Below are 44,307 nucleotides of genomic sequence, written 5' to 3'. Positions count from 1 at the left end.
GATCGATTGAATGGTGCTTTAGCATACCTTTAGAAAGGTGTGAAAGGCGCTGGCAGGTGGATAGGTTTAAGCCCCCGCCTATCTCTCAGAAGAGCCCCAGATTCTTCGACCCGCCAGCTGAACCAATCTACCGGCGAAGTCTGAACGAGTGGTTTCCGTGGCGGTAGGCGGCAAGATCGCTTCGGGAAGAACATGCCAGCGCGCGGGGCTTGTTGGGTTAAGCGGGTGGGCTTTATGCCCGAACATTACGCGCGCTGGCGAAGCCAGTCTCAGCTCAAATCGTTGCTGGTTGGTAAACTTCCGCGGCCCATCGGCGGTGCTGGCGGGCAAACCTCGGATTGGGGAAGGCTTTTCGCTCCGAACGTGGGGCGTTCTAAGCGCCCGCCAGCACGGATAGCGTAATTCAATCACCCAAATGTGGAAATCCCCCTGCAGGCCGACGTTGGGAAGCGCTTGCCTGCAGGGAGCGGCGGTGACCTCGTAGAGGTCCGAGCTTGGTTATCAATGACTCTTGTCGTCGTGAAGCACTGCTGGCGTCGTCGCGGCGTAATGGCGCGGTGGGAACGAGCATCTACGGTCAGAGCTACGACATGGACCGAAGTTGCTCGGGTGCTGGCGGGGACTTGCGAGGGTAGGTCGTGCTGTCTCCGGTCAGGGGATGAGCGGATATCCCGCCAGCACAAGAATAAATAGGGCGATGCCCAACAAAGAAAAGCCTCTGCCAGCTCGAATGGGTGGAGGTCGTCGCCGGCAGAGGCGTAGTGACTACCTGCCAGCAGGCGTCAACCGGTCCGAGGTTTCGCCGACAGGTAGCCGACCCCGGGTAGGGTAACTCCAATCTATCACTGATATCCGAAGAGGGAAATCCAATGGACCGCACCGTGCCTGCAGGTGCGGCGCTGCTGCTTGCGTTCGTCTACGAGACGGAAACGAGCCGCACGCCGCCTGAATGCTATGAAGTGATCTACGGGCATCGCCAAGATCGCTTGCCGAAGCCGCTCACGCGCATGACCGTTGACGAAGTGATTGCCGCACAGCGCACCTGGTCGCGTCATCATGGTTCCTCGGCCGCCGGCGCGCCGCAGTTCATCCGCAAGACGCTGATGGGGCTCAAGGAGGAACTTGGCCTGCGCGGGTCTCAGGTGTTTGACAGCGACCTTCAGGACCGGCTCGCCTATCACCTTCTGATCCGGCGCGGTTATCACCAGTTCATCAATGGCGAGATCGGCCGCACCGAGTTCGGTCGCCGGCTTTCGGGTGAGTGGGCATCATTCCCTGTTCTGGCGGACACGCGCGGGGCGCACCGGCATATCCGGCGCGGGCAGAGCTATTTCGCTGGCGACAGTCTGAACAAGGCACTGGTCTTGCCTGAGAAGGTCGAGGCGGTGCTGGATCAGGTTCTCGCCGCCGCCCGGAATGAATTGCCCGTGGTCGAGAAGCCGGTGCTCGAAGACCCCGAATACCTCGACAAGCCGCTGACCAAATCCAAGACGGTCTGGCAGTGGGCTATCACCTCGATCATCGTCCCGGTGCTGGCCGTCTTCGATGACTGGCGGGTTCAGCTTGCCATCGTTCTGATCGTGGCGGGGTTCGCAGTCTATGCGATCAAGCGGCGGCGCGACATCGCGAAGGTGTATCGCTCGATGAAAGCCGAAATGGAGGGCAGGGCGTGACCTGGTTCGGTCCCATCTTCAAAGCCCTGCTCTCGCCGCTGGGGAAGGCTCTGGCTGCGGTTCTGGCTGTCTCCGCCATCGCTGGTGGGATTTACCTTTACGGGCACCAGCGCGGCGCTGCGTCGGTTCTGCAGCGGCTTCAATCCGACCGCATCACAATCCTGAAAGATGGAAGGAAGATCGATGAGGAAGCGCTTGGCGCTGACGACACTGGCCTGTGTGCCCTTCTTGGCGGCTGCGAGCTGCCAGACGGCGGCGATCACTGAGCCCTGCGACGTGCTGGTGCCGATCAACCCGGCGCCGGCCACAAACTCTTACCTGGTGGCGAATGACCGCGTGACCGCCGTCGCCATCGCGCAGCATCGTGGCCGGTATCAGAAATACCGCTGCGGGCAGTGATCACATCCAGTTGATGGGCAGGACGAATGTCAGAAGCGAGTGTTGAGCGGACCCTTGGTCAAATCCTTGGGGAGCTGAAGGGCATCGATGACCGCTTGATGCGCGCGGATGACAGCCGCGCCGTGGTACATCGCCGGTTGGATGAAGTCAGCAACCGACTGTCACACCTCGAAGGTGAGGCGGAGACGACAAAGGCCAAGGTCGATCAGATGCAATCTGTAACCGATGATGTCGTCAGGCTCAGGTCGCAGGCCCAGGGCGCGGGCACTGCGGGCCGTTGGTTGATCCGCCTAGGCATCGGCATTGTTGGGTTCGCCGGCTGGCTGGTCGGTGTCTACAGCTGGCTGACAGGGCGGCCGCCGCCATAGCGAATACAAACTTCGACTGCCGATGAGTTCAATTAGGTTTCTCGCTCTGGCCGTTCTGATCTCGTGTCGTTTTCTGAATTGCGTCAAGAATGCCTATCAATCGCACGTCGATCTGATCAATTCGTTTGTTCAGATAGTCGATTTCCGGTTGCGCTTTTCTGATCGCATCCTGAGCCGACCGTTCGGATATGGATTGCGTCTCAAGCCCAACGGAGAACATTGAGTTTCCGTACTGCAGAGCGGTGTAAAACAACGCGCCAATAGCTAGAACCGTGGTTATCGCAGTCACAATTACCGTAGATTTAATCGACGACACTGCGTCATGCGTCTGGCTCAAACTCTGATCTATGTGATCCATTCGCTCGGACATAACGCGTAGCTCACCCATTACCTGAGCAAACTTGGTGTCTGTTCGGGCTTCAGCAGCTTCAATTTTTGCGTCGGTCTCGCTCACGAACTCGCCTACCTTTCCTTTTTGGGCGGTGGTTCTGCTCCGCGTGCCTTGATTAGATGATAACTCTATTTTTTCTATCAAACCCCTGAAATGAGGCTCTTTCGGGGGACGAAGAACGGCGAAGTTAAAAATTCCGTTCCAATTGGTGAAGCGCGCCTCTTTATCGGGGTCCCGATTTGAGGCGAATTCGGGGACTCCCCCCTCCAATTGTGATGAATTTTCCACGATGCTCTGCAAGTCTGTCCCTTGTATCCAAGGGGATGGATAACCCGAGGCGCCCGGCATTTTTTATTCTGCTGCTTTTTCGGTCGTGTATTCAGTCGTAATTGTACCGAGCCGTTCCTCGTAGTTTTCAATGCCTCTCTGGAGCAGTTTAAGAAGGTCTTTTGCTGTTTGAGGGCTGAATTGGAGTACTACCTGCGGTTCGGCGGAGACGGTACCTTCCTGCTTTCCGTCAACAATTCTAATTCTAGGGTGGGGGCGGCTTGCAACGATGGTGCAATCATTCCCTGCCCAAATTATTTCTACTGTTGAGGCATAATATGCTGGCGCGTCTAAGCGCGTAAATTCATGGCCATTTTTGGATTCGTCAGCAGGCATGATGTCTTCTCCCCCGTATCTGCAGCCGAGACTGAGTGTATCTTCTAGCTTTGCAAAGTTTGGGTTACAAGGTCTGATACTTCAGTGAAACCTGTTATGCTTCTTTGGTTAACTGCCGCAGCAGCGCGGTTCGAGAAATTTCATTGCGGCGCGGCGGGACGATCATTCCGGCACGCCCGGCGGGTCGACGATCATAAGCTTGTCGTCGGGCAGGGGACGTTGAAGCTTCTTCGCTTCCTCCCACGGCTCGCTGAGCCACGCGGTCATTTCGTCCTCATTGGTGAGGATGGCCGGCATCGCCTTCTTGTGAACGGGCTCGACAACGCTGTTGGGCTCGGTGGTCAGGAAGCCATAGACCTCATGGTCTTCTGGCTCCTCGCGCGCCATGCGCTTGCCGTGCCATTGCGTCCATAGGCCGGCGAAGACGAACAGGGGCCGATCCTCATTCAGCGCGAACCATGTGTTCGGCGTGCGCTTGTCGCCTTCCTTCCTGCTGGCAGGGTCGGGCTCTGCAAAACTCGTGACCGGCACAAGGCAGCGGCTTTCCGGTGAAAGCCATTTGCGCCAGTGGGCGGATGAGGTGTTGCGGATGTTGGTGACGCCGCTGTCGTGCTTTCCCTTGATGAACATTGGCGGCGTCGGCATGCCCCACCGGGCGCGCACCATCTCCCGCTCGCCATCCTCTCCCACGCGAATGATCGGCGCATAGCGGTTCGGATAGACCTGCAGAGATGGCTCGTTGAAAGCGTATTCCCGCGTCGTCTTGATGAAGTCGCGGATCGCCTGGCGCGTCGTCGTCATATTGTAGAGATTGCACATTGGTCGGGATCACCTCGGCCATTGATTTATGACCATGATGGTATTGCCGCGGGCGTTTTGGCAACTCCTGCAGCGCAGGCGCTGCTCCAGATCGATCGCTGTTACGTCCCGACCGTAGCGCCGCTCGAGCGCGCGGCGATCCAGCTCGGATATCGATTTGCAATGCCGGCAGATCGCGCCCAGCACATAGTAGGGCTGAATGTCCTTCAGCCGGATTTGGCCGTCGCGTGTGAAGAAAACGACCTCGGACAGGTGGAGTGGTTTGAACTGGCGCATCTGGCGGCTCCGCAAAACATGTGCCGCACCGTTGTTTCCTTCATCAGCGCGCCGCCCCAGCGCGCACAAATCCCCAACTGACAGATCGCTCCAGCGCTTCCACGCGCCCGGCGAGGTAATCCCGCTCGCCCAAGAGCGCGATGACTGCCTCGCGAGGATCGCCGCCGCAGGCCTCTATGATCGCCTCGGCCGCTGGCTCATAGGGATCGGGTTCCGTCTGTGGTTTCACTGCACGGTCCATGCACCATCTCCCAGAACGTTATTCTTTCTCACCTCGGCGGCGTGTTTCTCATCTGGACCGATGCACCAGGTGGAGGGCAGATCGGCCTTGCCGGTGGCAAAGCGCTCAAGGATTTCCTGCTTGGCTGCCTCGTCGTCCGGCAGAAGCGAGGAGAGGCCATCAGGCTTTCCAAACCAGCGCCACGGCTCCACGCAGATCTGCATGACGCCATCGATGCGCTCAAAGCGATAGGTGCAGCCGGAGCGCTCGATAAGGCGCTCCACGGCTTGCTCTATGGACAGGCCCGATTCGTCCTCGAGCCCGTCGTCATCTTCCAAGTTGAAGACGGTGTAGGTGGTCATTCTTTTCTCCATCAGAAGCGCAGATCGTAATCCAATCGCCCTTGACGAGTCTAGAGTTTGTTCCACATTTGTTCACGTTGCGCATGCGGCGACGTGACGGGTGAAATTGAGAAGGAGCAGACGATGTCACGTCGCAAAGGAGAGCCAACCGGGGCTCAGGTTGATCGCGCGCATCCGCACCAGGTGGCGCTGCCGGAGGATCGGGTAATGGGAGCCAACTACGATGTCGTTCACGGCTTCTGCAAAGGCCTGTCAATCCATCGCCGGACGCAATCCGTCTATGCGCAGTGGGCCGAGCCGAGAGGCGGCTACTTCATCATCTTCTGCTTTGCCGAGAAGGAGGACGCGGAGCGCTTCGCATCCGCGTTTGACGGCATTCCATTCGATCCGAAGCGCGACAGGGGGAAGGGGGATCGGAAGCGGTTTTGGGACAGAGTGCCTGCCGAGTCGCCTCATTCACGCGGATGAAGGGCAGGCAGGCGGCGTTTAGGTGCAAAAAAGAGCCCCGCCGACGTTCTCGGCCGGCGGGGCTTTTTCTATTTGCTCGAAGATGTCGCTTAACTCCCCTTAGTCCAAATAAGTGGCCTCAGTGCGCGCATCCATGTAGATCTCGGAAACAATGAGCCAACGACCGCTCGCTTGACGATGCAGGACTTTGAGCGAATGATTGTGGCGGGTCGGAAGAGCTTCTCCGTCCACGGTTTGTTGTCCCTCAACTTTGACCTGCGTCTTGGCGACGACCACATCACTGCCGATGGAACGGATATTGATATCCGGTTGGCCCAGCATCTTCCCGGCCGAAAAATTTGGATCAGCAAACAAGCCGGTAAGATAGTCGATTATGCGATCACGCCCGGAAAGAGCGGTGCCAAAAGCGTTGGTCCAATCTGCGTCCTCGACATAAACCTCACGTAAGATGCTTGCATCGCGCTCCTGAAACGCTGCCAGCAAAGTCCGCAAGGTTGTTTCGATTGCGGTAGCATCGGGGTTGCTTCGAAGGTCACTCACTTGTCTTTCTCCTCGGTCCTTCAGTCGAAGCTTATCTGTGGCGTATTTTCCCGCGAATGGGGCGGCCAGACACGCCGTCTCGAAGCTCAGCGAGCGCGTTTTCTACTCGCACCATGCTGACCTGTACCCTGGCTTCCAGCGAACGGCATAGCCATCCGCCATGAGGATTTCCCCCGCAGTCTTCCCGTTTGGCATCCGCACCCACACAAGTGGGCGCTTCCACCGGTCACGCTCGCCGCTGTCCTCGATCTTCACGTCCTCTCGCAGAAGCTCGGCAAGCCGTAGTTTGGCCTGCTTGCCCAGCAGCTTCTCCTGCGGGCATTTCGCGTTGCGGATCTCTGGAGTGTCGATCCCGGACTTGAACGGCGCGCCCGGTCCCATGATGCGCATGTTCTGCCCGTTGCACTTAATGGTGTCTCCATCGACGGCAGACAGGGACAGGCAGGAAATGAGGGTGGCGGCGAAAGCGATCATTCAGAGCTCCAAAACACACCGCATGTGAGCAAGTCGGGGCTCCCTCTTCAATGGGGCGAGAGCGTAATTTGGCTCAGCCCTCCACGTCGCCTGTATGCCTGCAAAGCACTACTAGATGGCGCGTTTCAGTTTACACTTGACGGCGGAACCCCTTAGTTTTGATGGGGGCTAGGTGGTGGCTGATGTAAACTGCTCCACAGTAAGGCGTTGAAGTCACGAGGAAAATCGCTTCGCCGCCAAGTCTGGGGGTCAAGGGGTCGTGGGTTCGAATCCCGCCGCTCCGACCATTTTTCCTTCGCATTTTTGGCTTCGCTACCAGCCAGTCTGCCAGGACGCATCGCGCGTTTCTTCTCTTTCCAAAAAAATGACCAGAGCCATTCCTGAGGCGAATCCCCCATCGGGCTCACGCGTACACGCTTTCGCGGCCAATTCCGCATGCAAGGCGTTTCTCACAAGGGCCGAATGACCGTGGCAGTAATTCATTAACCATAACTGTTTACTAGTTGCTCGTTGCCGTCATTCAGTTTCGAGGTGTCGATGTCGATCTCCCGCCGCAGTTTTCTTATGGGGCTTCCGCTTTTTGTCGCGGGCTGCTCCACCACAACGATCCGATCCGACGCCTTGAACTACGCGTCCATTCGCGATGAGCAGTTTCCCGTTGCTGCACTTCCCTTGTCCAAATTCGATCCCGAGCTGCGCCGCAGGGAAGTGGCTTTCGATGGTGATTACCCGGCTGGCACAATCGTTGTGAACACACCGGAGCGCCGCCTCTATTACGTCCTCGGCAATGGCCGCGCGATGCGCTACGGCGTTGGCGTGGGCAAGCAGGGGCTTGCCCTTCGTGGCAACGCCACCGTTGGCCGCAAGGCGGAGTGGCCGAGCTGGACGCCGACCGCCAACATGATGCGCAACACGCCGCGCTACCGGAAATATGCCGGCGGCGTTCCAGGCGGACCGAACAATCCCCTGGGCGCGCGCGCGATCTATCTCTATCGTGGCGGCCGCGACACGATGTTCCGCATCCATGGCACCAACCAGCCGTCGACCATTGGCGGCGCGGTCTCCAGCGGCTGCATCCGCATGACCAATCATGACGTGATCGATCTTTACGAGCGCGTGACGCCCGGCGCAAAAGTCGTGGTCATTCAGGCCTAGAGGATTTTTGGGCGCGTTCGCTTCAGCGCGCCCGTCCTGCCTCAACTCAGGCAGTTGACGATCGGTCCCAACCGACGCACCCTCCCGTAAGGTCGGGTGGGCATGATGAGCGAAACGCAGTCATCTCGGGTGGAAGTACTCAAAGCCGTCGGTATCACCAAGGTGTATCGCAGCGGCACGGTCGCTGTTGACGCGCTCAAGGGCGTTGATCTTGCCCTTTACGAGCGGGAAATCGTTGCTCTTCTGGGCGCTTCGGGATCCGGCAAGTCGACCCTTCTCAATATTCTTGGTGGTCTGGACCTGCCCACTGACGGGCGGTTGTTCTATCGCGGCCGCGAATTGTCGGCCCTGTCCGATGCCGGGCTGACGGAATTTCGCCGCCGGCATGTGGGTTTCGTCTTCCAGTTCTACAATCTGGTGCCAAGCCTCACGGCCCGCGAGAATGTCGCGCTCGTCACCGAGATTGCGGAAGACGCGATGACGCCCGAGGAAGCGCTCGACCGGGTGGGGCTTGCCTCGCGGATGGATCATTTTCCAGCCGAGCTTTCCGGTGGCGAGCAGCAGCGCGTCGCAATCGCCAGGGCCATCGCCAAGCGTCCGGACATTCTTCTGTGCGACGAACCGACCGGCGCGCTCGACAGCAAAACCGGCGTCACCGTTCTTGAGGCGATTGTCGAGGTCAACCGCACGCTCGGCACGACAACGGCCCTGATCACCCACAATGTCGCCATTCGCCGGATCGCTGACCGCGTGATCTACATGGCGGATGGAGAGATCGCCCGGGCGGAGGAAAACGCCGACCGCCTCGCGCCGGCCGAGGTGAGCTGGTGATGCGCGCGCTCGACCTGAAACTCGTTCGCGATCTGCGGCACATCTGGATCCAGTCGCTCGCCATCGCGCTCGTGCTTGCCTGCGGCGTCATGGTGCTGATCCTGTCGAGCGGAACGCAGCGTTCGCTGTCGGAAACGCGCGAAGCCTACTACGAACGCAACCGCTTCGCCGATGTGTTTGCCAGCCTTACCCGCGCCCCGCGCAGCCTGCTTGACGATATTGCCCGGATCGATGGCGTGGCCCGCGTGGAGGGGCGCGTGGTGTTTACCGCCATGGTCAATCTGGAGGGCATGACGGAGCCGGCCTCCGCGCGTGTCATTTCCCTGCCACAGACGGGCCGCGCCATCCTCAATGTTCCCGAAGTGCGGCAGGGCCGGTTGCCCGAACCGGGACACGCCGGCGAAGTGGCCATTTCCGAGCCTTTCGCACAGGCCAACGGGCTGGAGCCGGGCGATCGCTTTCGCGCCGTGCTCAACGGGCGTCTCAAGGAGCTTGTCGTAACCGGCCTCGTCCTGTCACCGGAATATATCTACACGATCGGGGCAGGGGCGATGATGCCCGACGACCGGCACTTTGGTCTGATCTGGATGGGGGAAAGCGCGGCTGCCGCCGCCACCGATCTCGAAGGCGCATTCAACGATCTGTCGCTCACCCTGTCGCGCGGGGCCGATGAAAGACCGGTCATCGCCGCCATTGACCGCATTCTCGCTCCCTATGGCGGCACCGGCGCGTTCGGACGCGACCGACAGGCGTCCAATGTCTTCATCGATGGAGAACTGAAACAGCTCGGGGCCATGGCCACGGTGCTGCCGCCGATCTTCCTGATTGTCTCGGCCTTTCTGGTCAACATGGTGCTTGGCCGCCTCGTCGCGCTCGACCGGGCCCAGATTGGCCTCTTCAAGGCGGTCGGATATTCGACCCGCGCCATCGCGGTGCATTATCTGAAAATGACCATCGGCATCGGCATTGCCGGCGTCGCCATCGGCTGGCTGTCCGGCTGGTGGCTGGGACATGAGCTGACGAAGATCTATGCCGACTTCTTCCGGTTTCCCTGGCTCATCTATCGGCCCGGTGCAGGCTCGCTCGTGATCTCCGGCGTTCTGGGCATTGGCTGTGTCGTTCTGGGCGCGCTCAGGGCGGTCCTGTCCACCGTGCGGCTTGCGCCCACCGTGGCGATGCAGCCGCCCGCGCCACCGGTGTTCCAGCGCGGCTGGCTCGATGGCGTCAGCCTGGCGCTTCGGCTTCGCCAGACCACGATGATGATCCTGCGCTCCATCGTGCGCTGGCCGGGCAGGGCGGCGGTCACGCTGTTCGGCGTCAGTGGTTCCGTTGCCGTTCTGGTCGCCTCCTTTTTCACCTTCGACGCCATCGACATCATCATGTTGGAGATCTTCGAACATGCGAACCGGCAGGACGCCACGCTGACCCTGACAAGCGCGGTGAACGCCCGCGCCGAGCAGGATGCGCTGGCGCTGCCGGGCGTGATCTCCGCCGAAGGCATTTTCGCCGTGCCTGTCCGTCTCATCAACGGAACCCGCTCCCGGCTGGTCAGTCTTCAGGGGCGGCCGCCTGAGGCGCGGCTGGCCGTGCTTCTGGACGAAAAAGGCGAAACCGTCGCCATGCCGAGCTCCGGCATCGTGCTGGCGGAGGGACTGGCCGACTGGCTCGATGTGGGCGCGGGCGATCCGCTCAGGGTCGAAGTGCTGAGCCCGCCGCGCGAGACGTGGGACATCCCGGTGTCGGCGGTGATTCGCCAAAGCCTCGGGCAGGACGCCTTTATCGACCGCGACGCCTTCTTCCGGCTCGCCAGACAGGCCCCGCAGGTCAATATGATCCATCTGGCCATCGACCGGAATGCCCTGACCGAGCTGGAGGCCAGGGTGCAGGAAACGCCGGCCATTGCCGGGTTCACCCTGTGGACGAATGTGCAGAAGGAGTTCGAGACCACGCTCAATGAGAGCCTCGTCACGATGACAATCATCTTCGCGGCCCTGGGCATGCTGATCACCATCGGCGTCGTCTATAATGCGGCGCGTATCCAGCTTGCCGAACGGGCGCATGAGCTTGCCTCGCTCAGGGTTCTGGGTTTCAGGCGCGGCGAGGTCGGCTATGTTCTGGTGGCGGAACAGATGCTCCTGACGCTCATCGCCATCCCCGCGGGCTGGCTGGGTGGCTACGCATTGTGCGCCCTGATGGCGCAAGGCTTCTCGACCGAGGTGGTGAGCATCCCGCTTGTCGTCACGCAGCGCACCTTTGCGGCTGCCGCCCTGATTGTCATTTTCACGGCCCTGACCTCCGCGCTTCTGGTGCGGCGGCGGCTTGATCGTATCGATATCGTTAGCGCGTTGAAGCAGAAAGAATGACCCACACAAGGCATCTCCGCATGGCGACCGCCGCCCTTGTCGGCATCGCCCTCATCGCCGCCCTGGTCTGGGCGCTCCTGCCGGCGCCCGTGCTGGTGGACCTCGTCGCCGCCCGTCGCGCGCCGATGCAGGTCATCGTTTCGGCCGAGGGCATCGCCCGAATACGCGAAACATGGACGGTGACCGCGCCGGTGACCGGCAATGTCATGCGCTCACCGGTTCAGGTCGGTGACGAGGTTGTCGCCCGTGAGACCGTCGTCGCGCTGATCGAGCCCGCCGAACCGGCGTTTCTCGATGCGCGTGCGCGCCGCCTGGCGGAGGCCGCCGTCGCCGAGGCGCAGGCGGCCATCCATGTGGCCGAGGCCAATCTCGTACGTGCGGAAACCGAACTGTCCCATCTGGAGGCAGAGGTGGAGCGTTACAGGAAGCTCTCCGAGCGTGGAACGCTGCCCGCAACCACGCTTCTCGACGCGCAGCAGGCCGTGGCCTCTGCAAAGGCCCTCCGCGATGCGGCGCAGGCCGATCTGGAACTGAAGCGCGCGACGCAGCAGCGCATGGAGGCGCAGCTCTCAGGGCCGGAGGTTCCGATTGTCGATGCGCCGCCAGCCCAGTGCTGCACCGAGCTCAAAGCGCCACGCTCGGGCGTCGTGCTCAATGTGGCGGATCTGAATGCGCGTCTGGTGCAGGCGGGCAGCCCCCTGGTGACGGTGGGAGATCCGGCAGATCTGGAAATCAGGGTCGACCTCCTCTCCAGCGATGCCGTTGGCGTCGTGCGCGGCACAAGCGCCTTCATCGACCGCTGGGGTGGCGAGGGCGTTCTTGAAGCGGAAGTGCGGCAGGTAGAGCCCTCCGCCTTCACCCGTGTTTCCGCGCTCGGCATCGAGGAACAGCGTGTTCCGCTGGTGCTCGATGTGCTGACGCCGCTTGAGGAGCGCAAAGGGCTGGGCGACCAGTATCGCGTCTTCGTCAACCTCGTCACATGGGAGGAAGAGGACGTGCTGCAGGTGCCGCAGAGCGCACTCTTCCGCAGTGCCGGCGAATGGGCGCTGTTCGTCGAAGAGGAGGGCCGTGCAGCGCTCCGGCAGGTGGATGTGGGCAGGATGACCGGCGAATGGGCGCAGATCCTTTCAGGCCTCAGCGCCGGAGAGCGCGTCGTCGCCTATCCCGGATCGGCCATCGAGACCGGAACGCGCCTTGAGCCGCGCAATCCGGATGAGGGTCAGGGGCAGGACATGGAAGGGGCGTAGCGGGCAAAGCCGAAGCGCTGCGCCATGTGCCTCTGCTCCAGCGCGATCATGCCCCACAGGAGCCCGAGAAGCAGATAGAAGTGCCGCCAGTGATCCGTGTCGATCACCGTGCCGAGCGCCACATGGCCGACGAACACGATATAGACGCAGATCAGGTAGGGCTGCCATGGGCGGCGGCGGAAGAGAATGCGAAAGCCCGCCGCCAGCGTCCACAGGATCAGCGTCAGATAGGCTGCGAAGCCGAGCCACGAATAATCGAGCAGCGCTTTCAGCCAGATATTGTGCGTGTCTTCGCCGAGAATCTGCCCGAACTGCAACGGCCCGATGCCGAGCGGGTGCTCGGTCGCCCAGCCAAAGCCGATGCCGAAACGCGCAAACCGGCCAAGACGCGCGCCGTCATAATCCTGCACAAGCTGCGCGCGCTGGAAGAAAAGCTCCGAAACGGCCGGTATCTGGAGTGCGAGCAACAGCACCAGCGCGATGCCCACAAGCGCCAGAAACGCGGTGACCGCGATGCGCAGCCGCGCGGCGGCCGTGTCGGCATTGAGGAACACCGTCAGCACCAGAAGCCCGCAGGTCATGATGAGCAGGCCCCACGCGCCGCGCGAGAAGGAGAAGAAAATGCCGCCGGCGACGATCAGAAACAGCGGAACGCACAGAAACGCCGTAACCGGGCGTGCGGTCAGCACCAGATAGAGCAGATAGACCGCTGGCAGGGTCAGAAACGGGCCAAACACGTTCGGGTCTTCGAAGACACCGGCGGCGCGTTCGAACTTGGTGAACATCTCCGCGCCCGGAAAGGCGTGGAAATAGCCCAGAATGCCGAACAGGGCGGTGGCGGAGGCCGCCGCCACCCAGGCGCGGAACACGACGGCGAGCAGGTCCGGATCGTCCTCCACGACGGCTGCGAAGAACACCGATGTCAGCGCGAGGAAGAGCGAGACCGCGATATAGAGCGGGATCGTTCCAAGGCTCGCCAGCTGCGACATGGAGATGAGGCCGCCAATGTTGAAGGCGATCAGAAGCGCCAGAAGCGGTGCGATGCGGCGTGAAATCTTCAGGCCCGCCAGCGCCCAGATGGCGATGAGCCCCACCATGTAGAGCTCATAGGGCGCAGGCTCGCGGATGACGAAGCCGGACAGAAAAACGCCAAAGCCGATGGCAGCCAGTTTCAGAAGCGAAACCAGTTTTGCGTCGACCGCCGCACGGGGCAGAACCGGCGGCGCGCTATCATAGGCGAGCAGGCTCAATATGCGTTTTCCGTGTCGAGAAGCCGGATCGGCGTCAAAAGCAGGATCTTGAGGTCGAACCAGAGCGACCAGTTTTCGATGTAATAGAGGTCGTATTCGGTGCGCTTGCGGATCTTTTCATCCGTGTCGATTTCGCCGCGCCAGCCATTGATCTGCGCCCAGCCGGTCACGCCCGGTTTCACCTTGTGACGGGCAAAGTAGCCGTCCACCACCTCTTCATAGAGGCGGTTGTGGGCCTGTGCAGCCACGGCATGCGGGCGCGGTCCGACCAGCGAAAGCGAACCAAAAAGCGCGTTGAAGAACTGCGGCAACTCGTCGATGGAGGCCTTGCGGATGAAGCGACCGACGCGGGTGACGCGCGGGTCGTTTTTCGTCACCGCGGCCTTCGCCGTCGGGTCGCACTTGTCCACATACATGGAGCGGAATTTCAGAACCTCGATGGCCTCATTGTTGAAGCCGTGCCGTTTCTGTCTGAACAGAACCGGGCCCTTGCTGTCGAGCTTGATGGCGATGGCGGTGGCCACCATGATCGGTGAGAAAAGCACAATGCCGATCAGGCTGAAGACGATATCAAAACCGCGTTTGGCGACCGAGTCCCAGTCATTGATCGGGCGGTCGAAGATATCGAGCATCGGCACCGAGCCGATATAGGAATAGGCGCGCGGACGAAAACGCAGATGGTTGGCATGGGCCGAGAGGCGAATGTCGACCGGCAGGACCCAGAGCTTCGACAGAAGCGAGAGAACGCGCTTCTCCGCCGAGATCGGCAGGGCGACGATCAGCATGTCGATGCGCGCGATGCGGGTGAACTCCACCAGTTCCGTGATGGTGCCGAGTTTTGGATAACCGGCGACCACGGGCGGTGAGCGCAGGTCGTCGCGGTCGTCGAACAGGCCACAGATGCGGATGTCGTTATAGGGCTGCTGCTCGATGGAGCGGATCAGGTCTTCGGCATTGGCGCCGCCGCCGACGATCACCGCACGGCGCTCGATGGTGCCGTTGCGCGCCCAGCGGCGCAGGAGCTGCGAGGCGGTGATGCGCAGCATGAGCAGCGCACCGAAGCCGCACACGAACCATGCGCCGAGCCAGAAGCGCGAGAAACTGTCAGAAATTTTCAGGAAGAAGCCGGTCAACGCCAGTGCGGCGAATGTGGCCATCCAGGCAACGAATATGCGCCCCATGGAGCCCGACGGATTGCGCAGCGCGCGCATGTCGTAGCAGCCGGTGAACTGGTAGATGACGATGGCCAGAACCGAGCCGCCGCCGACAACGGTCATGTAGTGCCAGAAAAGCGGTGCGGAAAAACCGACATAGGCGAAGTAGAGCGCGATGCCGGTGAGGAGGAGCATGGACAGCTCAACCAGCCGCATGACACCGAGCACCATGACAGGGGACATGGTTTCGCGCTTGTATTGCTGCGCGACCTGCCAGGCGATCGGATTGAGCTTGGTCTGCTCGCTACCGGCCTTCAGGATTCCCGTCTGTCTCGCCTTCGATGCATAGATCCGCTTCGGGTCTACCTGGTTCATGAACGGAATACGCCCCCTGCTTTTTATGCGCGCAGCATATTTTGCGGGGCGTAAGATTCCCTTTCATGAAAGTACTGGCTGGGAATATTTTCCGGTTGTGCTTAACGAGTTATTGGCAGGCTCGTCCGGTAGACCGTTTCAATGGCCTTCGCCATCACATTCGCGCCGAAACGGGCGCGCAGTTCTTCAGGCGGCGGCATGAGGGCGTGAAAGGCGCGCTCGTTATCAAGGGCGCGCTGCATGGTCCCGGCAATGGCGCTGGCGTCGGGCTCGGTGAGGGCAGGGGACGCCTCTCCGAAGACCTCCGGAATGCCGCCCACGGCGGTGGCGATGAGCGTGCGCCCGGCGGCCAGCGCTTCCAGAACGATATAGGGCATGGCTTCGGCGCGTGATGGCACCACCATGATCCGCGCCAGCCCGAAGGCCTCGCGCGCGGGCATGGCCGGGAGAAAGCGAATGCGCTCCCCGAAGCCGAGCTCGTCGGCCTGACGCCTGTACCCTTCAAGACCGGCCCCGTCTCCGACCATGACGGCCGTAAGGTCGCGTCCGAGCAGGTCGCGGGTAAGCGCCAGTGCGTCGATGAAGAGATCCGGTCCCTTCAGGTCGCGCATCATGCCGATATAGAGAAAGTCCGCCGCATCCCCGACTGTCCGGACAGGCTCAAACTCGGCCGGCGTCAGTCCGTTGTAAACAAGCGAGAACGGTGCGCGGGGCTTCCCCACCTTCTGCTCGAAGGTGCGTTTTTCGTAGTCCGAAACGAACAGGATGTGATCGGTGAAGCGGTCCATCAGGCGCTCGATGGCGAAGAACACGCGCCCCGTCGCCGTCTCCGCCGCATAGTGCAGGCTACCGCCATGGGGCGAGTAGATGCGCGCGGGCCGCTGTCCCGCCATGCGCATCATCGTGCCGAACACACGCGCATAGACGCCGCCTTTTGCGCCATGGCCGTGAAGAACATCGGGCCGCATTTCGCGCACCACGTGATAGGCGCGCCGTGCAGCTGTCAGATCGCCGATCCCGATATGGCGCTGCATGGGCGTGCGGCGCACACCGAGAGAGAGGCTGGGCTCCAGCGCGGCGATCAGGCTTGCCTCATAGTCGCCGCCAGTGGTGGAATCGCAGATGATGCCGACATCATGCCCCGCCGCGCGCTGCGCGTCGCACAGGTCGCGCACATGGCGGAAGATGCCGCCGACCGGCGAACGAAAACAGTGAACGATGCGCAGCTTCCCACCACCAGCTTCAGCCGGCAGGGGCGTTTGCGGGGGAGATGCCTCAGAACAGGCGTTCACGGACATAGACGGTGTCACCGGGAAGCAGCGGGTCCGTGGTGACCACGCGACCGGTCAGAACCTTGCCATTGATGTCGCGGGTGATGTCCACATTGCCCTGATTGGCGCGCGGGCTGAAACCGCCGGCCGCCGCAACGGCCTTCTGTACGGTCATGCCCGGCACATAGGAATACTGACCCGGTGCGCCCACTTCGCCCATGATGAACACCGGGCGGTAGCGGTCGACCTCGACGGTCACGTCGGGATCGCGCAGATATCCTTGGCGGAGCATGCTGGCGATGGACTGCTCGACCTGTTTGGAGGTCTTGCCGCGCGCCGGCACCGATCCCACCAGCGGAAACGCGATGTAACCGGACTGGTCGACATTATAGGTGTTGCTGAGGTTGTCCTGGTCGAAGACGGTGATGCGCAGCGTGTCGCCTGCATCCAGCACATAGGGCTGATAGAGCGCTTCGTGAAACGCCGCCGGCGCCGGGCGATAGCCCGAACAGCCTGAAGCGACAACGAACGCTGCCAGCACTGGCAAGAATTTGGCTTTATTCTTCATGACGGACTGCAAACCTCTGGCGTCATCTTGACCCGCAAACACAGGTCCCATGGCCGTTTTATCCATCCATTAGGGTTAATGTCGGGTAAAGCGCGCTCTTATACCCTCATAGCGCGCATACCGTAACCGTCTAGCGGTGTGCGTGAAGCTTTAACCCGCTGGTTACTATGCGCGTTTACCTTGGCGCGGACCAATTTGGGAGCAGACCGCATGAACAGCGATCAGATCGCGCATGGTGACGTGGATGTCGACCTGGGCCGGCTTTTTGCCGCTGTCCGGCGCAAATGGCCGCGCATTCTGTTTGCTTCTCTCATTATTACGGGACTGGTGTTCGCGCTTGCCTATATGGCCACCCCGCAATACCGCGCGCAGACAAGGCTTCTGATCGAGACGCGCGAATCAATCTACACCCGTCCGCAGGGCGTGGGCGATGGCGACCGTCCGATTCTTGACGGGGAAGGGGTCACCAGCCAGGTCGAGCTGATCACCTCGACGGAAATCCTCGACACGGTGGCGCGCGATCTCAACCTTGCAAACCGCAAGGAGTTCTCCGGCAGCGGGGGCTCGCTTGTCTCGCGCATCCTCGTCATGGTCGGTCTCAAGAGCGCGCCGGTCGAGGGCACCGACGAAGAAAAGGTGCTGCGGGCTTTTCGTGAACGGCTGACGGTCTATCGCGTCGAGAATTCGCGCGTCATCGTGATCGAGTTCTCCTCGGAAGACCCGCAGCTTGCCGCAGAGGTGCCCAATGCGGTGGCCAACGCCTATGTCGCCATGCAGAGCGACGCCAAGCTTCAGTCCAACACCAGTGCGACCCAGTGGCTTGAGCCGGAAATCGAGGACCTGCGCGAGCGCGTGAAACAGGCCGAGGCGCGGGTCGCGGAATACCGCGCCCAGTCGGATCTCCTGCTTGGGCAGAACAACACCGTGCTGGCCACGCAGCAGCTTTCGGAACTCTCCAGCGAGCTTTCGCGCACCCGCGCCAACCGTTCGGCCGCAGCCGCGCAGGCGGCATCCGTGCGCAGCGCCCTTGAAAGCGGTGTGGCCGTCGAGAGCATGCCGGAGGTTCTGGCGTCGCCACTCATCCAGCGGCTGCGCGAGCGGCAGGTGGAATTGAACGCGCAGATCGCCGATCTGTCGACCACGCTTCTTGGAAACCATCCACGCATCCGCGCCCTGCGCTCGCAGTTAAGCGATCTCGATGTCCAGATCCGCAATGAGGCCACCAAGGTGCTCGCGGGGCTCGAAGCCGAGGCCGCCCGCGCGGAGCGCCGCGAGGAGGAGCTGCAGGCCGAACTCAACCGCCTCAAGGTCGCCTCGGCGCGCGCCGAAGAAGAGCAGGTGGAACTGCGCGCCCTGGAGCGCGAAGCCGCCGCACAGCGCGAATTGCTGGAATCCTATCTGACCCGCTACCGCGAGGCTGCCTCGCGCAGCGACCGCAATTATCTCCCCGCCGATGTGCGCATCTTCTCCCGCGCCATCACGCCGAGCGAGCCCTATTTCCCAAAAATCGTGCCGATCACGGCGGCGGCCTTTGTCGCTTCTCTGCTGATCATGGCCGTGATCACGCTTCTGCAGGAACTGTTCTCCGGGCGCGCCATGCGCCCGTCGGCTGTGGCGCCCGCGCCGCTTCCAGCGGCCGTTCCCATGCGGCGGGCCGAGCCTGCGCTTGATGCGGTTCCGGCCCCGGAACGGCCTTCGGAGCCGGTCCTGCCGACGCCCGAGGTCGCAGACCTTCCTTTTCCGAAGCCCGTATCGCGGACGGCCCGCTATGGCGGCATCGATGTGGAGCAGGCCTCCGAGCGGCTCGTCACCGGGGGTGTTACCCGGGCGCTGTTCATTTCGCCGGAAGGGGATGAGGCGGCTGCCGCTTCGGTTCTGGTCGCGCGGGATGTGGCTGATTCCGGCATGCGGGTCCTGCTGCTCGACCTCACTTCATCGGGTGCCGCATCGCTTCCCATGCTGGAAAGCGTTGCCTATGCCGGCATCACCAATCTTCTGGCGTCCGAGGCAAACTTTGCCGATGTGATCCACACGGACCTGTTCTCCGAGTGCCACATCATCCCCGTTGGCACGGCGGACCCGCAGCGCGCCATGCGCGCCGCCGACCGGCTGCCCATCATCATCGAATCGCTGTCGGCTGCCTATGATGTGGTCATCATCGAGTGCGGTCCTGTCGATGCGCAGGGGATTGGACGTCTCATGTCGTCCGATACGCAGGTTCTTGTCAGCATGATTGATCCGGAAGCCGGTGAACTGGCCGCAGAAACGGCCGAGGAACTGCGCGAGAGCGGCATCGCAACGCCCATCCTCGTTTCGCCGACTGGCGGTTCCAAACCGCCCGCACCGCCCGGACGCGACGCCGCCTGATCCTGTTCTTCCGCATTTGTGTGGCCATCGGGAGGCTCCACCTGACGGAAAAATACCCTAGCGTCTCAGCGCCGAAAGCCGTTTGCGAACGCCCTTGGCCATGGCCCAGAGGCGCGGGTCGTTGATGACGATGCGTTTTCCGCCCGCAATGGCGCTGCGTGTCAGGGCCATTGCCCGCCCTTTGACCGTCAGCGGAACAAAGCTGTCGAAATGTACGGTCTCCAGATCACACCACAGGCGCTTGTAATATTCGTCGCCGACGCTGAAGTCATAGACCTTCAGACCCTGTTCGCAGGCTTCCTGAATGTTCTCGAAAAACAGGAAACGCCCGGGGCTGATCTCCGTCAGCTCGTCGTCCGAGATCGAGCTGAATTCGCAGATGATGCGATCATCGGTGAGGCTGGAGCCGGTCACGGCGCGAAGCCTGCCGGCAACCTCCAGCCCGTGAAGCACGAATTTCGGATGTTCGCTTGCCGTTGCCTCGCCAAACAGCGTGTGAAACGCAGCCTGCACCGGCGCTGGCGCAAACACGTTCTGGATGCCCATCTGTGCAAAGCGCTCCGCCTTCATGGCGAAGAAGGCCTCCAGCATCGTATCCGCCTCATCCGGTGTTTTCGCCATGCGCCGTTCAAAGCCGCCGGCGGCTTCAAGCTTGCGCGCCTGCGAGCGGTGCTGCTTGCGTTTCCGCTTGCCGCTGGCGCGCAAAAGCGCCGCGTCGAATCCACCCTCCAGATCGACCGCAAGCGACAGATTGGGGCTTTCGCTGTGCGGCCAGAAAAGAAGTGGATTGGCCACGCCATCGCAGGCATGGAGCTGACGCTCCAGGCTCAGAAGATCGATGTCCGGCCTCTGGTCATGGATGTGGTTGAGGAGGTCCCGCAGCTGGGCAGAACCGATGCGGTCATCCGCCCGCCGGTCGGTCAGCGGAAAATTGCCATTGGCATGCCGGTCGCCGATGAAGCGCGCCACGCGAAAGCGCCCCTGCGCAGCCAGCTCCAGCGGAAGGCTCAGAAGATGGCCTTCACTGTCTGAAAGCCGAACGATCAGCGTCTCGTGAACACTGTGCCTGGCCCAGGCGGAAACCCATTCAGGGCTCTGCGCCGGCATGAAGCAGGAGGCAGCACTGTCCTCGCGATAGAGAGCCAGCGCCGCGCTATCGGCCGGGCGCAATTCGACTGTCAGCCCCGCAGCGGGGCTTGCCGTGGCGCTCGGTGTCCGTTCAGGCTGGTTGGAAACCGTCATCATCCATCGCGATCAAAAGGACCGCCGCACGGGCGGCTTTGATCCTGTGTAACCGCAAAAGGTGAAAGAAAGATCGACGGATCAGGCGTCGTTCTGCGGTCGCCCGATCATCCAGCGGATGATGAACATGGCGGGAATGATCCACAGAAGGCCGGTCAGGAAATAATAGGCAAGGTGCATCAGCGGACCGGCATCGGCCAGCTGCGCCACGGCGATTGCCGTCGACAGGATGGCGTAAACCACGACCAGCGCCACGAGGGCGACCATACCGATGAATTTTCGCAGGCGTACGGGCATTGGGAAGACCTTTCCGCCGCTTCATAGAGTGAGCCGCCCCGCGATGCAATCGCAGGCATTCACCTGCGCGACGGCTTGTCGCGTAATTGGCGCTGCGGCTTGCAACTTGCCGGGCTTTGGTTCACCTACAGACTTCTTCCGAAACGATGATGGCTGACGCTGTGGATATGACTGCTACCAGTGCTGCAACCGCGCAAGTTCCGCAGGAAACCCTGCTGCGCAATCGAAAATTCGTGCGCCTCTGGCTCTACTTTGTGCTGTTTACGCTGTTTGCGCTGGTGATCGTCGGCGGCGCGACGCGGCTGACCGAATCCGGCCTCTCCATCACCGAATGGAAACCGATCCACGGCGTGATCCCGCCGCTCAGCGAAGCCGAATGGCAGGAAGAGCTGGAGAAGTACCGGCAGATCCCCGAATACCAGCAGATCAACAAGGGCATGAGCCTTGGCGAGTTCAAGACCATCTTCTGGTGGGAATGGGCGCACCGGCTTCTGGCGCGTGGCGTCGGCTTCGTTTTTGCGCTGCCGCTGGCGTTCTTCTGGATGACCGGGCGGCTTGAAAGCGATTTGAAGCCCAAGCTTCTCGGCATTCTGGCGCTTGGCGGGCTTCAGGGCGCGGTCGGCTGGTGGATGGTCGCCTCCGGTCTTGTCGACCGTGTGGATGTGAGCCAGTACCGGCTGGCCACGCACCTCACCATCGCCTGCTTCATCTTCGCCGCCACCGCGCTGGTGGCGCGCGGGCTTGCGCCCCACTCGACGGGGCGGGCCGAGGAGGGCATTCGCCGCTTCGCCGGCTGGATGGTGGTCGCCGTCCTCTTCCAGATCTATCTGGGTGGTCTCGTGGCCGGTCTTCGCGCAGGCATGACCTACAACACCTGGCCGCTGATGGATGGGGCGCTGGTGCCGGGCGGCCTGTTCGCGCAGACGCCCGCCTGGCTCAATTTCTTCGAGAACCCCAAGATGGTGCAGTTCATTCACCGTCTCGGCGCTTATGTGCTTCTGGCGCTGGCGCTCTGGCAGATGGTGTTCGTGCTCCGCCGTGCGCCCTCCACACCGCATGCGCGCCGGGCGGTCCTGTTTGCCACTCTCGTTCTGGTGCAGGCGGCCATTGGCATCGTCACGCTGCTCATGGTCGTGCCCATCGACGTGGCGCTCACCCATCAGGGCGTGGCGCTGGTGGTTCTGTTCTTCGCCTGCGCCCACTGGCGCGCGACGAAGGGGCCTTATCCGCTGCCCGGCGCACCACGCCGCCAGCGTGACGAAGATGAGGTCTACGCGGCGATCTAGCCGCGCAGAGCGTTCCAAACAAAAACGCCCCAAAACAAAAAGGCGCGCCCCACGGGAACGCGCCTTTTTTATTGGGCGATGTCTGGAGGCTCAGAGCCCCTGAAGCATCAGATCCATGTTCTGCACGGCAGCGCCGGAAGCGCCCTTGCCGAGATTGTCATAGACGGCGACCAGCAGGGCCTGCGCGCGCGCATCGTTGACGAAGACATGCAGCGTCATGTCGTTGGTGTTGTTGTGGGTTTCCGGGTTCAGCTTTTCCGTGCGCTCGATCACGCCGTAAGGAGCGACCTTCACCACACCATCCTTGATGGCGCTGTAATGGTCGGCGAGCGCGGCATGCATCTCGGCGCCCGTCGGCACGCTGTCGAGGTGACCAAGCTGCAGGGGCAGGGCGGTCAGCATCCCTTGCGCGAAATCGCCGACAGCCGGCTGCATGAGCGGCGCGCCGGCAAGGCCTGCATAGGCCTGAAGCTCCGGCAGATGCTTGTGGTTGAGCGACAGCCCATAAGGCATGAACTCCGGCGCAGCGTCACCCTTCGCTTCGTAATCCTCGATCATGGTGCGGCCGCCGCCGGAATAGCCGGAAATGCCGTTCACCGTGATCGGCAGATCGGCTGGCAGCAGGCCGGCTTGGATCAGCGGGCGCAGGAAGGCGATGGGTCCCTGCGGCCAGCAACCGGGATTGGCGACACGCTTTGCCGTGCGGATCGCGTCGCCCTGCGCCTTGTCCATCTCGGCGAAGCCATAGGTCCAGCCTTCGGCCACGCGATGCGCGGTCGAGGCGTCGATCACGCGGGTGCTGTCGTTCTCGATCAGCGAGACGCTTTCGCGCGCGGCATCGTCGGGAAGGCACAGAATGGCGATGTCGGCAGCGTTGAGGAATTCGGCGCGGGCAGCCGGGTCCTTGCGCTTTTCTGGCGGAATGGAGATCACTTCGATGTCGCGGCGCTCGGCCAGCCGCGTCCTGATCTGCAGGCCGGTGGTGCCGTGTTCGCCATCGATGAAGATTTTCGCCGTCATGGTGTCAGTCCTGGAAAAGAGTCGGATTTCAACTGGTTATGCGCGCCGGCGGAATCAATCCGCAAAGCGCTTGAATCGCTGCTTCAGCTCTTATCGTCGCTTTCGCGCCGCGAGAAGGCCGAGATAGTGCATGGCGATGGTCGCGCCCGCGATGGCCGTTATGTCGGCATGGTCATAGGCAGGAGCGACCTCCACCACATCCGCGCCGACGATGTCGAGCGCGCCGAGCTGGCGCAGAACGGAAAGCATTCGGGCGCTGGATGGGCCGCCGGCCACCGGTGTTCCGGTGCCGGGCGCATAAGCGGGGTCGAGGCAGTCGATATCGAAAGTGACATAGGCAGGCCGGTCGCCGACGCGGGCCATGATGGCCTCGGCGATCTCGCCGGCCTTCATCTCTTCCACGTCATGGCCGTGGAGAATGGCGATGCCGCAATCCTCCGGCGCGTGGGTGCGAATGCCGACCTGAATGGACGCCGCCGGATCGATGACGCCGTCGCGCACCGCGCGGCCGACAAAGGAGCCGTGGTCGATGCGCTTGCCGTCATCATACCAGGTGTCCTGATGCGCATCGAACTGCACGAGGGCGAGGGGCCCGTGCTTTGCTGCATGCGCTTTCAAAAGCGGCCAGGTGACGAAGTGGTCGCCGCCAAGCGAAAGCAGAAACGCATCGGATTTGAGGATCTTTGCCGCTTCGCGCTCAATGGTCGCCGGCGTCTTCTGGTGATTGCCGTAATCCAGAAGGCAGTCACCATAATCGATGACGGCCAGCGCCTCGAACAGATCGGCGTCGAACGGATATTGCGGATCATTGTCGAAGATCGCCGAGGCGCGGCGGATCGCCTGCGGGCCGAAACGCGCGCCCGGCCGGTTGGAAACGGCGGCGTCGAAGGGGATGCCCCACACGACGGCGTCGGCGCCCTTCAGCGATTTGGTGAATTTGCGGCGCATGAAGGAGAGCGCTCCCGCATAGGTCGGGTCGCTGGCCGCGCCCGTCAGACCGCGGGCGGTGAAGGCATTGTCGATGGAATTCGACGGCATGGCGCTCCTCCTTCAGAGCATTTCGCAGTCAGGCCCACCCGCCTGACATCCGCACGAATGCGGTGAAACAATAAAGACAGAGCCCGGCTGCGACGCCATGAGGCGGTGAACCGCTCCATCGGCCCAATGGGTAGGGGGAAGGCAAAATCTGCGCAAGAAAAAAGCGGACCCGAAGGCCCGCTTTTCGTTCTTGGAAGTTCGTGAAGCTTAGCGCTTGGAGAACTGGAACGAACGACGAGCCTTTGCCCGGCCGTACTTCTTACGCTCAACCACGCGGCTGTCGCGGGTCAGGAAGCCACCCTTCTTGAGGACGCCACGCAGCTCCGGCTCGTAATGGGTCAGAGCCTTGGAGATGCCGTGACGAACTGCACCGGCCTGGCCGGACAGGCCGCCGCCAACGACAGTGGCGACGACGTCGTACTGGCCGTTGCGGTCGGCAGCAACGATCGGCTGCTGCAGGATCATCTGCAGAACCGGGCGTGCGAAGTAAGCCGCGAACTCTTTGCCGTTGACGGTGATCTTGCCGGAGCCCGGCTTGACCCACACGCGGGCAATTGCGTTCTTGCGCTTGCCGGTGGCGTAAGCGCGGCCATGTGCGTCCAGCTTCTGCACATGCACCGGAGCAGCTTCCTGCTCGGCGTTCTGCGCAGCGGTTGCCGCACCCAGCTCTTCGAGGGAGTTGATTTCGGCCATTACTGGGCCCTCACATTCTTCTTGCTCATGGCGGCGACGTCGAGCGTCTCCGGGTTCTGGGCGACATGCGGGTGCTCGGCGCCTGCATAGATGCGCAGGTTCTTCATCTGGCGACGGCCAAGCGGGCCACGCGGAACCATGCGCTCAACGGCCTTCTCAACCACGCGCTCGGGGAACCGGCCCTCGAGCAGCTGGCGCGCAGTGCGCTCCTTGATGCCGCCGGGGTGACCCGTGTGCCAGTAGTATTTCTTGTCGGTGTATTTCTTGCCGGTGAAGACCACCTTGTCGGCATTGATGACGATGACGTTGTCGCCGTCGTCCACATGCGGGGTGAAGGTGGGCTTGTGCTTGCCGCGGAGACGGTTTGCGACGATGGTGGCCAGACGACCGACGACGAGACCTTCGGCGTCAATCAGGATCCACTTCTTCGTCACTTCCGCAGGCTTCTGCGAAAAGGTTTTCATGGGTCTTTTCCGTTTTATTGGACCCGGCCCGAAGGCAGGGCGTTTCTTGTTGCTTGTGTTCGCGGCGATCTTATCCGGTTCGGATTCGGCCAGCGCAAACCAATGCAGCACCACATTCGAGGTGCAGCGATGGTTACCTATAGACGGACCGGGGGATCGTCAAGCGCAATGTTTCGAGTATTGCGATGAAAAAATCAATAAAAACAATGGTTTAAAAATATGGTATTATAATACCGCATGAATTGACGCCCGTTTGGCGCGCTTCAGCCGCGCAGAAGCCTATTTTGAGGGTGGAATGGAGTAGGTTCCGGTCGCGTGGGCAACCGTTTCGTCCGTGTCGCCTGCCACCAGCTCGGCCTCGAAGACCATCAGCCGCCGGCCCAGTTTCAGGATGCGGCAATGGCCGTCCACGACGCCTGCCCCGGCCTTGCGCATGAAGTTGATGTTCAGGTTGGTGGTGACGGCCAGCGCCTTGCGCCCGACATGGGAGAGCGCGCAGACATAGCCGCCGATATCGGCGAGGGCAAAGAGCGAGGGGCCGGCCACCGTGTCGCCGGGGCGCAGATGCTGAAAGCCTGCTTCCAGACGCACCGTACAGCCCCCCGGCCAGACTTCCAGCGCGCGATAATCGGGCGTCTCCCCGCTGCAGGCCTGGGGAAAGACATCGCGCAGATAGAGATTGACCTCTTCAGCGTCCATCACCGGCTGGAGCGCGCTGTCCGGCCTTGTGCCTTCCCGCTTCATATCCATGATCCTGACCTCCCGTTCGACGCCGGCTGGATCTGTCGCAAAAGGCCGGCTGCGAAGAGAATTGCCGGATTGCCGTTGCAACACAAGCGGCACTATGGTGACGGCGGTTCATGAACACGGAGGAAGACCATGGCCAATGCGGCGGCAGTGCAGGAGAGCGTCCAGGCGCCGGTTTCAGTCAGTGAGGCGGACGGCATTGTGCAGATCACGCTCGCGAGCCCGCCGGCCAATGCCCTCTCGATCGCCATGATGGAGGCGCTGAAGGGAGCGCTCGACCGCGCCCGCGACGATGATGCGGTCCGGGTCATCGTGCTGCGTTCCGAGGGCAAGGTGTTCTGCGCCGGTCATGATCTGAAGGAACTAACGGCCCACCGCGCCGATGCGGACCGGGGCAGGGCGTTCTTCGAAAAGACCATGCTCCTCTGCTCGGGCCTCATGCAGACCATCGTGCGTCATCCCAAGCCGGTGATCGCCGAGGTGAGCGGCATCGCCACCGCTGCCGGTTGCCAGCTTGCCGCCTCCTGCGATCTGGCGGTTGCGAGCGAGACGGCGCGCTTTGCCACGCCGGGCGTGAATATCGGCCTGTTCTGTTCCACGCCCATGGTCGCCCTGTCGCGCAATGTCTCGCGCAAGCACGCGATGGAGATGCTGTTGACGGGCGAGATGGTCGATGCCGGGCGCGCGCATGCCTTCGGTCTCGTCAACCGGGTCGTGCCGCAGGATGCGTTGAATCAAACCGTGATGAATTTCGCGCAAACCATTGCTTCCAAATCGCCTTTGACGCTGAAGATCGGCAAGGAGGCGTTCTATGCACAGGCCGAGATGGAGCTGTCACAGGCCTATGATTACACGGTGCGGGTCATGGTCGAGAACATGCTCGCCCGTGATGCCGAAGAGGGCATCGGCGCGTTCATCGAAAAACGCGCTCCCGAGTGGAAAGGGAAGTAGGCATGGAACCGCGCATCTCGCTGATCACGCTTGGCGTAGACGATCTGGAGCGCGCGGTGGCGTTTTACGAGGCCATGGGGCTTGAGCGTAATCGCAAGATGACGGGTGGTGTCGCCTTCTTCCAGATGGGCGGGATGATCCTGGCGCTCTGGCCGCGCGAGGAGCTTGTGGCCGATGTCGGCGAAGAGAATTATCGCGCAGCCCATGAGGCGGCGGCCGGGCATTCAGGTGTGGCGCTCGCCTACAACACGCGCAGCGAGGACGATGTGATCGTCGTGCTCAACCGCGCCGCCAAAGCGGGTGGCCGGATCGTGAAACCTGCCGCTCATGCCTCATGGGGCGGGTTTCAGGGGTATTTTGCCGACACAGAGGGGAACCTCTGGGAGGTTGCGTTCAATCCGGATTTTCCGATCAGCGACGACGGCGCGATCTCGCTGCCGGATTGAGCGATCTACGGGGGCGACAAACGCGCCGCCTCCGCAAATGCCTGGCGTGAAGCAGGCGATCTAGTCGTCGCTCCAGCACACATGGGCAGGGCACGCATCGGTATCGAGCGCCGGTAAAAGCCGCACTTTGAGTGTTTCATAATGCGCAGGGCATTCGCTCTGATCCGCGACAAACCGGTCGTAGCGCCGGGGAGCCTGTGCGGTGCTCGACGGATAACGCAGGATGACCGCCCCGTTTTCGCTGATGGAATCCTGAAGCTCCCTGCAGGTCTGACCACCTGCCTGAGCGCTGCTGTTGGGGTAAAGGAGGACGCAGGCAACGGCTAACATCAATGACTTACGCATAGCTTCCCTTTCTGAAATTTTTGACTTTCAAACACGCTTTTCGCCGGCCAGAAATGCTGGTGGCTTCAGGGGCGCGCCGGGACGTTATGCAGCAGGAAAATTGCCGGTAAAAGCGGCTATAAAGTTAAATAAATCAATGATTTTTGAGATGTTCTTTTATAGCAATATAACGCCGGACGGTTCTCATGGAGACCGCATCCGGAGCATCTTTCTGTGGGCCGTTCCCGTCAGTTCCGGAATATCCACCGGCGGTCGAAAAGCCGCTCCCGCATCTCCGCCTTGCAGCGCAGAACCGGGCAGGATTCGCGGTCTGCGGTGGGGATGTAATCGCGCACGGCGATGTGCGCCACCGGGCAGAAATTCTCATTCGCCACATAGCGGTCATAGCGCGGCAGGCTCGGATTGTTGCGCGACTGGTAGCGCATGATCGCAGCACCCTCCGCATTGATCCTGGCTTGCGCCTCGGCACAGCTCATGGCAGTTGACGTGTAGCGGGATATGGCTCCGGCAGGGCTGGCCAGAACGACCATTCCAAGGGTCAGGGCGATGTATCTCAACATGATCGGTCACTTTGCTTTGAGCAGGCTGCAACGGGTGCAGCGGATAACGAATATCATATCATAGCCTGCGGCTTTGCCGAGATTGAGGCGGCATTCGCAGGGTTCGGGAGCGACGATGAACCACGACAGTTACGACGACGCCTATATTTCCGGCATTCTGAACACGGTGAAGAGCGTCGCCATTGTGGGTGCTTCGGCCAATGAGGTCAGGCCCAGCTTCTTTGTCACGAAGTATCTGATCGACAAGGGATACACGGTGTTTCCCGTCAATCCCGGTCAGGCCGGCAAGGAGATCGCCGGTCGTCCCGTCGCCGCAACGCTTGCCGATCTCGCCGAGCCCGTCGACATGGTCGATGTCTTCCGCCCATCCTCCGCCATTCCGGGCCTGACGGAAGAGATCCTCGCCATGGAGACGCTCCCCAAAGTGGTCTGGATGCAGCTAACTGTGCGTGACGATGCGTCTGCAAAACGGCTTGAGGAGAAGGGCATTCAGGTCGTGATGGATCGCTGCCCGAAGATCGAATATGCGCGGCTTTCACGCGAAATCGGCTGGAACGGCGTCAACAGCCGCGTGATTTCGTCGAAAAAGCCGATCATGCGCAAAGGTTTCCAGAGCTTCGGCATTCGCCAGCGCTGATTTTTCAGTGCAGCCGGTCGGCGGGGCATAAATCTCCTTTGCCTGCGACCAAGGGCTCTGTATTGATGCCCGCAACCCTGATTTTTGACATGGAGGGATTTTGACATGGAGGGATTGTCATATGAGTGAGCGTACTCCCGGTTTCGACACGCTGGCGGTGCATGCAGGGGCCCAGCCCGATCCGGCGACAGGCGCACGCGCCACGCCGATCTACCAGACCACCTCCTATGTCTTCGACGATGCGGACCATGCCGCTTCGCTGTTCGGCCTCAAGGCCTTCGGCAACATCTACACCCGCATCATGAATCCCACCCAGGCCGTGCTCGAAGAGCGCGTTGCAGCCCTTGAGGGCGGCACGGCTGCGCTGGCCACGGCTTCCGGCCATGCGGCTCAGTTGCTCACCTTCCACAATCTCATGCGGCCGGGTGCGAATTTCATCGCAGCCAAAAGGCTTTACGGCGGTTCCATCAATCAGTTCGGCCATGCCTTCAAGAATTTCGACTGGCATGTCCGCTGGGCCGATCCGGAGAATTTCGACAGTTTCGAAAGCCAGATCGATGACGACACGCAGGCGATCTTCGTCGAGAGCCTGGCCAATCCGGGCGGCACTTTCGTGGATCTGGAAAAGATTGGCGACATTGCGCGCCGTCACGGCCTGCCGCTGATCGTCGACAACACGATGGCGTCGCCCTACCTGCTGCGTCCCATCGAGCATGGCGCGGATATCGTGCTGCACTCGCTCACCAAGTTTATGGGCGGCCACGGCAATTCCGTAGGCGGCGCGCTGGTCGATGGCGGCACGTTCGACTGGTCGAAGTCCGGCAAGTATCCGATGCTTTCCGAGCCGCGCCCTGAATATGGCGGCATGGTTCTGCACGAGACCTTCGGCAATTTCGCCTTCGCGATCGCAGCCCGTGTTCTGGGCCTGCGCGATTTCGGTCCGGCGATCTCGCCCTTCAACGCCTTCCAGATCCTCACCGGCATCGAGACGCTGGCGCTTCGCATGCAGCGCCACAGCGACAATGCGCTGAAGGTGGCCGAATGGCTCAAGGGGCACGACAAGGTGTCGTGGGTTTCCTATCCGGGCCTGCCGGAAGATCCCAACCACGCGCTTATGAAGAAGTATTCGCCCAAGGGCGCTGGCGCTGTCTTCACCTTCGGCCTGAAAGACGGGTTCGATGCGGGCGTGAAGGTGGTGGAGAGCGTCGAGCTCTTCTCGCATCTGGCCAATATCGGTGACACCAAGTCGCTGATCATTCATCCGGCTTCCACCACCCACCGCCAGCTCTCCGACGAGCAGAAGGCGGCGGCTGGCGCCGGCGTCGATGTGATCCGCCTGTCCATCGGCATTGAGGACGTGGCAGACATCATCGCCGATCTGGAGCAGGCGCTCGCCAAAATCTGATCGAAGCGACTGATCGCGAATGCAATAACGGCGCGGGCTGAAAGGCCCGCGCCGTTTCTTATTGCAGGGAGGTGGGGGCGCTAGGAGGCGTCCCAGACGCAGTCCAGCCGCTCCAGCCCGTGAAAATGGTAGGTGTCGCCATAGGCCGGCGGCGTCTTCAGGGCGAGCGAGGGCAGGCGCTCGAACAAAACCTTTAGCCCCACCTGCATTTCCAGCCGCGCCAATGGCGCGCCGATGCAGAAATGAATGCCCGCGCCGAACGACACATTCTTCTGGTCGGGGCGTCCGGGGCGGAAACTGCGCGGCTCCTCGAAAGCCGTCAGGTCGTTGTTGGCTGCGCCCAGAAGCAGGCCGACCGTCTCGCCGGGCTTCAGGGTCAGGCCCGGAGCGACCTCCACCGTCTCATAGGCATAGCGGGTGAACATGTGCAGCGGCGGATCGTAGCGCAGGCATTCCTCCACCGTTGCCGCCGCATCCGCGTCGGAGCCGAAGAAGCGTCGCGGATCGCCGCCCTGCGCCAGCAGGGTCGATACGGCGTTGCCCAGCTGGTGCACGGTTGCCTCATGCCCTGCGTTCAAAAGAAGAATGGCCGAAGAGACAAGCTCATCCTCGCTCAGCCGTTCGCCATCTTCCTGCGCGGCGATGAGCAGGCTCAGCAGATCATCGCCCGGTGTGGCGCTGCGCTTTCTGGCGTAGTCGCGGATGAAGGCGGCGAAATCGCGCGCGGCCTCATCGGCGCTGCGCTGCGTCTCTTCGTCAGAGCCGTGCATATACATGGCGACCATGCGATGCGACCATTCCACGAGCTGCGGCCCCATATCCGTGGGCACGCCCAGCATCTCCGTGATGATCACCAGCGGAATGGGCGTTGCATAGGCTTCAAGCAGCTCCGCTTCGCCGGTCTGCTCAAAACCGTCGATCAGCGTGTGGCAGAGCGTCTCGACGCGGGGGCGCAGCCGCTCGACCTGGCGTGAGACGAAGGCGCGGTTGACGAGCTTCCTGAGCCGCGTGTGCACGGGCGGCTCGATCTCAAGCATCGAGTTGGCCTCGATGGCGTCGAAATGCTTCAGATGCGTGCGCGTGGCCGGATCGGGCTTCTGGTCGGCGGGTTGCTCGCGTCCAAGGCGCCGGTCGCGCAGGGCGCGGTTGACGCTTTCATAGTCGGTCAGGCACCAGAAGCCGAAGTCGTCCCAGAAGAACGCGGGCGCATGGGCGTGCAGATACGCATAGGCAGGGTAGGGATCCTGAACGAAGTCCGGATCGTGCGGATCGAGCCGAACGGCTTTGCGGTCATGATCGTAGAGGAGGTGGGCTGGTCGTTGGGGCATGATGGTGCGGTCCGGCTTGATGGGCGCCTCAAGGGGGCCCCGATGGGTACATTGCGTCGCGCGCAGGGCGCGGTATGGGGCTGTCAGAACCGGCGAATCGGACGCCGGCGATCATCAAGATAAAGGCTTGCTCTTGCGTCGGGGGAATGGGGCATCATATCTATCCCGTTGAACCAAACGATTCTGCCGCTTTTGCGTGCGCCAGCCAATCGGGCGTGCGACCTCAAACCGAAAGGTGTTTTCATGCCGAATCCCGTCGATACCGCCATGAATCTGGTGCCCATGGTCGTCGAGCAGACGAACCGGGGTGAACGGGCTTACGACATCTTCTCGCGCCTCCTCAAGGAGCGCATTATCTTCATCACCGGCCCGATCGAGGATAGCATGGCCTCGCTGGTCTGTGCGCAGCTCCTCTTCCTTGAGGCAGAGAACCCGAAGAAAGAGATCGCGCTCTACATCAACTCGCCGGGTGGCGTGGTGACGTCGGGCATGGCCATCTACGACACGATGCAGTTCATCCAGCCGCCGGTCTCCACGCTGTGCATCGGCCAGGCTGCGTCGATGGGCTCGCTGCTTCTGTGCGCCGGCCACAAGGACATGCGCTTTGCGACGCCGAACGCGCGCATCATGGTGCATCAGCCTTCGGGCGGCTTCCAGGGCCAGGCGTCCGATATCGAGCGCCACGCGCAGGACATCATCAAGCTCAAGCGTCGTCTGAACGAGGTCTATGTCCAGCACACCGGGCAGGATTACGACACGATCGAGCGCACGCTTGACCGCGATCATTTCATGACCTCGGACGAGGCGCAGGAGTTTGGCCTGATCGACAAGGTTGTCAGCTCCCGCGACACGCCCGAGAAAGCAGCCGAATCCTGATTCGGAACGCGGCTTTTGCAATCGGTCTGCCCGGCCTTGTGCCGGGCATGGCGCGGTTTGGCCGGCATTTGCCGCCGATTGCGTCATTTCCGTCACATTTTTGTGTTTGCAGCCGGTGTGTGAACGCCTACGTTAAGTCTATATTGAGTTTCCAGATCCAAGGTCTGGACAGGGGCTCGGTATGGTTGCCGCGTTTTCGGATTTGTGTTTCGTTTCGAGGACAGAGCGTGGACCGCCCGGGGCTATCGTGTTCCGAGGCACCATGACCGCCCGGCAAGTGCGGGTCGACCTGCCGGTGGTAGTGAAAGGACGTAAGACATGAGCAAGGCCAGCAACGGCAGCGGAGACTCCAAGAACACGCTGTACTGCTCCTTCTGCGGCAAAAGCCAGCACGAAGTCCGCAAGCTTATTGCGGGACCCACTGTCTTCATTTGTGACGAGTGCGTCGAACTGTGCATGGATATCATCCGCGAGGAAAACAAATCCTCGATGGTGAAGTCGCGCGAGGGCGTGCCCACACCGCAGGAAATTATCGAGGTGCTGGACGATTATGTGATCGGTCAGGCGCATGCCAAGCGCGTGCTGTCTGTGGCCGTCCACAATCACTACAAGCGCCTGGCCCACGCATCCAAGAATGCCGAGGTCGAACTCGCCAAGTCCAACATTCTGCTGATCGGCCCGACCGGTTGCGGCAAGACGCTTCTGGCTCAGACGCTGGCGCGCATCATCGATGTGCCCTTCACCATGGCCGATGCGACGACGCTGACCGAGGCCGGTTATGTGGGCGAGGACGTCGAGAACATCATTCTCAAGCTGCTTCAGTCGGCCGACTACAATGTCGAGCGGGCGCAGCGCGGCATCGTCTATATCGACGAGATCGACAAGATTTCGCGCAAGTCCGACAATCCTTCGATCACGCGGGATGTTTCGGGCGAGGGCGTGCAGCAGGCGCTGCTGAAGATCATGGAAGGCACGGTCGCTTCCGTACCGCCGCAGGGCGGTCGCAAGCATCCCCAGCAGGAGTTCCTGCAGGTGGACACGGCCAATATCCTGTTCATCTGCGGCGGCGCTTTTGCCGGCCTCGACAGGATCATTTCCGACCGTGGCCGCAAGACCTCCATCGGCTTCGGCGCGACGGTGGCCTCTCCGGAAGATCGCCCGACGGGCGAGCTGTTCCGCCAGGTCGAGCCGGAAGATCTGCTGAAATTCGGTCTCATCCCCGAATTCGTTGGCCGTCTGCCGGTTCTGGCGACGCTTGAGGACCTCGACGAGCCTGCACTGGTGCAGATCCTCAGCGAGCCCAAGAACGCGCTGGTGAAGCAGTATCAGCGTCTGTTCGACATGGAGAATGTCGAGCTGACCTTCCACGAGAACGCGCTTGCCGCGATTGCCCGCAAGGCAATCGAGCGCAAGACCGGCGCCCGTGGCCTGCGGTCGATCATGGAAGCGATCCTGCTCGACACGATGTTCGAACTGCCGGCGCTGGAAGGCGTCCAGGAAGTGGTGATCTCCGATGAGGTGGTCGCCGGCAATGCTCGCCCGCTCTACATCTATGCGGAGCGCGAGCAGGAAAAAGGCAATGCGAGCGCCTGACGATTGTTCGGCGTTTCAATGTGCAAAGCGTTTCAGCGTCACCGGGGCTCCGCTTCGGTGACGTTGTGTTGTCTGCACTGTTCTTGTCCACCGTTTGCCCAGATCGAGAAGCCTGAAGGGCGCTTGCTGTGTGTCCGGCCCATGCATCATGCGTAAGCCCTTGATCTTCTCGGTCCATGTCTCCAACTAAGGGGGGAGCAAAGGTGGGGTGGTTTCCATTCACGCATCGCGCGACAATGCGGGTGCTTCTGGTGGATAACGCTCTGGCCGGATAGACTGAAGTCCGCGGCTGGCTCTTGAGCGGCTGCGGTTTGAAAGGCTGAAACATGACTGATACCCCCAAGACCGCTGGTGGTGCTCTGTATCCCGTGTTGCCCCTGCGCGACATTGTGGTGTTCCCGCATATGATTGTTCCGCTCTTCGTCGGCCGCGACAAGTCGATCAAGGCGCTGGAAGAGGTGATGGGCGCCGAGCGTCAGATCCTGCTGGCGACGCAGATGAACGCGGCGGACGACGATCCGGAGCCGAGTGGCATCTATGATATCGGTACGCTGGCTAACGTTCTGCAGCTCCTGAAACTGCCCGACGGCACGGTGAAAGTGCTGGTCGAGGGCACGTCGCGTGCGCGTGTTTCGCAGTTCAGTGATCGTGAGGAGTTTCACGAGGCAACCGCCGATCTGCTTCCCGAGCCGGAAGAAGACCAGGTCGAGATCGAGGCGCTGGCGCGTTCGGTGGTCTCGGACTTCGAGAATTACGTCAAGCTGAACAAGAAGATTTCGCCCGAAGTGGTCGGTGCGGCGAACCAGATCGAGGATTACTCGAAGCTGGCCGATACCGTTGCCTCGCATCTGGCGATCAAGATCCCTGAAAAGCAGGAAATGCTGGCCACGCTCTCCGTGCGCGAGCGGCTTGAAAAGGCCATGGGCTTCATGGAAGCCGAGATTTCCGTGCTGCAGGTGGAAAAGCGTATCCGCAGCCGCGTGAAGCGGCAGATGGAGAAGACCCAGCGCGAGTACTATCTGAATGAGCAGATGAAGGCCATTCAGAAGGAGCTCGGCGAGGGCGAGGACGGCCGCAACGAGGCTGCCGAGCTCGAAGAGCGGATCAAGAAGACGAAGCTCTCCAAGGAAGCGCGCGAGAAGGCCGAGGCCGAGCTGAAGAAGCTCAAGACCATGTCGCCCATGTCGGCAGAGGCCACCGTGGTGCGCAACTATCTCGACTGGCTGCTCTCCATTCCGTGGAAGAAGCCGAGCAAGATCAAGAACGATCTCGAATTTTCCGAGAACGTGCTCGACACGGACCATTTCGGTCTCGAGAAGGTCAAGGAGCGGATCGTCGAGTATCTGGCGGTGCAGAGCCGTCAGAAGAAGCTCAAGGGCCCGATCCTGTGCCTCGTCGGACCGCCCGGCGTCGGCAAGACCTCGCTCGCCAAGTCCATCGCCAAGGCCACCGGACGCGAATATGTCCGCATGGCGCTCGGCGGCGTGCGTGACGAGGCCGAGATCCGTGGTCACCGCCGCACCTATATCGGCTCGATGCCCGGCAAGGTCATCCAGTCGATGAAGAAGGCGCAGAAGTCCAACCCGCTCTTCCTGCTCGACGAGATCGACAAGATGGGCATGGATTTCCGTGGCGATCCGTCTTCGGCCCTGCTCGAGGTTCTCGATCCCGAGCAGAACTCGACCTTCATGGATCACTATCTCGAGGTTGAGTACGACCTGTCGAGCGTGATGTTCGTCACCACGGCCAACACGCTGAACATTCCGCCGGCGCTGATGGACCGTATGGAGATCATCCGCATCGCCGGTTACACCGAGGATGAGAAGGTGGAGATCGCCAAGCGGCATCTTCTGCCCAAGGCCGTGCGCGAACATGCGCTTGAGCCGCAGGAGTTCTCGGTGAGCGACGGCGCGCTGCGCGAGATCATCCGCACCTACACCCGCGAAGCGGGCGTGCGTAACCTTGAGCGTGAGCTGATGAAGCTTGCCCGCAAGGCGGTGACGGAGATCCTGCGCAACGCCAAGAAGGATGGCGGCAAGGAAAAGGTCGAAGTGACCGAGGACAATCTGGCCGACTATCTGGGCGTCCAGCGTTATCGCTTCGGCCAGGCCGAGGGCGAGGATCAGGTCGGTGTGGTCACCGGTCTGGCCTGGACCGAGGTTGGCGGCGAGCTTCTGACCATCGAAGGCGTCATGATGCCGGGCAAGGGCAAGATGACCGTCACCGGCAATCTGCGTGACGTGATGAAGGAATCGATTTCCGCAGCGGCGTCTTACGTCCGCTCGCGCGCGGTCGATTTCGGCATCGAGCCGCCCGTGTTCGACAAGAAGGACATCCACGTGCACGTGCCGGAAGGCGCGACGCCCAAGGATGGCCCGTCGGCCGGTGTTGCCATGGCGACCTCCATCGTGTCGATCATGACCGGCATCCCGGTGCGCAAGGACATCGCCATGACCGGCGAGATCACCCTGCGTGGCCGTGTGCTTCCCATTGGCGGTCTGAAGGAAAAGCTCCTGGCGGCGCTGCGCGGTGGCATCAAGAAGGTGCTGATCCCCGAAGAGAACGCCAAGGATCTGGCTGACATTCCCGAGAACGTGAAGAACGGTCTCGAGATCGTGCCCGTCAGCCGCGTCGGCGAGGTGCTGGAACATGCTCTCGTGCGGATGCCCGAGCCGATTGAATGGGTCGAGCCTGCGGAGCCGGCCAGCAAGGTTGGCGTTGGAAATGAGGGGCCTGCCGTCGCCCATTGACGGCTTGCCCTGAACCGGTTCGGCAAAGCGGTCGAGCCGGTGCAGCACAAGGGATTGCGCCACTTTGTGGCCGTAATTTCGCTAAAATCGACAAAAGCCGGGCTTCGTGCCCGGCTTTTCTGTCGAAAACCCCGGAAAACATGGGTTTGCGAGTAGTTTTTGATCATTTCTTGCTTGGTCGGGACACTTGTTCTCCCTAGACTGCCTCGAGCTGAGTGAGTCGCATCACTTGGTCCTTATCAGGAAGGGGTAATTACATGAACAAGAACGAGCTCGTATCCGCAGTCGCAGAAGAGGCCAACCTCTCCAAGGGCGACGCCCAGTCCGCGGTCGATGCGGTTTTTGCCGTTATCGAAGGCGAACTCAAGAAGGGTGGGGACGTGCGCCTCGTCGGCTTCGGAAACTTCTCCGTTTCTCGGCGTGAGGCTTCCACCGGCCGCAACCCGCAGACCGGTGCCGCAGTTCAGATCCCGGCCCGCAACGTGCCGAAGTTCTCGGCCGGCAAAGGCCTCAAGGACGCAGTCAACGCCTGATTGCGCCCTTTTGGGAATACAAGAAAAGCCGGGTTTCGACCCGGCTTTTCTTTTGTCTGCTGTTCAGTTGCCCGCCTGCCCGTTGGCGTGGCCTGTCCTTCCCCTCCGTCCCCCGATCCTGCCCGGTCCCAGTCGCCCCGCTTGCCCGCTGGGCTTGTGGCAGGGTGGCGATCTGCATTATGCAGCGCATTGTTTGCGGTCGGGGAGGGCCGATGATGAAGCGCATATTGGTGGCTGTGGCGGCCGCGATCCTGTCAGGCCCGGCGCTGACGGATGATTTCCGGGAACTCGAGCCGGTATTATTTTCCATGTCACGTGATCTGCGGCCTGATGAAGCTGCCGAATACGCTTTCTACATCAGGAAGAAGGGGCATGACTGTCAGCTTGCGCTGACGGCGGAACTCGTTGAGGAAAGCGGCGACTTTTCGCGTTTTGTCGAGAAGGTTCTCTGCAGGCTTGAGGATGATGCGGCGGGAGTGCAGCCGGCTGCCTATCGCGTTGAGGGCGACGATGATGCGGCGACGATTCTCATCCGCCCGTGGACCGACGCCGATACCGAGAAATACCGATAGAATCGTTCAGCCCGTCAACGTAGCGCTGTGATTCTTGTGCGGGCGGTGAGAAACGCCTGAATTCGCTCAAAGGGAAGATTCGCAGTGATCCGGCAGCCCGCTCGGGCGTCGGGCGCCTCAGACCGCGCGCAGTGTCAGATGCAGGAGCGGGTAAGGACGGCCTCCACCGTCCCGTGGCGAGCGTGCATGCACCGCAAAGCCCATTCTGCGGTAAAAGGCGAGCGCCTGCCCGTTCTGCTCGTTCACGTCCAGCGTGAGACGATTCCCGGCAATTTGGCGGGCATGGGTAATGAGAAGCCTGCCAAGCCCCTTGCCACGCTCCTCAGGGGCCACAAACAGGCTGTCGATGTGCGATTTGTCGATTCCCATGAAGGCCAGTGGAGAATCGCGCTCATCAACGGCAACCCAGAGAGACGCGCAGGGCAGATATTTCTCCGCGACGTCCCGTTCGATGGCGCGGAAGTCGGATTCGGCCAGAAAATCGTGAGTCGCACGCACCGAGCCCCGCCAGATCTCGATCAGATCGACCAGATCGTCTTTCCGGGCTTTGCGAATCTCAGCCACACCGGCTCCATGCGGGAAAAACAGCGCTCGCAGCCTGAAAATCCGCATTTTGCGGGGCAGGAAAGGCGCAGAGATGAGGGAGGGAATGGTGGGCGATGAGAGACTCGAACTCCCGACATCTTCGGTGTAAACGAAGCGCTCTACCAACTGAGCTAATCGCCCATTCCAAGCCGCTTCCTTTAGGTGCTTCGCGATCGGATCGCAAGTGGAAAAGAGCTTTTTCAGAGCGAATTCGAATAAGATCAAGAAAGTTTCACAAAGTGGGTTTGGGGCGCTTGACACTCCCGCAAGAACCCCCTAATTCAGCGCTCATCGACGCGTTGCTGCCACGGCAGAGCGCCTCAAGCGCGGGTGTAGCTCAGATGGTTAGAGTGCCGGCCTGTCACGCCGGAGGTCGCGGGTTCGAGCCCCGTCACTCGCGCCACTTCTCCTCTCCCTGGAGAAGTGGCGGCCGCGCTAAAGAGTGAAATACACTCTTTGCCAAATGGCTTCTTCTTCCTGATTTCAAAGCAGATTATCGCACCGCTTCCAATTGAGCCGGTTATCGGTTTTTGGTCCAATCGCTTGCTCTGCGTACGAATCGCCATGTGCGATTCGCAGCCACGCAAGGGCGGGCCGCTTTTCTCTGATTTTTCTGATCTGACGCCGATTCACTCCCGGGTCGGCCACGCGAGCCGGCAATCCGTGATTCCATGTCGTCCTGTCAGGGCAGGGGCGTCAGCGGATCGTCGCCGTGTGGATTCTGTCGACACTCGGCGGAATGTCGCGCTGTTCGGCGGTCTGCACCAGATAAATGAAGGTAAGGACCGCGATCGTCGCCGGCGACAGAAGCAGGGCGGCGCGAAACAAAAAGGCTATTAGTTGGCTCGGTCTCATAATCCGCCAGCCTATGCCTCTAAATTTAATGGAATCTGCATAAGCCGATTAACCATAACCTCCACAGATCGCCACAGTCAGTTCGTTAGCCGACCTCTTAACCGGAGGGTGAGTTTTGGCCGATACCCTGATCTTCGATTGTAGATGGAGTTCGTATCTGTGCTGATTGGGCGGGAAGCCAGTGGGGCGCAAACGGCAGTCCCGGGGTTCGGGCAAGTGCCGGCAGCGCTGTTGATCGGCGCGGTGGTCTTGTGCGCCTGTCTTGTCGGCATCTATACGCGCCCCGTCGACTTTCTGGCGACCGTCTGGCCCGCGAATGCGATCATGCTGGGAATGCTGTTGCGCTTTCCGGCGACCGCGACGCCGTTTGGCTGGGGCATGGCGACGCTGGGCTTCCTCGCGGCAGACCTTCTGACCGGCTCGACCCTGTTCAAGACGCTGATTCTCACAGCCGCCAATCTTGTCGGTGTTGGCGGCGCTTATTTTCTGCTGCGGCGCTATTCGCGTGACACGATCCGCCTGAAAACGCCGGAATCGATTCCTCTGATGGTCGCGGCCATCGGATTCGGGGCTTTCCTTGCGGGCCTGGTGGGCGCGGTTGCCAATCCGGTTCTGTTCGGCGGCTCCTCGCTTGGCGGCTGGTCCTTCTGGTTCGTCACGGAATTCGCCAATTACGTGGCCATTCTCCCGGTCATGCTGACCGCCCGCCGGGTGTCGCTTCCCAAAAGCGCATCGCGCATGGATCTGCTGCGCCTGGCGCTTCCGGCGCTGGCGCTCGTCGCATCCTGCGCGGTCAGCGTGCAGATCGGCGGGCCGGGCGCCATCGCGTTCCCGGTTCCAGCTCTGCTTTGGAGCGCCATCGTCTATCCGCGCTTCCTCACCGTGCTTCTGACTTCGATCTTCAGCTTCTGGAGCCTGTTGGCGCTGTCGGCCGGCTATTTCCCCAATGTGGTGGATGTGACGACCGAGAGCGGACTGATTTCCATGCGGCTCGGCGTCAGCCTGATTGCGCTTGCGCCGATGATGCTGGCGAGCGCCATGGCGAAGCAGAAGCGGCTTATCGGCGAGCTCTCGCATCTTGCGACCCACGACACGCTGTCCGGCGTTTTCAACCGCGGGGCGTTTCAGGAAGAAGCGGCGACAGCCATCCGCTCGCTCAACCGCTTCTCACAGCCCTTTGCGGCCCTGATGATCGACATCGACCACTTCAAGGCGATCAATGACAGATACGGGCACGCGGCCGGGGATCAGGTGATCGCCATCGCGGCTGCCCGCATCAATGCCTGCCTGCGCCGCAACGACATTGTCGGCCGGGTGGGCGGCGAGGAATTCGCGGTTCTTCTTTCCAAATGCCGCCGCAGCGAGGCGCTGGAGGTGGCCGAGCGAATTCGCAGCGTCTTCGCCCAGACCATGACCCTCAACGACGACACGATCTCCCTGACCGTCACGCTGAGCGTCGGGCTTGCCGCGAGCGAAGGCGCATCCGTGGATCTGGATACCCTTCTGGAGAAGGCCGACGGCGCGCTCTACCGGGCGAAGGATCTGGGGCGCAACCGCATCGAAGTTCATCAGCTGCAGCGCGACGATGATGCTGCCTGAGAAATGCGCAGGCTCGGCTGTCTGGCGACCGGATGTTCGAGTTTGTTTTGATTCCCACATAAATCGTTATTTCGGCGGTTACTGAACGCCGGCTAACCTCCGGGCGAAGATTCTGTCGAGGAGATTGCCATGCTGTCCCGTTTAGCCATCACTCTGGCCTGCGCTTCCGCGCTCATGGCCGCGCCTGTCATGCTGTCCGGCTCCAACCTGTCGCCGTCCGCCTTTTCGGTCGATGCGCTCGCCAAGGGCGGCGGAAATGGCGGTGGCAACGGCGGCGGAAACGGCGGCGGCAATGGTGGTGGAAACGGCGGCGGGCATGGCGGCGGGCATGGGGGCGGCAGCGGCAAAAGCCAGGCCGGCAAATCCCATGGCGGCGGCAATGGCGCGGCGCGCTCCGGCGTCCGGCGCGGATCGGAACGCGCAAACCAGAACGCGCGCGGTCAGGGCAACAAAGGCATTGGCGGTTTCATCGACAATGTCGTCGGTGCTGCGCGCAACGCTCTTGGCGGCAAACGAGAAGCGCCAGGCAAGGCGCAGCGCGCGGCGCGGCCTGCTTCCAAGCAGAAAACCCGCACGGCGCGCGCCTACCGCCCCGCTCAGGTTCTGCCGGCAAGCGCACCGGTGCCGCAGGCGCGGCCGGAACGTCCGCGCAACTTCAACGCCAAGCTCGCGGGGCTGAATTCGCTGAACCGCAACCATCATGCCTATCTGAACGCCAGTGACCCGCGCATGACGGCGATCCGGGCCTATGTTCTTGCATCGGCGGAGGCCGAGATGCTCGGGGCCGATATCGAGGAACTGGAAGCCAGGGCTGCCGCAGCCGCTGAGGCCGTTCAGGCGATGACCGCCGGCATCGAAGCTCATGACGGGTTCGATTATCAGGGTCTCGGCACCGAAGAACTCGAGGCGCGTCTTGATGCACTCGATGCCGTCGATGCAGAAGCGCTTTCCGAGGAGGACGCCGCACTGCTCGAGGCCGAGCGCGCAGCACTTGAGGATGCGCTTGCCAGCGACGCCTATGCTTCGCTCGTGGAGGTGGAAGGCGATCTCGATGAAGCGCAGGCCAGGGCCGACGCCTATGAAGGCGAGACCGACGATCAGGCGCTCACCGAAGCGCTTCTGGCGGCGGCCAATCCCAACCGTGTCGAAGCGTATGGCGCTGACGCCTATGTCGACGACGAAATGCTAAGCTGGGCGAAAGACCTGCTCGGCGTTGGCGAGGCGGAAGGCAAGATCGACGAGGTGCGCGAAAGCCTTGAGGCTGAAGCGCAGGAACAGCCGGACGGTGAACAGGCTGAAGGCGAGCAGGCGGATGCTGAAGGAGAGGGCGAGGAAGAGGTGATTGCAGCCCAATAGCTGACGCCATTCTCTTTCCGGGCTTGAAAGGCTCAGGCTGCCTCCCCATATCAGCGTGGTCGGCAGCCGGGCCGGCGCGGGACGTCCTGCAAGATATGTGGTGAGGTTCCCCGACCGGTTGCTGTATTCGACCCGGAAGACCGTGTGGTGACCATGAAGGTACCGGCACCCACGAAAGTCCCGGGAACGAAGGAAGCGGGCTCAGGCCCGCTTTTTTGTTGTCTGGAAGCAAGCCCGCGCCCTGTGTTGCATCGTTCGGTGCGCCGGGCCGGCTTTCCAGCCGGCGCACAATCACGTTGTCACTTACATTAGAGGCGTCACATGCATCAGAGGCCGAGAATGCGTTTCGCTTCTCCGAGGCTCTGCATGGAAGCCGCGTGGTCACCGGCCTCGTGCTGGACCTGACCCTGTGCGCGCAGTTCTTCCACACGCGCCCTGTCGCCGTCCGACAGCGATGCGACCTGCATCGCCTCATCGATTTCCGACATCAGGATCGGGCATGAGTTTGCGAGCGCGCTGGCCGGCATGAAAAGGGCGAGCGCGGCAATGAGTGCAAGGCGTTTCATGATCTCCTCCACTTGGGCCACACGGTGTTTGTGTTGATAGCCTGCCGTGTGGCGGGAAGCCTGTATCATACACGCTTGAGCGCCTCGCTCCAATGCTGGCCCTATCGATTGCGCCAGGCGGATGGAGAAAGTCCCGTGGCTTTCTTGAAGGCGCGGCTGAAGGCGGCCTCCGATGCGTAGCCAACGTCACGCCCGATGGCGGCCACCTTCAAGGAACTGTCTGAAAGACGGTTTGCGGCGAGCTGCATGCGCCACAGGGCGAGATAGTGCATTGGGCCGTGACCCACGAGATGGGCAAAGCGCGCGGCCAGCGCAGCGCGCGACATCCCTGCCTCTGCGGCCAGCGTGTCGAGCGTCCAGTGCTTTGCGGGTTGTGCGTGCAGCAGCGCCAGAACCGTGCCGACCGATGGATCGCGCAGGCCGGACAGCCAGCCTTTTTCATGCGCCGGCAGTGACTGCAGGCAAAGGCGCATCACTTCCACGAAGATCAGTTCGCACAGGCGCAGGCGTATCGCCTCGCCACCCGGGCCGGGCAGGCCGCTTTCGGCCAGTGTGAGCTCGATCAACTGGCCGAGCAGGCCGGCCCCTTCGTGTCCTGCCCATTTGATTCTGGCCCATTTGATTCTGGTCAGTGGGGGCAGGGCGCACAGAACCGGGTTGAACGGGCGTGTGTCACAGCCGAGAAAACCGCATATATAGGCCGTTCCGCCTTCGCCGCCGCCACCCTCCCGTGTCACAAAGGGCAGTGTCCCGTTCATCCATTCCCTGAAAAACGCCGTCGTGGCCGGTTCGTCATATTCCGGCTTCTGCCCGGGCGTACTCAGAAGCGCGTAGCGGGTTCCGCCGGCCAGCAGCAGAATGTCCCCGGCCTCAAACCGCACCGGTTCGCTGCCGGGCATGCAGACAAAGCCGTCGCCCTCCAGAATGATGTGGTAGGAAATCACGTGCTGCGCCTGCGGCAGAATGATGGGTCTGTAGAGCGTGCTGTCGGGTATCTCCACGCCCCATGGAAAGCTCGCTTCCACGCGGTGAAACACTGCCCCCGTCAGCCTCACCGCGCGCAGAACATCAGAGAGCGGGTCGGTTCCGCTTTGGGTGCAGAGAAGCGGTGTCCCGACACCGGCGCGCAGTTCTCCCTGCCGGCGCCCGGTTCTGGACGATCCGGCAAGCATTGCAGACGTGCGGTCATGGGCTTGCGCCATGGGCCCAGAATACCCTCGCACAGGCTGATCGGCCTAATGGCTGGATGCGAAGCGCCTGAAAGGAGGCTCTCCATGACCCTGCTAGACCGGGAAACCTCACCCGCACGGATCTATGATGAGCGGTTTG

The 44,307-nt window shown here is 61.7% G+C and carries 48 protein-coding genes and 2 tRNA genes (1 of these 50 only partly in view); 24 read left to right on the top strand and 26 right to left on the bottom strand.

Translation table 11 applies throughout. The features are described from left to right. The first annotated feature begins 869 nt into the window (after nt 1-869). From ACRTG1_RS16675 to ACRTG1_RS16665, 3 genes are all read left to right on the top strand, one after another. Nucleotides 870-1,673: a hypothetical protein gene (locus ACRTG1_RS16675; RefSeq protein ID WP_432516635.1), complete on the top strand. Its 804-nt coding sequence runs from the start codon at nt 870-872 to the stop codon at nt 1,671-1,673. Next, a complete protein-coding gene (locus tag ACRTG1_RS16670; RefSeq protein ID WP_432516633.1) occupies nt 1,670-1,939 on the top strand; it encodes a hypothetical protein in 270 nt (89 codons plus the stop codon). Before ACRTG1_RS16675 ends, ACRTG1_RS16670 begins: the two co-directional genes overlap by 4 nt. A gap of 159 nt (nt 1,940-2,098) precedes the next feature. Next, nucleotides 2,099-2,440 (top strand): DUF1515 family protein, encoded by a 342-nt coding sequence (locus ACRTG1_RS16665; RefSeq protein ID WP_432516632.1) that lies wholly within the window; start codon nt 2,099-2,101, stop codon nt 2,438-2,440. A 28-nt stretch (nt 2,441-2,468) separates the two neighbouring features. Here ACRTG1_RS16665 and ACRTG1_RS16660 read toward each other — a convergent pair whose 3' ends face one another. The 6 genes from ACRTG1_RS16660 to ACRTG1_RS16635 form a co-directional block, all read right to left on the bottom strand. Next, nucleotides 2,469-3,179 (bottom strand): hypothetical protein, encoded by a 711-nt coding sequence (locus ACRTG1_RS16660; RefSeq protein WP_432516631.1) that lies wholly within the window; start codon nt 3,177-3,179, stop codon nt 2,469-2,471. A gap of 3 nt (nt 3,180-3,182) precedes the next feature. Further along, nucleotides 3,183-3,494 carry a hypothetical protein gene (locus ACRTG1_RS16655; RefSeq protein WP_432516630.1) on the bottom strand — a complete coding sequence of 104 codons (312 nt, stop codon included), beginning with the start codon at nt 3,492-3,494 and terminating at the stop codon, nt 3,183-3,185. A 162-nt stretch (nt 3,495-3,656) separates the two neighbouring features. Continuing rightward, entirely contained in the window at nt 3,657-4,313 is a 657-nt protein-coding gene (locus ACRTG1_RS16650; RefSeq protein ID WP_432516629.1) for an SOS response-associated peptidase, read from the bottom strand. A gap of 9 nt (nt 4,314-4,322) precedes the next feature. After that, nucleotides 4,323-4,589: a hypothetical protein gene (locus ACRTG1_RS16645; RefSeq protein WP_432516627.1), complete on the bottom strand. Its 267-nt coding sequence runs from the start codon at nt 4,587-4,589 to the stop codon at nt 4,323-4,325. Nucleotides 4,590-4,632: 43 nt separating this feature from the next. Continuing rightward, nucleotides 4,633-4,830, bottom strand: a complete 198-nt coding sequence (locus ACRTG1_RS16640) for a hypothetical protein (protein ID WP_432516626.1) — start codon at nt 4,828-4,830, stop codon at nt 4,633-4,635. Continuing rightward, complete coding sequence (locus tag ACRTG1_RS16635; protein ID WP_432516624.1) at nt 4,815-5,171, bottom strand: hypothetical protein; 357 nt, start codon at nt 5,169-5,171, stop codon at nt 4,815-4,817. Before ACRTG1_RS16635 ends, ACRTG1_RS16640 begins: the two co-directional genes overlap by 16 nt. Nucleotides 5,172-5,294: 123 nt before the next feature. On the opposite strand from ACRTG1_RS16635, the gene ACRTG1_RS16630 reads away from it, so the two are divergent. Beyond that, nucleotides 5,295-5,639 carry a hypothetical protein gene (locus ACRTG1_RS16630; protein ID WP_432516623.1) on the top strand — a complete coding sequence of 115 codons (345 nt, stop codon included), beginning with the start codon at nt 5,295-5,297 and terminating at the stop codon, nt 5,637-5,639. Nucleotides 5,640-5,738: 99 nt separating this feature from the next. On the opposite strand, the gene ACRTG1_RS16625 is transcribed toward ACRTG1_RS16630, so the two are convergent. Both ACRTG1_RS16625 and ACRTG1_RS16620 read right to left on the bottom strand, forming a co-directional pair. Further along, a complete protein-coding gene (locus tag ACRTG1_RS16625) occupies nt 5,739-6,179 on the bottom strand; it encodes a YybH family protein (protein WP_432516621.1) in 441 nt (146 codons plus the stop codon). Nucleotides 6,180-6,281: 102 nt separating this feature from the next. Continuing rightward, nucleotides 6,282-6,653: a thermonuclease family protein gene (locus ACRTG1_RS16620; protein WP_206549061.1), complete on the bottom strand. Its 372-nt coding sequence runs from the start codon at nt 6,651-6,653 to the stop codon at nt 6,282-6,284. 537 nt (nt 6,654-7,190) lie between these two features. Here ACRTG1_RS16620 and ACRTG1_RS16615 point away from each other — a divergent pair. From ACRTG1_RS16615 to ACRTG1_RS16600, 4 genes are all read left to right on the top strand, one after another. After that, complete coding sequence (locus ACRTG1_RS16615) at nt 7,191-7,808, top strand: L,D-transpeptidase (RefSeq protein ID WP_113154917.1); 618 nt, start codon at nt 7,191-7,193, stop codon at nt 7,806-7,808. Between the two features lie 105 nt (nt 7,809-7,913). Continuing rightward, the gene (locus ACRTG1_RS16610) at nt 7,914-8,639 is read left to right on the top strand and encodes an ABC transporter ATP-binding protein (protein ID WP_113156254.1); all 726 of its coding nucleotides are present in this window, start codon (nt 7,914-7,916) and stop codon (nt 8,637-8,639) included. After that, complete coding sequence (locus ACRTG1_RS16605) at nt 8,639-11,002, top strand: ABC transporter permease (protein WP_432516619.1); 2,364 nt, start codon at nt 8,639-8,641, stop codon at nt 11,000-11,002. Before ACRTG1_RS16610 ends, ACRTG1_RS16605 begins: the two co-directional genes overlap by 1 nt. After that, entirely contained in the window at nt 10,999-12,249 is a 1,251-nt protein-coding gene (locus ACRTG1_RS16600; protein ID WP_432516617.1) for an efflux RND transporter periplasmic adaptor subunit, read from the top strand. Before ACRTG1_RS16605 ends, ACRTG1_RS16600 begins: the two co-directional genes overlap by 4 nt. Here the strand turns inward: ACRTG1_RS16600 and ACRTG1_RS16595 are convergent. From ACRTG1_RS16595 to ACRTG1_RS16580, 4 genes are all read right to left on the bottom strand, one after another. Beyond that, nucleotides 12,222-13,499, bottom strand: a complete 1,278-nt coding sequence (locus tag ACRTG1_RS16595; protein ID WP_432516616.1) for an O-antigen ligase family protein — start codon at nt 13,497-13,499, stop codon at nt 12,222-12,224. The genes ACRTG1_RS16600 and ACRTG1_RS16595 overlap by 28 nt on opposite strands. Further along, nucleotides 13,496-15,028, bottom strand: a complete 1,533-nt coding sequence (locus tag ACRTG1_RS16590) for an undecaprenyl-phosphate glucose phosphotransferase (RefSeq protein WP_432516614.1) — start codon at nt 15,026-15,028, stop codon at nt 13,496-13,498. Before ACRTG1_RS16590 ends, ACRTG1_RS16595 begins: the two co-directional genes overlap by 4 nt. Nucleotides 15,029-15,129: 101 nt before the next feature. Further along, nucleotides 15,130-16,326, bottom strand: coding sequence for a glycosyltransferase family 4 protein (locus ACRTG1_RS16585; RefSeq protein ID WP_432516612.1), 1,197 nt, complete (start codon nt 16,324-16,326; stop codon nt 15,130-15,132). Next, nucleotides 16,304-16,867 (bottom strand): polysaccharide biosynthesis/export family protein, encoded by a 564-nt coding sequence (locus ACRTG1_RS16580; RefSeq protein WP_432516611.1) that lies wholly within the window; start codon nt 16,865-16,867, stop codon nt 16,304-16,306. The genes ACRTG1_RS16585 and ACRTG1_RS16580 overlap by 23 nt, the downstream gene beginning before the upstream one ends. A 210-nt stretch (nt 16,868-17,077) precedes the next feature. Here ACRTG1_RS16580 and ACRTG1_RS16575 point away from each other — a divergent pair, with 210 nt between their 5' ends. Further along, nucleotides 17,078-19,234 carry a GumC family protein gene (locus ACRTG1_RS16575; RefSeq protein ID WP_432516610.1) on the top strand — a complete coding sequence of 719 codons (2,157 nt, stop codon included), beginning with the start codon at nt 17,078-17,080 and terminating at the stop codon, nt 19,232-19,234. 57 nt (nt 19,235-19,291) lie between these two features. Here ACRTG1_RS16575 and ACRTG1_RS16570 read toward each other — a convergent pair whose 3' ends face one another. Together ACRTG1_RS16570 and ACRTG1_RS16565 are read right to left on the bottom strand one after the other, a co-directional pair. Next, complete coding sequence (locus tag ACRTG1_RS16570; RefSeq protein WP_432516609.1) at nt 19,292-20,479, bottom strand: GNAT family N-acetyltransferase; 1,188 nt, start codon at nt 20,477-20,479, stop codon at nt 19,292-19,294. A gap of 78 nt (nt 20,480-20,557) precedes the next feature. Then, nucleotides 20,558-20,773 carry a DUF2842 domain-containing protein gene (locus tag ACRTG1_RS16565; RefSeq protein ID WP_113154922.1) on the bottom strand — a complete coding sequence of 72 codons (216 nt, stop codon included), beginning with the start codon at nt 20,771-20,773 and terminating at the stop codon, nt 20,558-20,560. Nucleotides 20,774-20,940: 167 nt separating this feature from the next. Between ACRTG1_RS16565 and ACRTG1_RS16560 the strand changes: the two genes are divergently transcribed. Next, entirely contained in the window at nt 20,941-22,059 is a 1,119-nt protein-coding gene (locus tag ACRTG1_RS16560; protein ID WP_432516608.1) for a COX15/CtaA family protein, read from the top strand. 90 nt (nt 22,060-22,149) lie between these two features. Here the strand turns inward: ACRTG1_RS16560 and argC are convergent, their stop codons facing one another. The 5 genes from argC to ACRTG1_RS16535 form a co-directional block, all read right to left on the bottom strand. Further along, nucleotides 22,150-23,079, bottom strand: coding sequence for an N-acetyl-gamma-glutamyl-phosphate reductase (argC, locus tag ACRTG1_RS16555; RefSeq protein ID WP_432516607.1), 930 nt, complete (start codon nt 23,077-23,079; stop codon nt 22,150-22,152). Between the two features lie 90 nt (nt 23,080-23,169). Beyond that, entirely contained in the window at nt 23,170-24,117 is a 948-nt protein-coding gene (gene speB, locus ACRTG1_RS16550) for an agmatinase (protein WP_206549070.1), read from the bottom strand. A gap of 207 nt (nt 24,118-24,324) precedes the next feature. Further along, complete coding sequence (gene rpsI, locus ACRTG1_RS16545) at nt 24,325-24,810, bottom strand: 30S ribosomal protein S9 (RefSeq protein ID WP_113154925.1); 486 nt, start codon at nt 24,808-24,810, stop codon at nt 24,325-24,327. Continuing rightward, complete coding sequence (rplM, locus tag ACRTG1_RS16540; RefSeq protein WP_113154926.1) at nt 24,810-25,274, bottom strand: 50S ribosomal protein L13; 465 nt, start codon at nt 25,272-25,274, stop codon at nt 24,810-24,812. The genes rpsI and rplM overlap by 1 nt, the downstream gene beginning before the upstream one ends. Before the next feature lie 279 nt (nt 25,275-25,553). Continuing rightward, nucleotides 25,554-26,024 (bottom strand): PaaI family thioesterase, encoded by a 471-nt coding sequence (locus tag ACRTG1_RS16535; RefSeq protein WP_432516604.1) that lies wholly within the window; start codon nt 26,022-26,024, stop codon nt 25,554-25,556. A 129-nt stretch (nt 26,025-26,153) separates the two neighbouring features. On the opposite strand from ACRTG1_RS16535, the gene ACRTG1_RS16530 reads away from it, so the two are divergent. After that, complete coding sequence (locus tag ACRTG1_RS16530; protein ID WP_432516603.1) at nt 26,154-26,972, top strand: enoyl-CoA hydratase; 819 nt, start codon at nt 26,154-26,156, stop codon at nt 26,970-26,972. Nucleotides 26,973-26,974: 2 nt separating this feature from the next. Next, nucleotides 26,975-27,418, top strand: a complete 444-nt coding sequence (locus ACRTG1_RS16525; RefSeq protein WP_206546686.1) for a VOC family protein — start codon at nt 26,975-26,977, stop codon at nt 27,416-27,418. Nucleotides 27,419-27,478: 60 nt separating this feature from the next. On the opposite strand, the gene ACRTG1_RS16520 is transcribed toward ACRTG1_RS16525, so the two are convergent. Both ACRTG1_RS16520 and ACRTG1_RS16515 read right to left on the bottom strand, forming a co-directional pair. Then, a complete protein-coding gene (locus ACRTG1_RS16520) occupies nt 27,479-27,763 on the bottom strand; it encodes a hypothetical protein (protein ID WP_113154929.1) in 285 nt (94 codons plus the stop codon). 227 nt (nt 27,764-27,990) lie between these two features. Further along, nucleotides 27,991-28,323, bottom strand: a complete 333-nt coding sequence (locus tag ACRTG1_RS16515; protein ID WP_113154930.1) for a hypothetical protein — start codon at nt 28,321-28,323, stop codon at nt 27,991-27,993. Nucleotides 28,324-28,438: 115 nt separating this feature from the next. On the opposite strand from ACRTG1_RS16515, the gene ACRTG1_RS16510 reads away from it, so the two are divergent. Continuing rightward, a complete protein-coding gene (locus ACRTG1_RS16510; RefSeq protein ID WP_206554516.1) occupies nt 28,439-28,960 on the top strand; it encodes a CoA-binding protein in 522 nt (173 codons plus the stop codon). Nucleotides 28,961-29,081: 121 nt separating this feature from the next. Then, entirely contained in the window at nt 29,082-30,365 is a 1,284-nt protein-coding gene (locus ACRTG1_RS16505) for an O-acetylhomoserine aminocarboxypropyltransferase (RefSeq protein ID WP_113154932.1), read from the top strand. Nucleotides 30,366-30,445: 80 nt separating this feature from the next. On the opposite strand, the gene ACRTG1_RS16500 is transcribed toward ACRTG1_RS16505, so the two are convergent. Next, entirely contained in the window at nt 30,446-31,693 is a 1,248-nt protein-coding gene (locus ACRTG1_RS16500) for a cytochrome P450 (RefSeq protein WP_432516600.1), read from the bottom strand. Nucleotides 31,694-31,936: 243 nt separating this feature from the next. Here ACRTG1_RS16500 and ACRTG1_RS16495 point away from each other — a divergent pair, with 243 nt between their 5' ends. The 5 genes from ACRTG1_RS16495 to ACRTG1_RS16475 all read left to right on the top strand — a co-directional run bounded on the left by ACRTG1_RS16495 (nt 31,937) and on the right by ACRTG1_RS16475 (nt 38,017). Then, a complete protein-coding gene (locus ACRTG1_RS16495; RefSeq protein ID WP_113154934.1) occupies nt 31,937-32,569 on the top strand; it encodes an ATP-dependent Clp protease proteolytic subunit in 633 nt (210 codons plus the stop codon). A 318-nt stretch (nt 32,570-32,887) separates the two neighbouring features. Further along, nucleotides 32,888-34,162: an ATP-dependent Clp protease ATP-binding subunit ClpX gene (gene clpX, locus ACRTG1_RS16490; protein WP_113154935.1), complete on the top strand. Its 1,275-nt coding sequence runs from the start codon at nt 32,888-32,890 to the stop codon at nt 34,160-34,162. 326 nt (nt 34,163-34,488) lie between these two features. Further along, nucleotides 34,489-36,912 (top strand): endopeptidase La, encoded by a 2,424-nt coding sequence (lon, locus tag ACRTG1_RS16485; RefSeq protein ID WP_206554518.1) that lies wholly within the window; start codon nt 34,489-34,491, stop codon nt 36,910-36,912. A 257-nt stretch (nt 36,913-37,169) separates the two neighbouring features. Then, complete coding sequence (gene hupB / locus ACRTG1_RS16480) at nt 37,170-37,445, top strand: DNA-binding protein HupB (protein WP_113154937.1); 276 nt, start codon at nt 37,170-37,172, stop codon at nt 37,443-37,445. Nucleotides 37,446-37,660: 215 nt separating this feature from the next. Next, nucleotides 37,661-38,017 (top strand): hypothetical protein, encoded by a 357-nt coding sequence (locus ACRTG1_RS16475; protein ID WP_432516598.1) that lies wholly within the window; start codon nt 37,661-37,663, stop codon nt 38,015-38,017. Nucleotides 38,018-38,134: 117 nt separating this feature from the next. On the opposite strand, the gene ACRTG1_RS16470 is transcribed toward ACRTG1_RS16475, so the two are convergent. Both ACRTG1_RS16470 and ACRTG1_RS16465 read right to left on the bottom strand, forming a co-directional pair. Then, nucleotides 38,135-38,581 carry an acetyltransferase gene (locus ACRTG1_RS16470; RefSeq protein WP_432516597.1) on the bottom strand — a complete coding sequence of 149 codons (447 nt, stop codon included), beginning with the start codon at nt 38,579-38,581 and terminating at the stop codon, nt 38,135-38,137. Nucleotides 38,582-38,667: 86 nt separating this feature from the next. Continuing rightward, nucleotides 38,668-38,743: transfer RNA gene (locus tag ACRTG1_RS16465), tRNA-Val, on the bottom strand. Between the two features lie 185 nt (nt 38,744-38,928). On the opposite strand from ACRTG1_RS16465, the gene ACRTG1_RS16460 reads away from it, so the two are divergent. The 4 genes from ACRTG1_RS16460 to ACRTG1_RS16445 all read left to right on the top strand — a co-directional run bounded on the left by ACRTG1_RS16460 (nt 38,929) and on the right by ACRTG1_RS16445 (nt 42,412). Continuing rightward, nucleotides 38,929-39,005, top strand: a tRNA-Asp gene (locus tag ACRTG1_RS16460). Nucleotides 39,006-39,025: 20 nt separating this feature from the next. Further along, nucleotides 39,026-39,442: a hypothetical protein gene (locus tag ACRTG1_RS16455; protein WP_432516596.1), complete on the top strand. Its 417-nt coding sequence runs from the start codon at nt 39,026-39,028 to the stop codon at nt 39,440-39,442. Between the two features lie 231 nt (nt 39,443-39,673). Next, nucleotides 39,674-41,056, top strand: a complete 1,383-nt coding sequence (locus ACRTG1_RS16450) for a diguanylate cyclase (RefSeq protein ID WP_432516595.1) — start codon at nt 39,674-39,676, stop codon at nt 41,054-41,056. A 129-nt stretch (nt 41,057-41,185) separates the two neighbouring features. Beyond that, nucleotides 41,186-42,412: a hypothetical protein gene (locus ACRTG1_RS16445; RefSeq protein ID WP_432516593.1), complete on the top strand. Its 1,227-nt coding sequence runs from the start codon at nt 41,186-41,188 to the stop codon at nt 42,410-42,412. 326 nt (nt 42,413-42,738) lie between these two features. Here ACRTG1_RS16445 and ACRTG1_RS16440 read toward each other — a convergent pair whose 3' ends face one another. Next, the gene (locus ACRTG1_RS16440; protein ID WP_113154941.1) at nt 42,739-42,978 is read right to left on the bottom strand and encodes a hypothetical protein; all 240 of its coding nucleotides are present in this window, start codon (nt 42,976-42,978) and stop codon (nt 42,739-42,741) included. 101 nt (nt 42,979-43,079) lie between these two features. Continuing rightward, on the bottom strand, nt 43,080-44,180 hold the full coding sequence (locus ACRTG1_RS16435) for an AraC family transcriptional regulator (protein ID WP_297557675.1): 1,101 nt from the start codon (nt 44,178-44,180) through the stop codon (nt 43,080-43,082). A gap of 72 nt (nt 44,181-44,252) precedes the next feature. Here ACRTG1_RS16435 and ACRTG1_RS16430 point away from each other — a divergent pair, with 72 nt between their 5' ends. Continuing rightward, nucleotides 44,253-44,307, top strand: partial view of a methyltransferase domain-containing protein gene (locus ACRTG1_RS16430; RefSeq protein ID WP_432516591.1) — the start only. The gene runs 740 nt beyond the window's last position; only the first 55 of its 795 coding nucleotides appear in the window; the start codon lies at nt 44,253-44,255; its stop codon lies beyond the right edge, outside the window.

It is taken from the genome of Nitratireductor sp. PBL-C9, assembly GCF_050877045.1.
Classification (GTDB): domain Bacteria; phylum Pseudomonadota; class Alphaproteobacteria; order Rhizobiales; family Rhizobiaceae; genus Nitratireductor; species Nitratireductor aquimarinus.
This window is presented reverse-complemented; position numbering and strand designations above follow the sequence as displayed.

Excerpts from the sequence above, each read along its gene's own strand:
- ACRTG1_RS16590 (WP_432516614.1), bottom strand. The coding sequence starts at position 15,028 with ATGAACCAGGTAGACCCGAAGCGGATCTATGCATCGAAGGCGAGACAG.
- ACRTG1_RS16600 (WP_432516617.1), top strand. The coding sequence starts at position 10,999 with ATGACCCACACAAGGCATCTCCGCATGGCGACCGCCGCCCTTGTCGGC.
- ACRTG1_RS16650 (WP_432516629.1), bottom strand. The coding sequence starts at position 4,313 with ATGTGCAATCTCTACAATATGACGACGACGCGCCAGGCGATCCGCGAC.
- speB (WP_206549070.1), bottom strand. The coding sequence starts at position 24,117 with ATGCCGTCGAATTCCATCGACAATGCCTTCACCGCCCGCGGTCTGACG.
- ACRTG1_RS16510 (WP_206554516.1), top strand. The coding sequence starts at position 28,439 with ATGAACCACGACAGTTACGACGACGCCTATATTTCCGGCATTCTGAAC.
- ACRTG1_RS16515 (WP_113154930.1), bottom strand. The coding sequence starts at position 28,323 with ATGTTGAGATACATCGCCCTGACCCTTGGAATGGTCGTTCTGGCCAGC.
- ACRTG1_RS16570 (WP_432516609.1), bottom strand. The coding sequence starts at position 20,479 with ATGATGACGGTTTCCAACCAGCCTGAACGGACACCGAGCGCCACGGCA.
- rplM (WP_113154926.1), bottom strand. The coding sequence starts at position 25,274 with ATGAAAACCTTTTCGCAGAAGCCTGCGGAAGTGACGAAGAAGTGGATC.
- ACRTG1_RS16675 (WP_432516635.1), top strand. The coding sequence starts at position 870 with ATGGACCGCACCGTGCCTGCAGGTGCGGCGCTGCTGCTTGCGTTCGTC.
- ACRTG1_RS16500 (WP_432516600.1), bottom strand. The coding sequence starts at position 31,693 with ATGCCCCAACGACCAGCCCACCTCCTCTACGATCATGACCGCAAAGCC.
- ACRTG1_RS16605 (WP_432516619.1), top strand. The coding sequence starts at position 8,639 with ATGCGCGCGCTCGACCTGAAACTCGTTCGCGATCTGCGGCACATCTGG.
- ACRTG1_RS16580 (WP_432516611.1), bottom strand. The coding sequence starts at position 16,867 with ATGAAGAATAAAGCCAAATTCTTGCCAGTGCTGGCAGCGTTCGTTGTC.
- ACRTG1_RS16615 (WP_113154917.1), top strand. The coding sequence starts at position 7,191 with ATGTCGATCTCCCGCCGCAGTTTTCTTATGGGGCTTCCGCTTTTTGTC.
- ACRTG1_RS16565 (WP_113154922.1), bottom strand. The coding sequence starts at position 20,773 with ATGCCCGTACGCCTGCGAAAATTCATCGGTATGGTCGCCCTCGTGGCG.
- ACRTG1_RS16445 (WP_432516593.1), top strand. The coding sequence starts at position 41,186 with ATGCTGTCCCGTTTAGCCATCACTCTGGCCTGCGCTTCCGCGCTCATG.
- rpsI (WP_113154925.1), bottom strand. The coding sequence starts at position 24,810 with ATGGCCGAAATCAACTCCCTCGAAGAGCTGGGTGCGGCAACCGCTGCG.
- argC (WP_432516607.1), bottom strand. The coding sequence starts at position 23,079 with ATGACGGCGAAAATCTTCATCGATGGCGAACACGGCACCACCGGCCTG.
- ACRTG1_RS16440 (WP_113154941.1), bottom strand. The coding sequence starts at position 42,978 with ATGAAACGCCTTGCACTCATTGCCGCGCTCGCCCTTTTCATGCCGGCC.
- ACRTG1_RS16525 (WP_206546686.1), top strand. The coding sequence starts at position 26,975 with ATGGAACCGCGCATCTCGCTGATCACGCTTGGCGTAGACGATCTGGAG.
- ACRTG1_RS16495 (WP_113154934.1), top strand. The coding sequence starts at position 31,937 with ATGCCGAATCCCGTCGATACCGCCATGAATCTGGTGCCCATGGTCGTC.
- ACRTG1_RS16535 (WP_432516604.1), bottom strand. The coding sequence starts at position 26,024 with ATGGATATGAAGCGGGAAGGCACAAGGCCGGACAGCGCGCTCCAGCCG.
- ACRTG1_RS16640 (WP_432516626.1), bottom strand. The coding sequence starts at position 4,830 with ATGGACCGTGCAGTGAAACCACAGACGGAACCCGATCCCTATGAGCCA.
- ACRTG1_RS16635 (WP_432516624.1), bottom strand. The coding sequence starts at position 5,171 with ATGACCACCTACACCGTCTTCAACTTGGAAGATGACGACGGGCTCGAG.
- clpX (WP_113154935.1), top strand. The coding sequence starts at position 32,888 with ATGAGCAAGGCCAGCAACGGCAGCGGAGACTCCAAGAACACGCTGTAC.
- lon (WP_206554518.1), top strand. The coding sequence starts at position 34,489 with ATGACTGATACCCCCAAGACCGCTGGTGGTGCTCTGTATCCCGTGTTG.
- ACRTG1_RS16630 (WP_432516623.1), top strand. The coding sequence starts at position 5,295 with ATGTCACGTCGCAAAGGAGAGCCAACCGGGGCTCAGGTTGATCGCGCG.
- ACRTG1_RS16665 (WP_432516632.1), top strand. The coding sequence starts at position 2,099 with ATGTCAGAAGCGAGTGTTGAGCGGACCCTTGGTCAAATCCTTGGGGAG.
- ACRTG1_RS16435 (WP_297557675.1), bottom strand. The coding sequence starts at position 44,180 with ATGGCGCAAGCCCATGACCGCACGTCTGCAATGCTTGCCGGATCGTCC.
- ACRTG1_RS16620 (WP_206549061.1), bottom strand. The coding sequence starts at position 6,653 with ATGATCGCTTTCGCCGCCACCCTCATTTCCTGCCTGTCCCTGTCTGCC.
- ACRTG1_RS16505 (WP_113154932.1), top strand. The coding sequence starts at position 29,082 with ATGAGTGAGCGTACTCCCGGTTTCGACACGCTGGCGGTGCATGCAGGG.
- ACRTG1_RS16655 (WP_432516630.1), bottom strand. The coding sequence starts at position 3,494 with ATGCCTGCTGACGAATCCAAAAATGGCCATGAATTTACGCGCTTAGAC.
- ACRTG1_RS16645 (WP_432516627.1), bottom strand. The coding sequence starts at position 4,589 with ATGCGCCAGTTCAAACCACTCCACCTGTCCGAGGTCGTTTTCTTCACA.
- ACRTG1_RS16585 (WP_432516612.1), bottom strand. The coding sequence starts at position 16,326 with ATGTCCGTGAACGCCTGTTCTGAGGCATCTCCCCCGCAAACGCCCCTG.
- ACRTG1_RS16660 (WP_432516631.1), bottom strand. The coding sequence starts at position 3,179 with ATGCCGGGCGCCTCGGGTTATCCATCCCCTTGGATACAAGGGACAGAC.
- ACRTG1_RS16520 (WP_113154929.1), bottom strand. The coding sequence starts at position 27,763 with ATGCGTAAGTCATTGATGTTAGCCGTTGCCTGCGTCCTCCTTTACCCC.
- hupB (WP_113154937.1), top strand. The coding sequence starts at position 37,170 with ATGAACAAGAACGAGCTCGTATCCGCAGTCGCAGAAGAGGCCAACCTC.
- ACRTG1_RS16560 (WP_432516608.1), top strand. The coding sequence starts at position 20,941 with ATGACTGCTACCAGTGCTGCAACCGCGCAAGTTCCGCAGGAAACCCTG.
- ACRTG1_RS16530 (WP_432516603.1), top strand. The coding sequence starts at position 26,154 with ATGGCCAATGCGGCGGCAGTGCAGGAGAGCGTCCAGGCGCCGGTTTCA.
- ACRTG1_RS16575 (WP_432516610.1), top strand. The coding sequence starts at position 17,078 with ATGAACAGCGATCAGATCGCGCATGGTGACGTGGATGTCGACCTGGGC.
- ACRTG1_RS16610 (WP_113156254.1), top strand. The coding sequence starts at position 7,914 with ATGAGCGAAACGCAGTCATCTCGGGTGGAAGTACTCAAAGCCGTCGGT.
- ACRTG1_RS16475 (WP_432516598.1), top strand. The coding sequence starts at position 37,661 with ATGAAGCGCATATTGGTGGCTGTGGCGGCCGCGATCCTGTCAGGCCCG.